The organism is Micromonospora sp. USAFONa4 (assembly GCF_057197825.1).
The window spans coordinates 6901339-6957238 of record NZ_CM170072.1 but is presented as its reverse complement, the minus strand read 5'-3'; the positions used below and the strand labels follow the sequence as shown (position 1 = coordinate 6957238).

The 55900-nt window shown below is 72.8% G+C and carries 59 protein-coding genes and 1 pseudogene (2 of these 60 running past the window's edge); 26 read left to right on the top strand and 34 right to left on the bottom strand.

The window, feature by feature from the left end; genetic code table 11:
• Positions 1-154 carry the 5' end (the start) of an ABC transporter permease gene (locus AC0OO9_RS30075; protein ID WP_484514126.1) on the bottom strand. 644 nt of this gene lie to the left of the window's left edge, so the window shows 154 of its 798 coding nt (coding positions 1-154); the start codon lies at positions 152-154; the stop codon falls past the left edge of the window.
• Positions 151-1134 (bottom strand): ATP-binding cassette domain-containing protein, encoded by a 984-nt coding sequence (locus AC0OO9_RS30070; RefSeq protein WP_484514124.1) that lies wholly within the window; start codon positions 1132-1134, stop codon positions 151-153. Before AC0OO9_RS30070 ends, AC0OO9_RS30075 begins: the two co-directional genes overlap by 4 nt.
• A gap of 73 nt (positions 1135-1207) precedes the next feature.
• Between AC0OO9_RS30070 and AC0OO9_RS30065 the strand changes: the two genes are divergently transcribed.
• On the top strand, positions 1208-1996 hold the full coding sequence (locus tag AC0OO9_RS30065) for a TetR/AcrR family transcriptional regulator (RefSeq protein WP_484514123.1): 789 nt from the start codon (positions 1208-1210) through the stop codon (positions 1994-1996).
• Positions 1997-2006: 10 nt separating this feature from the next.
• The gene (gene def, locus AC0OO9_RS30060; RefSeq protein WP_484514121.1) at positions 2007-2516 is read left to right on the top strand and encodes a peptide deformylase; all 510 of its coding nucleotides are present in this window, start codon (positions 2007-2009) and stop codon (positions 2514-2516) included.
• A gap of 45 nt (positions 2517-2561) precedes the next feature.
• On the opposite strand, the gene AC0OO9_RS30055 is transcribed toward def, so the two are convergent.
• Positions 2562-3338: a GNAT family N-acetyltransferase gene (locus AC0OO9_RS30055; protein WP_484514119.1), complete on the bottom strand. Its 777-nt coding sequence runs from the start codon at positions 3336-3338 to the stop codon at positions 2562-2564.
• 78 nt (positions 3339-3416) lie between these two features.
• Positions 3417-3785: a winged helix-turn-helix transcriptional regulator gene (locus tag AC0OO9_RS30050; protein ID WP_484514118.1), complete on the bottom strand. Its 369-nt coding sequence runs from the start codon at positions 3783-3785 to the stop codon at positions 3417-3419.
• Positions 3786-3885: 100 nt separating this feature from the next.
• On the opposite strand from AC0OO9_RS30050, the gene AC0OO9_RS30045 reads away from it, so the two are divergent.
• Positions 3886-4497 (top strand): malonic semialdehyde reductase, encoded by a 612-nt coding sequence (locus tag AC0OO9_RS30045; RefSeq protein WP_484514116.1) that lies wholly within the window; start codon positions 3886-3888, stop codon positions 4495-4497.
• 31 nt (positions 4498-4528) lie between these two features.
• Here AC0OO9_RS30045 and AC0OO9_RS30040 read toward each other — a convergent pair whose 3' ends face one another.
• The gene (locus AC0OO9_RS30040) at positions 4529-5302 is read right to left on the bottom strand and encodes a sulfite exporter TauE/SafE family protein (protein ID WP_484518089.1); all 774 of its coding nucleotides are present in this window, start codon (positions 5300-5302) and stop codon (positions 4529-4531) included.
• Positions 5303-5500: 198 nt separating this feature from the next.
• Here AC0OO9_RS30040 and AC0OO9_RS30035 point away from each other — a divergent pair, with 198 nt between their 5' ends.
• The gene (locus tag AC0OO9_RS30035) at positions 5501-6280 is read left to right on the top strand and encodes an endonuclease/exonuclease/phosphatase family protein (protein WP_484514115.1); all 780 of its coding nucleotides are present in this window, start codon (positions 5501-5503) and stop codon (positions 6278-6280) included.
• Between the two features lie 103 nt (positions 6281-6383).
• Positions 6384-7964, top strand: a complete 1581-nt coding sequence (locus AC0OO9_RS30030; RefSeq protein WP_484514113.1) for an NAD(P)-binding domain-containing protein — start codon at positions 6384-6386, stop codon at positions 7962-7964.
• Positions 7965-7996: 32 nt separating this feature from the next.
• Here AC0OO9_RS30030 and AC0OO9_RS30025 read toward each other — a convergent pair whose 3' ends face one another.
• Positions 7997-9151: a carboxylate-amine ligase gene (locus AC0OO9_RS30025; RefSeq protein ID WP_484514112.1), complete on the bottom strand. Its 1155-nt coding sequence runs from the start codon at positions 9149-9151 to the stop codon at positions 7997-7999.
• Positions 9152-9392: 241 nt separating this feature from the next.
• Between AC0OO9_RS30025 and AC0OO9_RS30020 the strand changes: the two genes are divergently transcribed.
• Positions 9393-10259: a bifunctional 5,10-methylenetetrahydrofolate dehydrogenase/5,10-methenyltetrahydrofolate cyclohydrolase gene (locus AC0OO9_RS30020; protein WP_421449855.1), complete on the top strand. Its 867-nt coding sequence runs from the start codon at positions 9393-9395 to the stop codon at positions 10257-10259.
• Between the two features lie 185 nt (positions 10260-10444).
• Here the strand turns inward: AC0OO9_RS30020 and AC0OO9_RS30015 are convergent, their stop codons facing one another.
• Positions 10445-11455, bottom strand: a complete 1011-nt coding sequence (locus AC0OO9_RS30015) for a tyrosine-type recombinase/integrase (RefSeq protein ID WP_484514109.1) — start codon at positions 11453-11455, stop codon at positions 10445-10447.
• A 57-nt stretch (positions 11456-11512) separates the two neighbouring features.
• Here AC0OO9_RS30015 and AC0OO9_RS30010 point away from each other — a divergent pair, with 57 nt between their 5' ends.
• On the top strand, positions 11513-12106 hold the full coding sequence (locus AC0OO9_RS30010) for an AAA family ATPase (RefSeq protein WP_484514107.1): 594 nt from the start codon (positions 11513-11515) through the stop codon (positions 12104-12106).
• 51 nt (positions 12107-12157) lie between these two features.
• Here AC0OO9_RS30010 and AC0OO9_RS30005 read toward each other — a convergent pair whose 3' ends face one another.
• From AC0OO9_RS30005 to AC0OO9_RS29975, 7 genes are all read right to left on the bottom strand, one after another.
• On the bottom strand, positions 12158-13051 hold the full coding sequence (locus AC0OO9_RS30005; protein WP_484514106.1) for an alpha/beta fold hydrolase: 894 nt from the start codon (positions 13049-13051) through the stop codon (positions 12158-12160).
• A 159-nt stretch (positions 13052-13210) separates the two neighbouring features.
• On the bottom strand, positions 13211-15598 hold the full coding sequence (locus tag AC0OO9_RS30000) for an ATP-binding cassette domain-containing protein (RefSeq protein WP_484514104.1): 2388 nt from the start codon (positions 15596-15598) through the stop codon (positions 13211-13213).
• 82 nt (positions 15599-15680) lie between these two features.
• Complete coding sequence (locus AC0OO9_RS29995) at positions 15681-16091, bottom strand: VOC family protein (protein ID WP_151456728.1); 411 nt, start codon at positions 16089-16091, stop codon at positions 15681-15683.
• Positions 16092-16096: 5 nt separating this feature from the next.
• On the bottom strand, positions 16097-16546 hold the full coding sequence (locus tag AC0OO9_RS29990) for a helix-turn-helix transcriptional regulator (RefSeq protein ID WP_484514102.1): 450 nt from the start codon (positions 16544-16546) through the stop codon (positions 16097-16099).
• A gap of 93 nt (positions 16547-16639) precedes the next feature.
• A complete protein-coding gene (locus tag AC0OO9_RS29985) occupies positions 16640-19279 on the bottom strand; it encodes a hypothetical protein (RefSeq protein ID WP_484514100.1) in 2640 nt (879 codons plus the stop codon).
• Positions 19276-20616, bottom strand: coding sequence for an SWIM zinc finger family protein (locus AC0OO9_RS29980; protein ID WP_484514099.1), 1341 nt, complete (start codon positions 20614-20616; stop codon positions 19276-19278). Before AC0OO9_RS29980 ends, AC0OO9_RS29985 begins: the two co-directional genes overlap by 4 nt.
• Positions 20617-20656: 40 nt before the next feature.
• Complete coding sequence (locus AC0OO9_RS29975) at positions 20657-21385, bottom strand: SDR family oxidoreductase (protein WP_484514097.1); 729 nt, start codon at positions 21383-21385, stop codon at positions 20657-20659.
• Between the two features lie 118 nt (positions 21386-21503).
• Here AC0OO9_RS29975 and AC0OO9_RS29970 point away from each other — a divergent pair, with 118 nt between their 5' ends.
• Both AC0OO9_RS29970 and AC0OO9_RS29965 read left to right on the top strand, forming a co-directional pair.
• Entirely contained in the window at positions 21504-21965 is a 462-nt protein-coding gene (locus AC0OO9_RS29970; protein ID WP_132237652.1) for a peroxiredoxin, read from the top strand.
• Between the two features lie 72 nt (positions 21966-22037).
• Positions 22038-22727, top strand: coding sequence for a hypothetical protein (locus tag AC0OO9_RS29965; RefSeq protein ID WP_132237650.1), 690 nt, complete (start codon positions 22038-22040; stop codon positions 22725-22727).
• A gap of 130 nt (positions 22728-22857) precedes the next feature.
• Here the strand turns inward: AC0OO9_RS29965 and AC0OO9_RS29960 are convergent, their stop codons facing one another.
• A complete protein-coding gene (locus AC0OO9_RS29960; RefSeq protein WP_484514094.1) occupies positions 22858-23622 on the bottom strand; it encodes an SDR family oxidoreductase in 765 nt (254 codons plus the stop codon).
• A gap of 54 nt (positions 23623-23676) precedes the next feature.
• Between AC0OO9_RS29960 and AC0OO9_RS29955 the strand changes: the two genes are divergently transcribed.
• Positions 23677-24285, top strand: coding sequence for a TetR/AcrR family transcriptional regulator (locus AC0OO9_RS29955; protein WP_132237648.1), 609 nt, complete (start codon positions 23677-23679; stop codon positions 24283-24285).
• 47 nt (positions 24286-24332) lie between these two features.
• On the opposite strand, the gene AC0OO9_RS29950 is transcribed toward AC0OO9_RS29955, so the two are convergent.
• Positions 24333-24881, bottom strand: a complete 549-nt coding sequence (locus AC0OO9_RS29950) for a TetR/AcrR family transcriptional regulator (protein ID WP_484514092.1) — start codon at positions 24879-24881, stop codon at positions 24333-24335.
• A gap of 112 nt (positions 24882-24993) precedes the next feature.
• Between AC0OO9_RS29950 and AC0OO9_RS29945 the strand changes: the two genes are divergently transcribed.
• A complete protein-coding gene (locus AC0OO9_RS29945; protein ID WP_484514090.1) occupies positions 24994-25839 on the top strand; it encodes an alpha/beta fold hydrolase in 846 nt (281 codons plus the stop codon).
• A gap of 163 nt (positions 25840-26002) precedes the next feature.
• Here AC0OO9_RS29945 and cydB read toward each other — a convergent pair whose 3' ends face one another.
• Positions 26003-27001, bottom strand: coding sequence for a cytochrome d ubiquinol oxidase subunit II (gene cydB / locus AC0OO9_RS29940; protein ID WP_484514088.1), 999 nt, complete (start codon positions 26999-27001; stop codon positions 26003-26005).
• A 15-nt stretch (positions 27002-27016) separates the two neighbouring features.
• Positions 27017-28432 (bottom strand): cytochrome ubiquinol oxidase subunit I, encoded by a 1416-nt coding sequence (locus AC0OO9_RS29935; protein ID WP_484514087.1) that lies wholly within the window; start codon positions 28430-28432, stop codon positions 27017-27019.
• Positions 28433-28605: 173 nt separating this feature from the next.
• On the opposite strand from AC0OO9_RS29935, the gene AC0OO9_RS29930 reads away from it, so the two are divergent.
• From AC0OO9_RS29930 to AC0OO9_RS29910, 5 genes are all read left to right on the top strand, one after another.
• Entirely contained in the window at positions 28606-29382 is a 777-nt protein-coding gene (locus AC0OO9_RS29930) for a lysophospholipid acyltransferase family protein (RefSeq protein WP_484514086.1), read from the top strand.
• Between the two features lie 25 nt (positions 29383-29407).
• Entirely contained in the window at positions 29408-29986 is a 579-nt protein-coding gene (locus tag AC0OO9_RS29925; RefSeq protein ID WP_484514085.1) for a hypothetical protein, read from the top strand.
• A 58-nt stretch (positions 29987-30044) separates the two neighbouring features.
• Positions 30045-30806: a glycerophosphodiester phosphodiesterase family protein gene (locus AC0OO9_RS29920; RefSeq protein ID WP_484514084.1), complete on the top strand. Its 762-nt coding sequence runs from the start codon at positions 30045-30047 to the stop codon at positions 30804-30806.
• A gap of 18 nt (positions 30807-30824) precedes the next feature.
• Positions 30825-32213, top strand: coding sequence for an MFS transporter (locus tag AC0OO9_RS29915; RefSeq protein WP_484514082.1), 1389 nt, complete (start codon positions 30825-30827; stop codon positions 32211-32213).
• A gap of 63 nt (positions 32214-32276) precedes the next feature.
• Positions 32277-32990, top strand: a complete 714-nt coding sequence (locus tag AC0OO9_RS29910) for a thymidine kinase (protein WP_357579354.1) — start codon at positions 32277-32279, stop codon at positions 32988-32990.
• 4 nt (positions 32991-32994) lie between these two features.
• On the opposite strand, the gene AC0OO9_RS29905 is transcribed toward AC0OO9_RS29910, so the two are convergent.
• The 3 genes from AC0OO9_RS29905 to AC0OO9_RS29895 form a co-directional block, all read right to left on the bottom strand.
• Positions 32995-33453 carry an Rv0361 family membrane protein gene (locus AC0OO9_RS29905; protein ID WP_151453194.1) on the bottom strand — a complete coding sequence of 153 codons (459 nt, stop codon included), beginning with the start codon at positions 33451-33453 and terminating at the stop codon, positions 32995-32997.
• A 127-nt stretch (positions 33454-33580) separates the two neighbouring features.
• The gene (locus AC0OO9_RS29900; protein ID WP_132237626.1) at positions 33581-34228 is read right to left on the bottom strand and encodes a response regulator; all 648 of its coding nucleotides are present in this window, start codon (positions 34226-34228) and stop codon (positions 33581-33583) included.
• Positions 34225-35181: a HAMP domain-containing sensor histidine kinase gene (locus AC0OO9_RS29895; RefSeq protein WP_484514079.1), complete on the bottom strand. Its 957-nt coding sequence runs from the start codon at positions 35179-35181 to the stop codon at positions 34225-34227. The genes AC0OO9_RS29900 and AC0OO9_RS29895 overlap by 4 nt, the downstream gene beginning before the upstream one ends.
• A gap of 489 nt (positions 35182-35670) precedes the next feature.
• Between AC0OO9_RS29895 and AC0OO9_RS29890 the strand changes: the two genes are divergently transcribed.
• A complete protein-coding gene (locus tag AC0OO9_RS29890) occupies positions 35671-36969 on the top strand; it encodes an ArsB/NhaD family transporter (protein WP_484514078.1) in 1299 nt (432 codons plus the stop codon).
• A gap of 34 nt (positions 36970-37003) precedes the next feature.
• A complete protein-coding gene (locus tag AC0OO9_RS29885; RefSeq protein ID WP_484514076.1) occupies positions 37004-37489 on the top strand; it encodes a cation:proton antiporter regulatory subunit in 486 nt (161 codons plus the stop codon).
• Between the two features lie 80 nt (positions 37490-37569).
• Here AC0OO9_RS29885 and AC0OO9_RS29880 read toward each other — a convergent pair whose 3' ends face one another.
• The 6 genes from AC0OO9_RS29880 to AC0OO9_RS29855 all read right to left on the bottom strand — a co-directional run bounded on the left by AC0OO9_RS29880 (position 37570) and on the right by AC0OO9_RS29855 (position 42199).
• A complete protein-coding gene (locus AC0OO9_RS29880) occupies positions 37570-38568 on the bottom strand; it encodes a tyrosine-type recombinase/integrase (RefSeq protein WP_484514074.1) in 999 nt (332 codons plus the stop codon).
• Between the two features lie 158 nt (positions 38569-38726).
• Complete coding sequence (locus AC0OO9_RS29875) at positions 38727-39158, bottom strand: Hsp20/alpha crystallin family protein (protein ID WP_089000369.1); 432 nt, start codon at positions 39156-39158, stop codon at positions 38727-38729.
• A gap of 95 nt (positions 39159-39253) precedes the next feature.
• Positions 39254-39739, bottom strand: coding sequence for a GNAT family N-acetyltransferase (locus AC0OO9_RS29870; RefSeq protein WP_484514073.1), 486 nt, complete (start codon positions 39737-39739; stop codon positions 39254-39256).
• Between the two features lie 58 nt (positions 39740-39797).
• On the bottom strand, positions 39798-40151 hold the full coding sequence (locus AC0OO9_RS29865; protein WP_484514072.1) for a DUF2087 domain-containing protein: 354 nt from the start codon (positions 40149-40151) through the stop codon (positions 39798-39800).
• A gap of 216 nt (positions 40152-40367) precedes the next feature.
• A complete protein-coding gene (locus tag AC0OO9_RS29860) occupies positions 40368-41000 on the bottom strand; it encodes a response regulator transcription factor (protein WP_484514070.1) in 633 nt (210 codons plus the stop codon).
• The gene (locus AC0OO9_RS29855) at positions 40997-42199 is read right to left on the bottom strand and encodes a sensor histidine kinase (protein ID WP_484514068.1); all 1203 of its coding nucleotides are present in this window, start codon (positions 42197-42199) and stop codon (positions 40997-40999) included. Before AC0OO9_RS29855 ends, AC0OO9_RS29860 begins: the two co-directional genes overlap by 4 nt.
• Before the next feature lie 253 nt (positions 42200-42452).
• Here AC0OO9_RS29855 and AC0OO9_RS29850 point away from each other — a divergent pair, with 253 nt between their 5' ends.
• The 3 genes from AC0OO9_RS29850 to AC0OO9_RS29840 all read left to right on the top strand — a co-directional run bounded on the left by AC0OO9_RS29850 (position 42453) and on the right by AC0OO9_RS29840 (position 45679).
• Positions 42453-43451, top strand: coding sequence for an ABC transporter permease (locus AC0OO9_RS29850; protein ID WP_484518087.1), 999 nt, complete (start codon positions 42453-42455; stop codon positions 43449-43451).
• Entirely contained in the window at positions 43448-44128 is a 681-nt protein-coding gene (locus AC0OO9_RS29845) for an ABC transporter ATP-binding protein (protein ID WP_484514067.1), read from the top strand. Before AC0OO9_RS29850 ends, AC0OO9_RS29845 begins: the two co-directional genes overlap by 4 nt.
• A 90-nt stretch (positions 44129-44218) precedes the next feature.
• Positions 44219-45679 (top strand): hypothetical protein, encoded by a 1461-nt coding sequence (locus tag AC0OO9_RS29840; RefSeq protein ID WP_484514065.1) that lies wholly within the window; start codon positions 44219-44221, stop codon positions 45677-45679.
• A 20-nt stretch (positions 45680-45699) separates the two neighbouring features.
• Here the strand turns inward: AC0OO9_RS29840 and AC0OO9_RS29835 are convergent, their stop codons facing one another.
• Genes AC0OO9_RS29835 through AC0OO9_RS29825 form a run of 3 tightly spaced genes read right to left on the bottom strand, consistent with a single transcriptional unit; the run spans position 45700 to position 48678 of the window.
• Positions 45700-46470, bottom strand: coding sequence for an MBL fold metallo-hydrolase (locus tag AC0OO9_RS29835; RefSeq protein ID WP_484514063.1), 771 nt, complete (start codon positions 46468-46470; stop codon positions 45700-45702).
• Between the two features lie 55 nt (positions 46471-46525).
• Positions 46526-47473 (bottom strand): RNA polymerase sigma-70 factor, encoded by a 948-nt coding sequence (locus AC0OO9_RS29830; protein WP_484514062.1) that lies wholly within the window; start codon positions 47471-47473, stop codon positions 46526-46528.
• Positions 47470-48678, bottom strand: a complete 1209-nt coding sequence (locus AC0OO9_RS29825) for an NAD(P)/FAD-dependent oxidoreductase (RefSeq protein ID WP_484514060.1) — start codon at positions 48676-48678, stop codon at positions 47470-47472. The genes AC0OO9_RS29830 and AC0OO9_RS29825 overlap by 4 nt, the downstream gene beginning before the upstream one ends.
• A 232-nt stretch (positions 48679-48910) precedes the next feature.
• Here AC0OO9_RS29825 and AC0OO9_RS29820 point away from each other — a divergent pair.
• Positions 48911-49582, top strand: a pseudogene (locus AC0OO9_RS29820) (ABC transporter transmembrane domain-containing protein); the annotation flags it as partial.
• Between the two features lie 121 nt (positions 49583-49703).
• Positions 49704-50756, top strand: a complete 1053-nt coding sequence (locus AC0OO9_RS29815) for an ABC transporter ATP-binding protein (protein WP_484514058.1) — start codon at positions 49704-49706, stop codon at positions 50754-50756.
• Here AC0OO9_RS29815 and AC0OO9_RS29810 read toward each other — a convergent pair.
• On the bottom strand, positions 50734-51216 hold the full coding sequence (locus tag AC0OO9_RS29810) for an NUDIX domain-containing protein (protein ID WP_484514056.1): 483 nt from the start codon (positions 51214-51216) through the stop codon (positions 50734-50736). The two genes, AC0OO9_RS29815 and AC0OO9_RS29810, sit on opposite strands and share 23 nt — an antisense overlap.
• A 448-nt stretch (positions 51217-51664) precedes the next feature.
• Between AC0OO9_RS29810 and AC0OO9_RS29805 the strand changes: the two genes are divergently transcribed.
• The 3 genes from AC0OO9_RS29805 to AC0OO9_RS29795 all read left to right on the top strand — a co-directional run bounded on the left by AC0OO9_RS29805 (position 51665) and on the right by AC0OO9_RS29795 (position 54313).
• Positions 51665-52384, top strand: coding sequence for a CPBP family intramembrane glutamic endopeptidase (locus AC0OO9_RS29805; protein WP_484514055.1), 720 nt, complete (start codon positions 51665-51667; stop codon positions 52382-52384).
• 82 nt (positions 52385-52466) lie between these two features.
• A complete protein-coding gene (locus AC0OO9_RS29800; RefSeq protein ID WP_484514053.1) occupies positions 52467-53417 on the top strand; it encodes a hypothetical protein in 951 nt (316 codons plus the stop codon).
• A 56-nt stretch (positions 53418-53473) separates the two neighbouring features.
• Positions 53474-54313 carry a M55 family metallopeptidase gene (locus tag AC0OO9_RS29795; RefSeq protein ID WP_484514052.1) on the top strand — a complete coding sequence of 280 codons (840 nt, stop codon included), beginning with the start codon at positions 53474-53476 and terminating at the stop codon, positions 54311-54313.
• A gap of 11 nt (positions 54314-54324) precedes the next feature.
• Here the strand turns inward: AC0OO9_RS29795 and AC0OO9_RS29790 are convergent, their stop codons facing one another.
• From AC0OO9_RS29790 to AC0OO9_RS29780, 3 genes are all read right to left on the bottom strand, one after another.
• The gene (locus tag AC0OO9_RS29790; protein ID WP_151453168.1) at positions 54325-54690 is read right to left on the bottom strand and encodes a nuclear transport factor 2 family protein; all 366 of its coding nucleotides are present in this window, start codon (positions 54688-54690) and stop codon (positions 54325-54327) included.
• Between the two features lie 106 nt (positions 54691-54796).
• Complete coding sequence (locus AC0OO9_RS29785) at positions 54797-55237, bottom strand: DUF6194 family protein (protein ID WP_357579376.1); 441 nt, start codon at positions 55235-55237, stop codon at positions 54797-54799.
• Positions 55238-55398: 161 nt separating this feature from the next.
• Positions 55399-55900 carry the 3' portion of a nitroreductase/quinone reductase family protein gene (locus AC0OO9_RS29780; RefSeq protein ID WP_484514050.1) on the bottom strand. 329 nt of this gene lie beyond the right edge of the window, so only the last 502 of its 831 coding nucleotides appear in the window; the start codon falls outside the window, past its right edge; its stop codon occupies positions 55399-55401.

The following is a 55900-nucleotide window of genomic DNA, read 5'->3' as shown; positions in this document are numbered from 1 at the left end:
CGCCGCCGAACAGGTAGCCGAACATCAGCACCATCAGCACCGGGAAGAGCAGCCCGACGACGAACTGCCCGGGTTGGCGCCGCCAGTGCGCCAGCGCCCGCCCGGTGAGGGTGACGGTGTCGGCCACGGCCCAGCGCACGCCCGTCGTGCTCACGCGCCCACCCTGTCCTCGTCGGGGCGGATGCTGGGGGAGTGGCCGTCGGTGAGCCGCAGGAACACCTCGTCGAGGGTGGGTCGGCGCACCGCGACGTCTGCGGCGGTGAGGCCGGCGTCGTCGAGGGCCCGCAGCACGGCGCCCAGCGCGGCCACCCGCCCGGTGACGGCGACGCTGAGGCGCAGGCCCGCCGCGTCGACGAGCGGGGTCGCGGCGACGGCGGCGCCGACGACGCGTACCGCCCGGTCCAGGTCGTCGGCGCGGGTCAGCACGACGTCGACGCGGTCGCCGCCGAGCGCGGTCTTCAGCTGCTCCGGGGTGCCGTCGGCGACGACCCGCCCGGCGTCGACGACCCGGACGGTGTGCGCGAGCTGGTCGGCCTCCTCCAGGTACTGGGTGGTCAGCAGCACGGTGGTGCCGCCGGCGACGAGCCGGCGCACCACGTTCCACACCTGAGCCCGGGCGCGCGGGTCGAGGCCGGTGGTGGGCTCGTCGAGGAAGAGCACCGGCGGGTCGAGGATCAGGCTCGCCGCGAGGTCGAGGCGGCGGCGCATCCCGCCGGAGTACGTGCCGACCGGCCGGTCGGCGGCGTCGGTCAGGTCAAAGCGGGCCAGCAGGTCGGTGGCCCGGGCGCGGGCCCGCGCGCCGCCGAGGTGGTGCAGCCGGCCGAACAGGACCAGGTTCTGCCGGCCGCTGAGCACCTCGTCGAGCGCGGCGTGCTGGCCGACCAGGCCGATGCGGGCCCGGACCCGCTCGGGGTGGCGCAGCACGTCGGCGCCGGCCACCCGCGCCGCGCCGGCGTCGGGCCGCAGCAGGGTGCTCAACACCCGTACCGCCGTGGTCTTGCCCGCCCCGTTCGGGCCGAGCAGGCCGCACACGGTGCCGGCGGGCACCGTCAGGTCGAGGCCGGCGAGGGCCTGCGTGCCGCCGTAGCGCTTGCGCAGTCCCTCCGCCTCGACGGCCGGTCCGTCGTGGTGCATCCGCGCCCTCCATCCACTCGATCCGTACACCGTACCGTACGGCATACGGTACGGCGGACGATACAGTGCCGGGATGACGACCGAGTACAGCGGCACCGGCGACCCCGCGCGCAGCCTCGCCCTGCTCTGGCGTACCCGCGAACGCACCAGCCGCAAGGGCCGGCCCGACCTGTCGGTGGACCGCATCGTGCGCGCCGCCATCGAGGTGGCCGACGCCGAGGGCCTCGCCGCCCTGTCCATGCGCCGCGTCGCCGAACGACTCGGCGTCGGCACCATGTCCCTCTACACCTACGTCCCCGGCAAGGGCGAACTGCTCGACGTCATGCTCGACACCGTCTACGGCGAGACCGCCCGCCCCGATACCGTGCCCGGCGGCTGGCGGGAGCGGCTCACCCACGTCGCCCGCGAGACCTGGGCGCTCTACCTGCGCCACCCCTGGCTGCTTCAGGTCGCCACCACCCGCCCCCCGCTGGGCCCCAACGTCATCGCCCGCTACGAGTACGAACTGCGCGCCGTCGACGGCATCGGCCTGACCGACCTGGAGATGGACGCCGTCGTCACCCTCGTCTCCGGCTACGTCCACGGCGCCGTGCGCAGCGCCGTGGAGGCCGCCCAGGCCGCCGCGCGCACCGGCATGACCGAGCAGCAGTGGTGGCAGGCCCACGCCCCCTACCTGGAGAAGGCCCTCGACCCGCGCCGCTACCCCCTCGCCGCCCGCGTCGGCACCGCCGCCGGCCAGGAGTACCAGGCCGCCGCCAACCCCCACGGCGCGTTCGAGTTCGGCCTGGCCCGCATCCTCGACGGCATCGAGGTCCTCGTCGCCACCCGCCCGGACGGCGCCGCCACGACCGGCGGGCGATAACCTGGCCGACATGACGATGCGCCCCATCAGGATCATCGGTGACCCCGTGCTGCGCACCCCCAGCGAGCCCGTCACCAGCTTCGACGCCGAACTGCGCGCCCTGGTCACCGACCTGATGGACACCCTGCTCGGCGCCCCCGGCCGCGCCGGCGTCGCCGCCCCCCAGATCGGCGTCAACGCCCAGGTGTTCGTCTACGACGCCGACGGCCACCGCGGCCACCTGGTCAATCCGACGCTGGAGTTGTCGCAGGAGTTGCAGGACGACGACGAGGGCTGCCTGTCCATCCCTGGCCTCTACTTCCCGACCACCCGCGCCCTGCACGCCACCGCCCACGGCTTCGACCAGCACGGCGAGCCGCTGACCATCTCCGGCAGCGGCTTCCTCGCCCGGGCCCTGCAACACGAGACCGACCACCTCGCCGGGCGCCTCTACGTCGACACCCTGCGCGGCGACACCCGCCGCAAGGCGTTGCGGGAGATCCGCGCCGGCCGCTTCGACTCGCCCAGCCGCCGCGGCTGACCCTGCCCGCCGGCCGGGACGTCGCACCCGGCCGGCCTTGGGCGCTCACCTGTCGTGGGCGCGCAGCGCGTACTCGCCGTAGTCGGCCACCCGGGTGAAGCCGAGGCGCCCGTAGAGCCGCAACGCCGCCGTGTTGTCCGCCTTCACGTTGAGCGTGACGTGCGTGACGTGCTCGCGCAGCCGCCGGCACAGGGCGGCCACCACCGCACCGGCCAGCCCCCGCCCGCGCAGCCGGGGATGGGTGGTCACGTTGCCCAGGGCCGCCACCCGGTACGCGGGGGAGAACACGTGCACCCCGGCGACCGCCACCAGCTCGCCGCCGTCGCGCACGCCCACGTACTGGCCGGTGTCGAGCATCCGCGGGTCGAACCAGTTGCCCGGGTAGGCCACCTCGTACAGCCGGCGCAGCGCCGGCAGGTCGTCGGCGCCCAGCACCGATCCCGCCGGGGCCACCGCGTCCAGCCGCGCCGCGTCGGTCAGCGCCATCCGGTGGTGCGGGCCGGCCGCGTCCATCCGGAACACCCCGGCCAGGGCCGGCTCCAGGCCGGGGGACAGGTGCGCCCACAGGCGCGCCGGCAGCACCGGCGCCAGCTGGCGCAGCAGCGTCGCCAGCCGGTCCACCCGTGGCGGGGCCGCGAACGCCAGCAACGTGGGCGGGTCCGCGCCGTGGTAGAGCAACGCCACCTCCTCGTCGCAGCGGAACCAGGAGGTGTACGGCCAGAAGAAGTCGTCCAGGTCGCCGAGCTGGTACGCGTGCAGCACCGGGTCCCGCCCGAGCAGCGCGGCCAGGACGGTCCGGTCGTGTTCGGCGCGTACCGGCATCCGCCGATGATCACACACCCGACGCGGGACGCTCCGCCCGGTCGCCCGGCGTGCCCAGCAGCCCGACGCCGGGCGTGCTCAGCAGCTCGGCGGCGTGGTCGCCTCCGGCTCGGCGGGAAGGTTCTCGTGCGCCCACCGGCCCAACGCGTCGAGCACCGGCAGCAGTGCCGCGCCCGGCCCGGTGAGCTCGTAGCTCACCCCCACCGGGGGACCCTGCCGGACGCTGCGGCTGACCAGCCCCACCCGCACGAGCTCGCCCAGCCGGTCGGAGAGCACCGACTCGCTGATCCCGGGCAGGGCACGGGCCAGCTCGGCGAACCCGGCCGGCCCGTCGGCGAGGGTGCTCAGGAGCATGCCGTTCCACCGCTTGCCGAGAAACGCGAAGGCCCGGGCGACGCCCCCGTCACACGTGCGGGGCGTGTCGCCCACCTGTGGCCTGACCGTCATGACCCCAGGATACGGGGGACATCCCCCGAACAAGGGACTAGTAAAAAGCTAGCTGCTACCGTAGCCGAAGCAAGTCAGCCGATTCGATGGAGACGCCCCGATGACCGACGTCCACTCGCCCCTGATCGACCTGGACCCCGAGGCCCAGGCGCTGCTGTTCACCGACGCCCGCACCGCCAACACCTTCACCGACGAGCCGGTCACCGACGAACAACTCCAGGCGATCTTCGAACTCGCCAAGTTCCCGCCCACCGCCGCCAACACCCAGCCCCTGCGCATCCTCTACGTGCGCCCCGGCGAGGCCCGCACCCGCCTGGTCGCGCACATGAGCGAAGGCAACAAGGCCAAGACCGCCAGCGCCCCCATGGTCGCCGTACTCGCCGCCGACACCGACTTCCACGAGTTCATCCCGCAGGTCTTCCCCATCCGGCCCCAGATGCGCGACGACCTCGCCGACAAGCCCGAGGCCCGCGAGCGCATGGCCCGCTTCAACGCCACCCTCCAGATCGGCTACTTCCTGCTCGCCGTCCGCGCCGCCGGCCTCGCCGCCGGACCCATGGCCGGCTTCGACGCCGCCGCCGTCGACCGCGAGTTCTTCGCCGACAGCACCTGGAAGACCCTGCTCGTGGTCAACGTCGGCCGCCCCGGCGAGAACGCCTGGTTCCCCCGCCTGCCCCGCCTCGACTACACCGACGTCGTCCGCCACGCCTGACCCGCCGACACGAGCAGTGGGTGGCGACCCGTCAGGCCGCCACCCACTGGTCGAAGCCCAACTTGCCGACCAACGCCAGCACCACCACCAACAGCACCACCCGCACGAAACCCGAGCCACGCCGCAACGCCATCCGCGCCCCCAACGCCGCCCCCGCGATGTTGCACACGGCCATCGCCGCCCCCAGCAACCACCACACGTGCCCCGTCGCCGCGAACACCGCCAACGCCCCCAGGTTCGTGCCCACGTTCACGACCTTCGCCATCGCCGAGCCGTGCACGAAGTCCGCCCCCACCAGCGCCGTGAACGCCACCACCAGGAACGTCCCCGTACCCGGACCCACCAGCCCGTCGTACAGGGCGATACCCACCCCGGCCACCACGACCGCCACACCCACCCGCACCCGCGTACGCCGATGCGGCTGCGCCACCACCCCCAACCGCGGACGCAACACCACGAACGCCGCCACCGACACCAACACCACCAGCACCACCGGCCGGTACGCCGACGCCGGCACCGCCCCCGCCAACGCCGCACCCACCCCCGCGCAACACATCGCCAACCCCGCCGCCGGCCCCGCCACCCCCCAGTCGATCTTCGTACGCCGCGCGTACGTCACCGCCGCCGTCGTCGTACCCGCGATCGCCGTCAACTTGTTCGTGGCCAACGCCGACGCCACCGGCATCCCCGGCGCCGCCACCATCAACACCGGCAACAGGAGCAGACCACCACCGCCCACCACGGCGTCGATCCAACCGGCCATCGCGGCCGCGGCGAGCAGGGTCGTCAACGACAGGGGATCCACATCCACGGGCCGCCATTCTGCCCACCACCACCCACCCCACGACGCCGCCTGTGGCCAGCCTCACCAGAACCCCAGGTCACCGACCCCGCCGCCGACGCAGCCACACACCCACCGAACCCAGGGCCACGAACAGCAGCATCGAGCACAACAACACCTTCAACACCCGGCAACCCTCCCACGGCCACGTAGGGTGCAAACGTGCGCCTGGCCACCTTCAACCTGCTGCACGGCCGATCCCTCGCCGACGGACTCGTCGACCCCGACCGGCTCACCGCCGCCGTCACCGCCCTCGACGCCGACGTCCTCGCCCTACAGGAAGTCGACCGCGACCAGAGCCGCAGCGGCAGACTCGACCTCACCGCCATCGCCGCCCGCGCCCTCGACGCCGGCGAACACCGATTCGCCGCCGCCGTCGTCGGCACCCCCGGCGAACAGTTCCGCCCCCTCACCCACGACGACGACGGACACGGCGAACCCTGCTACGGCGTCGGCCTCGTCACCCGCCACCGCGTCCACACCTGGCAGGTCACCCGACTGCGCCCCGCCCCCGTACGCTCACCCGTCTACGTCCCCGGCCCCCGCGGCGGACTCATCCTCCTGCGCGACGAACCCCGCGTCGTCCTCGCCGCCGTCCTCGACACCCCACACGGACGGCTCACCGTCGCCGCCACCCACCTGTCCTTCGTCCCCGGCTGGAACGCCCACCAACTCCGCCAGACCGTCCGCGCCCTGCGCACCCTGCCCGCCCCACGCATCCTCCTCGGCGACCTCAACCTGCCCGCCGGCCCCGCCCGACTCCTCACCGGCTGGCACCCCCTCGCCCGCCGCCCCACCTACCCCGCCGGGCAACCCCGCGTCCAACTCGACCACATCCTCGCCGACCGCCACGGCCTCGACCAGCTGCCACCCGTCACCGCCGTACACACCCCCCTGTCCACCATCTCCGACCACCGCCCCCTCCTGGTCGACCTCGGCTGACCGCACACCCGGCGGGGGAGACCACACCCCTCACCAGCGGTCGCGTCACCGTCACCCCACCCAGCGTTGACACCAACCCGCCACATCGGCGAAGGTCTCTGGCGTGACGGCACCCACCCCAGGCCCGACGAGCCACCACGACCCCACCACCGAACACCACCGGTACGTCATCATCGGAGCCGGACCAGCCGGCATCCAACTCAGCTACTACCTCCAACAGGCCGGCTGCGACTACGTCACCCTCGAACGCGCCCCCGCACCCGCCGAATTCTTCCGCCACTTCCCCCGCCACCGCCGGCTCATCTCCCTCAACAAGGTCCACACCACCAGCACCGACCCCGAGATCCGCCTGCGCTGGGACTGGAACTCACTGCTGCACGAACCCGCCGACCTGCCCTTCGCCAAGTACAGCAGCGAATACTTCCCCCACGCCGACGACATGGTGCGCTACCTCACCGACTTCCAGCGCTACCACCAACTCGCCGTACGCTTCGACACCCCCGCCGACCGGATCGAACGCCTCGACGACGGCTTCCTCGTCCACACCCCCGAGCGCGTCCTGCACTGCCACTGCCTCATCGTCGCCACCGGCTGGGGCCGCCCCAACATCCCCGACATCCGCGGCATCGAACACGCCACCGGCTACGAGGACATGCACACCGACCCCGCCCACTACGCCGGCCAACGCGTCCTCATCCTCGGCAAGGGCAACTCCGCCTTCGAAACCGCCTCCGCGATCCTCGGCCACGCCGCCATGATCCACCTCGCCAGCCCACGCCCACTACGCCTGGCCTGGAACACCAAACACCCCGGAGACGTCCGCGGCCACCACGGCGCCGTCCTCGACAGCTACCAGTTCAAGACCCTGCACTCCGTACTCGACTGCGTCATCGACGAGATCCGCCCCGTCGACAACCGCTACCAGGTGCACCTCACCTACACCCACGCCGACGGCGAAACCGCCGTCATGGACTACGAAACCGTCCTACGCTGCACCGGCTTCACCATGGACACCAGCCCCTTCGACCCCACCTGCCGACCCGACATGATCCCCAACGGCCGCATGCCCACCACCACCGGCGACTGGCAGTCCACCAACATCGACGGCCTCTACTTCGCCGGCACCCTCGCCCAGGACCGCGACCTCAAGAAGGCCTCCTCCGCCTTCATCGACGGATTCCGCTACAACCTGCGCACTCTCACCGCCCTGCTCCGCGAACGCTACGACGGCGTACCCCTGCCACACACCCTCGTCGACCCCGACCCCGACACCCTCACCACCCTCGTCCTCGACCGGGTCAACTGGAGCTCCGCCCTCTGGACCCAGTTCGAATTCCTCTGCGACGCCCTCGTCGTCGACCCCCACGGCCAACTACGCCACTACACCGACCTGCCCGAAGACCACGTCCGCGCCCGCTTCCACGACCACCCGCACTACTACACCGTCAGCCTCCGCTGGGGCCGCGACGACTACGGCGACGTCTTCGCCATCGAACGCCACCCCCAACCCGACCGCGCCGCCGAAAGCGCCTTCATCCACCCCGTCATCCGCCGCTACCACGGCGACACCCTCGTCGACGAACTCCACCTGCTCGAAGACCTGCTCGCCGAATGGCGCCGCCCCGACCGCCACGTCGCACCCCTGCGCGACTACTTCACCCGCGAACTGCACCGCCACCGCTGACCCGGGCCAAGCAGCCCAGGCCACCCACCCACCTACGCCGGCTGCAACTCGTCCACCACCGTCTGCGCCACCAGAAAATCCACCACATCCGTCAACCGACCCCGCCGAGCTGCCGCCGCCCGCTGCCGCACCGCACCACCACCCACCGCCAACAACCGCTCCGACCAGCCCCGCACGAGATCCTCGTCCCCACACGCCCGCAACACCGGCGCCAACCAGGCGACCACCTCACCCAACACCTCCCGCGCCGGACGCAACCGACCCGAACCAACCTCCGGCAACGAACCCTCCAACCCGTCACGCGCCGCCCGCCAGTACGCCGCCCGCAACCACTCACCGGCAACCTCCGGACCGTGATCACCCCGATCCACCGCCTCCAACCCCCGCACCACCAACGCCCGCACCAACGCCGCCACCAACGCCGACTCCCGCGCCGACACCGGCACGTCCGACACCCGCACCTCCAACGTCGGATGCGTCACCGACGGCCGGATGTCCCAGAACAACGTCCCCGGATCCACCACCGCCCCCGCCGCCGACAACATCTCCACCACCCGCTCGTAGTGAGCCACCGACGTGAACCGCGGCGGCGGCCCCGCCACCGGCCACCGCGACCAGATCATCGACCGCCAACCCGCATAACCCGAATCCCGCCCCTCCCAGTACGGCGAATTCGCCGTCAACGCGATCAACAACGGCAGATACGCCCGCAGATGATTGCTCACCAGCAACGCCCGCTCCCGATCCGGCAACTCCACGTGCACATGCAACGCACAGATCGCCAACTCGTCGTGCAACCCCCGGAACGTCGCCGTACCCCGATCCTGCCGCGGCCCCCGCGTCACCGGCGGCGACGTCGCACCCGGCAACACCGGCGTACCGGTCGCCACGATCCGCAACCCGTCGACCGCCGCGCACTCCGCCACCACCCGACGAGCCTCCACCAACTGCTCCAACAACCCCCGCACCGACGCCGTCGGATCCGTCCTCGTCTCCACGTGCAACGTCGTGATCTCACCCGACACCCGCGAACCCAACCGCGCCACCGCCCGATCCACCACCGCCCCCGCACCCGGCACCACACCCCGACTCACCGGATCCACCAGCAGGAACTCCTCCTCCACCCCCAACCGCGGACCCGACACCACACCATCCCCGCCGACCAGCACCGGCACCACGGCCTCCACTCACGACACCCGGGCGAGCGCCCGACACGGACAGGCCGACAGGGTAGCCCGAACCAGTGACCAACGGGACACCCACAGTCAGTACGCCGACGCCACAGCCACCCACCGGGACACACCACACCCGACCCCCTGTGGCAAGCTGACCCCAGACGCGACTGGCGGCCAGAGGATGGGCACCAAACCATCGGGGAGCTCCACGCGCGGAGGTCGACCGCCTGGGCCCCGCCGGCAGAGGAGCACCATGCCCACCGCCCGACTCCTGCCCGGCACCCCCGTCGCCGACCACATCCTCACCGACGTCGCCGCCGGCGTCACCGCCCTACGCGCCGCAGGCACCACCCCCGGCCTCGCCACCATCCTCGTCGGCGACGACGACGCCAGCGCCGGCTACATCCGCATCAAGCAACGCCAGGCCAGCGAACTCGGCTTCGCCTCACCCCACGTACACCTGCCCGCCACCGCCACCCAGGCCGACCTGCACCACGCCATCGCCGACTTCAACACCGCACCCGACGTGCACGGCCTGCTCATCCAGCACCCCATCCCCGCACACCTCGACTACGACCGCGCCCTGCAGACCATGGACCCCGACCTCGACGTCGACGGCATGCACCCCCTCAACATGGGACGCCTCGCCCTCGGCCTGCCCGGCCCCCTGCCCTGCACACCCGCCGGCATCGAAGCCCTGCTCGCCTTCCACGACATCCCCGTCGCCGGCCGCGACGTCGTCATCCTCGGCCGCGGCGCCACCCTCGGCCGCCCCCTCGCCCTGCTGCTCACCCAGAAACGACCCACCGCCAACGCCGCCGTCACCGTCGTGCACACCGGCGTCCCCGACTGGGCCACCCACACCCGACGCGCCGACATCCTCATCGCCGCCGCCGGCGTCCCCGGCATCATCCAACCCGAACACGTCCGCCCCGGCGCCGTCGTCATCGGCGGCGGCGTCCGCTACGAAGGCCGACGCCTCCTGCCCGACGTCGCCGAAACCTGCGCCGACGTCGCCGGCGCCATCACCCCCCGCGTCGGCGGAGTCGGCCCCACCACCGTCGCCATGCTCTTCCGCAACGCCCTCGACGCCGCCCGCCGCGCCACCGGCCACGCCTGAGCACCCCGGTCCGGGCGTCGACGACCTCGACGCCCGGACCCACGCCGGCCACACCAGGCCCGCCGGAAGACCCCCGGCAGGGCAGGCTGATCACCTTGCCGAGGGCGCCGCCGGAGGCGTCGGCCGTCGGACCCGCCGGCCCGGCTTCCGACCGGCCCACCGGCCGCGAAACGCCGGGCCCCGCCTCACGACCGCCCGTAGCGCTCCGCCGCCACCAACCCCGCCAACGCCCGATTGGTACGGTTGGACCGCACCGCGGCGCGCTGCTGCCCGGCCGTCACCTCGATGTACGTCTGCGACGACGCCAACGACGCGTGACCCAGCAACCGCATGATCTCCGCCGCGCTCGCCCCGTCCTCGGCCAACCGCGTCGCGAAGGTGTGCCGCAACGCGTGCAACCGCGCCCCACGCGGCACCCGGTCGGTGATGCCCGCCCGCCGGTAGCAGGACTCCACCAGGTACTGCAGCCCGCCCCGGCGCAGCGGCTCACCCCGACGGTCCACCAGCAGCGGCGCGTCCGGCCGCACCGTACGCGACCCGAACCGCCGCACCCGGCTGTCCAGGTAGCCCACCAGCACCCCGTCCAGCTCCGGCTCGATCGGCACCACCCTCGGCCGCCCACCCTTGCCGGCCACGTCGACCCGCCGCTCGCCCGCACGGCCCGTCAACGACCCCACCCGCAGCGCCAGCAGCTCCGACAGCCGCAGCCCCGCGCAGAGCGCCAACGCCAGCACCGCCAGGTCGCGCTCCGGCCACGGGTCGCGCTGCCTGCCCTCCTGCCGGGCCACCGAGGCGAGCAGCTGCTCGGGGGTGTCCGCGCCGCGCAGCGGTTTGGGCTGGGGGAGAGGCGCCCGGGGACGACCGACCGCCGGCATCGGGTTGCCGGCGACCACCCCGTCGGCGACCAGGAAGGAGAAGAAACTGTTCCAGGTGGACCACGCCCGGTGCACCGACGCGGCCGCGCGGGGAGCGGCGAACCGGGCGAATGCCGCACGCATGACGCGGGCGGTGAGGGCGCCGACGGGCAGCGCGTCGAGGGGGAGGGGAGGGGTGGCCTCCTCGGCCGCCAGTTCGGCGACGGCGCGCAGGTCCCGCCGGTACGCCTGCAGCGTGTGGGGGGAGGGCTTGCGGGTCGCGCGGGCCGTCAGGAACTCCTCGATGAGCCGCTGTACCGATTCGTCCTGTTTGTCATGCATAAGGGATATTATGCAGCATTTTCGGGTTCGCCGGCAACAGCGGGAGAGGGGAGAAGCGTGCGACGGTACGTACTGACGGGTGCACCGGGGGCGGGCAAGACGACACTCGCCGACGCGCTGCGCCGACGCGGGTGGGACGTCGTCGCCGAGGCGGCCACCGACGTCATCGCGGCCCAGCAGGGGCGGGGCGTCGCCGAACCGTGGCGCGAGGCCGGCTTCGTTGCCGCCGTCGCGCGGCTCCAGCGGGAGCGCCGCGAGGCGCCCGGGGAGTACGGGTCGGTGCAGGTCCACGACCGGTCGCCGCTGTGCACGTTGGCCCTCGCACGGTATCTGGGGCGACCGCCGGGGCGCGTGCTCACCGAGGAGGTGCGGCGGGTGCTGCGCGACGGCGCGTACCAGCGGCAGGTGTTCCTGGTCGAGCCGCTGGGCTTCGTGACGCCGAGTGCCGCCCGCCGGATCGGCTACGCCGAGTCGCTGGCGTTCGCCCGCGTGCACGAGGAGGTCTACCGGGCGCACGGGCACCGCCTGATTCCGGTGCCGCCCGCGCCGGTGCGGGCGCGGGTCGCGCTGGTGGAGGCGCACCTGCGGCGCCTCGCCGACCTGCCGCCGGACCGGGCCGAGGGAGGGCCCGATCCGGCTTACTTGACATAATGTACATTATCGAATCACTGAAGACAGCGGCGTGCCTGCGGTTTCGAGGGCCTACGGCGCCGCGCCTTCGTCGTCGTCCCGGTGATTCGTCAAGCACGCTCTCGTCACCGCAGCGCGGAACGCCGCGGTGAACTGTTCCGGCGCCTCCAGCCAGGGATGGTGGCCCGCGTCCGGGATGAGGACGACCTCGCATCCCAGGCGTGTGCCGAGTCGTCGCAGGGCCTCGGCGGGACGGCTGTCGTCTGCCCCACCGATGATCACGGTGCCGGCGGGAAGGCGCTCACAGAGCTCATCCACGTGCGATTCGAGCGGGTCCGCCCTCTTCGCGGCGTTGAGCTGGCTGTTCATCGCGTAGTTGACGGGTCGCAGCGCGCGGGCCGATGCCAGTGCCCAGTCCCACGCCCGAGCCCGGTCGGCGTGGTCGGTGAACCACGCCAGGGTGAGGTACTCGATCTCTTCGGCGTCGGTGCGCGAGGTGACCGCTTCGAGTTCGTCGAGCCTGTCCTGCTGCTCGTCGGTGCGTCGTGCCCGCTGCGCCGTCCGGTAGGCGTCCCGCCAGGGGTCCAGGAAGGGCCCGGCGATCTGTATCGATCCCGCCACGCGCTCGGGATGCGCCAGCGTGAAGTAGCCGGCCATGTTGGTCCCGAACGAGTGCCCCACCAGAACGGCCCGGTCGTGTCCCCACGCGTCGAGCAACAGCGCCAGGTCCCGGACGTGGCGGGCGATCGTGTGCTCCCCCGCCCAGGCCGATCCGCCTGTGCCTCGCTGGTCGTAGCGGTGGACCAGGCACAGGTCTTCGACCAGGGCAGCGACCGGGCCGAGATAGTCCGGCAGTCCCGGCCCCCCGTGCAGGACGACCAAGGGGATGTCGGCGTGCTCCGGCGAGCCGGTGGTCCAGGTGCGCAGCTGTGCACCGTCGTCCATCTCGATCATCGCGGTGGGCATGGACGCGAGCGTACGCATGCCGACCGGCCGGATCCTGGCCCACCGGGCGCTGCTCCCCCGCCGCCACGAAGGCGAGAGCGTTCGCACCGGCGCGGTTGGTGGGCCCGGCCCGGCGCAGCGCGGGAGCGCCCGCCGGACCGGTGCCCGCCGGTGGCCTCGTCAGGCGCCGACGTAGGCGGCGAGGTGTTCGCCGGTGAGGGTGGACCGCTTGGCGACGAGGTCGGCGGGGGTGCCCTCGAAGACGATCCGGCCGCCGTCGTGGCCGGCGCCGGGGCCGAGGTCGATGATCCAGTCGGCGTGTGCCATGACCGCCTGGTGGTGCTCGATGACGATGACCGACTTGCCGGATTCGACGAGCCGGTCGAGCAGGGCGAGCAGTTGTTCGACGTCGGCGAGGTGCAGGCCGGTGGTCGGCTCGTCGAGGACGTAGACGCCGCCCTTCTCGGCCATGTGGGTGGCGAGCTTGAGGCGCTGCCGTTCGCCGCCGGAGAGGGTGGTGAGGGGTTGGCCGAGGCTGAGGTAGCCCAGTCCGACGTCGGCGAGTCGGTTCAGGATGGCGTGGGCGGCGGGGATGCGCGCCTCGCCGGCGCCGAAGAACTCCTCGGCCTCGGCGACGGGCATGGCGAGCACCTCGGCGATGTTCCGGCCGCCCAGCGTGTATTCCAGGACGGCCGCCTGGAACCGCTTGCCGCCGCATTCCTCGCAGGTGGTCTCGACGGTCGCCATGACGCCCAGGTCGGTGTAGATGACGCCGGCGCCGTTGCAGGTGGGGCAGGCGCCTTCGGAGTTGGCGCTGAACAGTGCCGGCTTGACGCCGTTGGCCTTCGCGAACGCCTTGCGGATGGGGTCGAGCAGGCCGGTGTAGGTCGCCGGGTTGCTGCGTCGGGAGCCGCGGATCGCGCCCTGGTCGATGACGACGACGCCGTCGCGGCCGGCGACGGAGCCGTGGATCAGTGAGCTCTTGCCGGAGCCGGCGACGCCGGTGACGGCGCAGAGGACGCCGAGTGGGATGTCGACGTCGACGTCGCGCAGGTTGTGCGCGGTCGCGCCGCGGACCTCGAGGGTGGCGGTGGGCGTGCGTACGGTCTTCTTGACGGCGGCGCGGTCGTCGAGGTGGCGGCCGGTGACGGTGTCGCTGTCCCGCAGTCCTTCGACGGTGCCTTCGAAGCAGATCGTGCCGCCGTGTGTGCCGGCGCCGGGGCCGAGGTCGACGACGTGGTCGGCGATCATGATGGTCTCGGGTTTGTGTTCGACGACGAGCACGGTGTTGCCCTTGTCGCGTAGTTGCCGCAGCAGGTTGTTCATCCGCTCGATGTCGTGCGGGTGCAGGCCGATGGTGGGCTCGTCGAAGACGTAGGTGACGTCGGTGAGGGACGAGCCGAGGTGGCGGATCATCTTGGTGCGTTGTGCCTCTCCCCCGGACAGGGTGCCGGAGGGGCGGTCGAGTGAGAGGTAGCCGAGGCCGATCTGCGTGAACGAGTCGAGGAGGTGTTGCAGCCCCTTGAGCAGGGGGGCGACCGAGGGTTCGTCGAGGTCGCGGACCCACTCGGCCAGGTCGCTGATCTGCATGGCGCAGACGTCGGCGATGCTCTTGCCGTTGATCTTCGATGCGCGGGCTTCGGGGCTGAGTCGGGTGCCGTCGCAGCTCGGGCAGGTCTGGAAGGTCACGGCCCGCTCGACGAAGGCCCGGATGTGGGGCTGGAGGGCGTCGACGTCCTTGGCGAGGAAGGACTTCTGGATCTGCGGGATGATGCCGACGTACGTCAGGTTGATGCCGTCGATCTTGATCTTGGTGGGTTCCCGGTGGAGCAGGTCGTGCAGTTCCTTCTTCGTGAACTTGCTGATCGGCTTGTCGGGGTCGAAGTAGCCGCAGCCGCGGAAGATGCGCCCGTACCAGCCGTCCATGCTGTAGCCGGGGATGGTGAGGGCGCCCTCGTTGAGTGACTTGCCGGCGTCGTAGAGGGCGGTCAGGTCGATGTCGTTGACGGTGCCCATGCCCTCGCAGCGGGGGCACATGCCGCCGAGGCGGTGGAACGTCGCCTTCTCGGCCTTGGTCTTGGTGCCGCGCTCGACGGTGATCGCACCGCTGGCGCGCACGGTGGGGATGTTGAAGGAGTACGCGTTGGGCGAGCCGATGTGGGGTTGGCCGAGGCGGCTGAACAGGATGCGCAGCATGGCGTTGGCGTCGGTGGCGGTGCCGACGGTGGAGCGGGGGTTGGCGCCCATGCGTTCCTGGTCGACGATGATCGCCGTGGTCAGGCCGTCGAGCAGGTCGACGTCCGGTCGGGTGAGCGACGGCATGAAGCCCTGGAGGAAGGCGCTGTAGGTTTCGTTGATCATCCGCTGTGACTCGGCGGCGATGGTGCCGAACACCAGTGAGCTCTTGCCCGAGCCGGAGACGCCGGTGAAGACCGTGAGGCGGCGTTTCGGGATGTCGACGCTGACGTCCTTGAGGTTGTTCACGCGGGCGCCCTGCACGCGGATCAGGTCGTGGCTGTCGGCGATGTGGGTGGGTGCCTGGGTGTCCGTCCCCGTGGCGGTGCTCATCGTGTCTCCATCTGCTGCGCGGGGGCCGCCGTCGCGGTCCCCGCGTCGAGGGTTTCCTGGGTGTCTGGGTGCGCCGGAGGGTTCAGTGCAGCTCGTTGATGCGGATCAGGTTGCCCGTGGGGTCGCGGAAGGCGCAGTCGCGCACGCCGTAGGGCTGGGCGGTGGGTTCCTGGACGACGTCGGCGCCGGAGGCCTGCAGCCGCTCGAAGAGGCCGTCGAGGTCGTCGGTGGCCAGGGTGATGGCGCCGTAGCTGCCCTTGGCGATGAGTTCGAGGATGGTGCGGCGTTCGTCGTCGGTGATGCCGGGTTCGGCGGCCGGCGGGTGTAGGACGATGGACGTGCCGGGCTGGTTGGCGGGGCCGACGGTGAGCCAGCGCATGCCGTCGTAGCCGACGTCGTTGCGGACCTCGAAGCCGAGGGTGTCGCGGTAGAAGGTGAGGGCGGCGTCGGCGTCGGTGTGCGGGAGGAAGGCGTAGTGAATGGTGATGTCCATGGCGGTCACGCTAGTTGTGGCTGGGTGGGCCGTGCTTCTCGATTCCTGATCGGTCTGGTCACCTGTTTGGCGATGCACGCGGGCATCTCCGCCGTCGCGTGGGCTGTCCGGGCGCGGTAGGTGCTCGGCGGCACGCCGACCAGTTCGGTGAAGCGGGTGCTGAAGGTGCCCAGCGAGGAGCAGCCGACGGCGAAACAGACTTCGGTGACGCTGAGGTCGCCACGGCGCAGCAGCGCCATGGCGCGTTCGATGCGCCGGGTCATGAGGTAGGCGTACGGGGACTCGCCGTACGCCTGGCGGAACTGGCGGCTGAGGTGTCCGGCTGACATGTTCGCGCCGCGGGCCAGCGCCTCGACGTCCAGGGGCTGTGCGTACTCGCGGTCGATGCGGTCGCGGACGCGGCGCAGCCGGGCGAGGTCGCGTAGGTGCTGGTCGGCGGCGTCTCTGCTGGTCACCTGCGCGATCGTGCCACGTGGCGTCGGGGTTGCCCAGCAGGGCCGGCGGCCTGTCGCCGCCAGTGTGCCGGGTCATATCGTGTCGAGGCCGGGTCATATCGTGTCGAGTGCGCGGTGCAGGCGTCGGGCCTCGGTGACGAGGCGGCTGGATCCGCCCCGGTCGGCGACGTCGGCGAGGCCGGGCACGTCGATGCGGGCGCCGGTCGTGCCGGCCGTCTCGGCGGCGAGGCTCAGCAGGTCCGGCAGGCCGCGCGGGGGCTGGGGCGCGGCGAGTGCCGACGGCAGTGCGGCGGCGATCAGCCGCCACACGGTCAGGGGCGCTCCGGCCTGGGCGGCGTCGCGTAGTGGTTCGAGTGCCCTGGACAGCTTCACCAGGTGCCCGGCGACGAGTCGGCCTAGGTGTCCGCCCGTCGCGGTGGCGTCGAGTTGCCCGGCTGCGGCGAGGGCGAGCAGGGCGTCGAGGGCGGCGATCCGGTCGGTGCCGTGGCGGGCCGCGAGGCCGTAGGCCAGGGCGAGGTCGAGGGCCGGTCCGCCGGGGCCGGTGGCTTCGGCGAGCAGCGGCAGCATGGTCGTGCCGTCGCGTTGGTCCATGTCCGCGGTGGCGGCGACGATCGGCAGGGCGTACGCGGCGACCACTGCCCGGTGCCCCGGCAGGGTCGACGGCAGCAGGTTCGCCCAGGCGGAGTGCTCGACACCGATCGGTGCGGGGTCGACGGTCAGCAGTCCGTACGGGTCGTCGTGTCCGTCGGGTGGGCGCAGCTCGACGAGGATGCGCTTGGGCGGTAGCTGGTCGTGCTCCCAGTCGTAGCCGTTGCGGCGGGGGCGTCGGGTGACGGTGACGGCGCGTGTGACGGGTTGTGGTAGTCCGCCGGCGCGCAGCCAGGTGGCGAGCCGCTCCCCCGCCGGGGTGCCCAGTGCCGCGGCCTTGCCGGCGACCGCCTCGTCGGTGTCGGCGGGTAGGCGCAGTAGGGCCTGGGTGAGGTCCCAGTGCCAGGCCGGGCGGTCGCCGAGGGCCGCGAGGCGCTCGATCAGGGCGAGCGGGTCGAGGGCGCCGTTGGCGTGGGTGGGGGTGGCGAGCAGGCCGGGGTGTCCCGGCTCGGCGAGGTGCGCGCCGATCTCGGCGAGGCGGGCGCGGATCAGCCGGTGCGGTGGGGGCACCCGGGGGTCGGTGGTGAGCGGTGGTGGTGCGGGGGTGCGGCGTACGGCGGTGAGCAGTGTCTCCCAGCGGCGGTGTCGTCGGGCCTGCTGGTCGGTGCTGAGCAGGTCGACGACCAGCTTGCACAGGCAGAGGGGGTCGTGGCGGTGTTCGTTGTCCCAGGACCAGTGGCGGCGCTCGATGACGGGGGCGAGGGCGGCGTGCACCCGGGTGTCGTCGGTCGTGGTGAGCCGCACGAGTGCGTCGAGGATGCGGTCCAGCGGTGTGCCCTGCGACTGGGTGCCGAGCAGCGCGGCGACCTCTTCGGCGAGTTCGTCGACGTCGGTGATGGGGGTGGGCGCCGGTGCGGGTGGGGCGGGTGGGGGCAGGTCGTCGCCGCGCGGTCGGGCGTGCGCCGGGCCGGTGCGCTCCGCCGTCGGGTCGTGTCCGTGGCGGGTGGCCAGGGTGTGGGCGCGGTCGCGTAGTTCGACGGCAGGGTGTTCGGCGGCGACGGCGATGACCTCGGCGATCCCGGCCGCCCGGTCGCGGTGGTGGCGGGCCAGGCGGTCGAGCCAGGTGAGCTGGGCTTTGACGAGTGCCTTGTCCGGTCGCAGCAGCACGTCCCGGGAGGTGTCGAGGATGGTGTCGATCTCGAGGTCGGGCAGGTCCCGTAGGGCCTTCTGCGCGATGGTGGCGGCTGGGGCCGGTGCGTCGGCGAGCAGGCGGAGGTAGTCGGTGGCGCGGGTGGCGACCTCGGCGGTGGTGGGTTCGAGTTCGGCGAGCAGGATGGTGAAGGCGCGCAGGGCGGCCGTCCGGTCGCCGCGCAGGAGCCGGCCGATGCTGGCGTCGATCAGGAACGTCCGGTCGATGGTGCCGTCGGCGGCGAGGCGGGCCAGCGAGGTCGGCAGGATGTGCCGTCGTCGTTCGGGCGAGGTCGTGGTGACCTCGTCGAACGTCATGCGGGTGCCGAGGCCGTCGATCTCGAACAGGCGGGGCAGCATGGCGTGGAGGAACGGGTCGTCGCGTAGCCGTGCGGTCAGGGGTGCCGGTGGGCCGGCGTGTCCCCGCTGCGGCAGTTGTAACGAGTCCAGCCACAGTTCGACGAACCGGTCGTTGGCTGGTGGTGTGGTTGCCGTGGCGCGTAGCAGCGCGGTGAGGAAACGCCAGTGTTCGATGCCGGTCTGCTGGTTGACCTTCGTGGCCAGTCGGTGCGCGAGGTCGCCGAGCCAGGTGATGCCGCGGTCCTCGGCGACCTTGGTCATCAGGGCGGCGGCGCGTTCGCCGTGGGGGTTGACCGTGTTGCGGGCGAGGATCGTCGCGGCCTGCGCGGCGGTGGGTAGGCAGCCGACGACGGCGACGGCCAGGGCGGTGCCGGAGCCTGCGGTCCACCAGGTGGTGCGGTGCCGCTGCTTGAACCAGGTCGTCAGGTCGCCGCCGATCTCCCGGCGGCGCTGTTCCGGCAGGTCGGCCAGGGCCGCCGCGATCTGCCCGGCGGAGCTGTTCTGGATGAGGTCGAACAGGTCGCTGGTGCCGCCGGCGGCCAGTTCCCGTTGTCGCCGTGCCGTGCTCTTGAGGAACGCCTGCTGTGCGTGTCTCACACCCGCTCCTCCGCCCGCTCGGCGCTCGACATCCGGGTGGCCAGCGCGTGCCGGCAGGGTCCCCGTTGGCCGCGGTGCTTGGCCCACCAGGGGCAGGTGCAGGTGAGGTCGCCGCCGGGCAGTTGGCGGACCCGGTAGACGTGGTCGCCGCTGTGGACGGTGGCGGTGGTGGCCGTGTCGAGGTGGACGGCGCCGGCGTCGCGCAGCGCCCGGGCACCGACGAGGCGGGGGTTGTCGCGTTCGGCGCGGCCCGCGTCGTAGGGCATGGCCCGGTGGAAGTAGGCGGCTTCGGCGACGTCGTAGCCGACGCGGCCGGCGGTGCCGAGTTGGGCGAGGGCGGCCCGGACGCGGGCCGGGTCGAGGGCGGTGTCGGTGGCCAGCCGGTCGACGTCGATGGTGGGATCCCAGGAGAGTACGGCGGCGACGAGGTTGGCGTCGTCGACCACGTCGTCGCCGGCGAGTGCGGTGAGGGCGGCGCCCTCGCCGGAGAATCCGCGGTACGGCTCGGGTGAGAGGGTGAGGGAGAGGCGCAGGGCGCCGGTGTCCAGTTCCCAGGTGCTCGGTACGGGTGCCGAGCCGGTGGCGACTGTCGGTCCGTACACGCGCAGGGTCTGGGCGAAGCGCAGCATGGCGCGCAGGGCGGTCAGTCGGCTCGCTCCGGCCAGGCAGACGGCGCCGGGGACGGGTCGGGAGGTCAGTCGCAGGGACCGGCCGGCGGGCACCGCCCAGAGGACCGAGCGGTCGCTGGTGGTGGGGAGTCGGCGCAGGAACGTGGCCGCCTCGGTGGCGGGGATCTCGGCGCGGGGTTCGAAGGTGGCCGACAGGATCTGCACCTCGGCGAAGCCGCGCAGCCAGCGCGCCGGCAGGGGGACCTTCTTCTCGACGATCGGGCCGTCCATGGTGGCGACGGTCAGGTCGTCGGGACCGACGGTCAGGTGCAGCGGGTCGAGGCCGCCGACGCGGGCCAGTGCCTCGCGCAGTGGGTTGTTGACGTCGACGTTGGTGGTGCCGTGCTCGATCACGTCGCCGTCGAGGCCGGCGGGCAGGGTGTCGAGGCGGGCGTAGACGCCGCAGCAGCCGGAGAAGGATTCGAACCGCAGCCGGTCGCGGCTGCCGGTGACCACCGGGTCGAGGCTGGCGGGGCTGACGGGCCGGTGGTAGCGGGTGCGGGCGACCTCGGCGACGGCGAGCAGGCCGGCGGCCGCCGGCTGGGGGGTGGTGAGGAACCCGGTGAAGAACCGGGGGTGGGGTGCGGGTCCGCCGCTGGTCTGCAGGCCGAGGCCGTCGCGGGCGAGGGTGGAGGATCCGAGGTACCGGTACGTCTGCGTTGCGCTCACGTCGGCGGACGGTAGTGCAGGCCACCGACAGGAAGCGGGGTCAGAGGCCGCCAGCGACGCGTAGGACGGTGCCGGTGGTGTAGGTGGCGTCGGGGCCGAGCAGCCAGGCGATGGCGCCAGCGACCTCGTCGGGTTCGCCGGGGCGGCCCAGTGGGATGCGGGCGGCGGCCCGCTCGGGTCGGTCGGGTTGGCCGGAGAGGGCGTGGATGTCGGTGCGGATGATGCCGGGGGCGACGGCGTTGACGCGGATGCCGCGGGGGGCGAGTTCCTTGGCGAGGCCGGTGGTGAGGGTGTCGGTGGCGGCCTTGACGGCGGCGTAGTGGACGTATTCGCCGGGGCTGCCGAGGGTGGCGGCGACGGAGGAGACGTTGACGATGGCGGCGCCGGCGCCCATGCGGCGGGCGGCCTGCTGGGCGCAGAGGACGTAGCCGATGAGGTTGACGTCGACGACGTGGCGCAGGTCGGCTGGGTCGAGGTCGACGAACGCGCCGATGGGGCTGGTGACGCCGGCGTTGTTGACCAGGCCGGTGAGCGGGCCGAGGTCGGCGGCGGCGTCGAACAGGGCGGTGACCTGCTCGGGGTCGCGGGTGTCGGCGGGTACGGCGAGGCCGCGTACGCCGGTGGCTTCGATGTCGGCGAGCACGGCGGTGGCGGCGGTGTGGTCGCGGCGGTAGCTGAAGGCGACGTGGTGCCCGGCGTGGGCGAGGCGGCGGGCGGTGGCGGCGCCGATGCCGCGGCTGCCGCCGGTGATGACGGTGACCGGTCGCATGTGCCTCTCCCCCTGTCGTGGCTGCGGGGCCGACGCTACCGGCGGGCGGCGTGGGGCGGGCCGGTGGGTGGGCGCATAGGCTCGGGCGCGTCGGTGGACGGTGACGTGGAGGTGTGCGGTGGCGGGTGTGGGTGTCGGCGACGTGGTGCGGGACTTCGAGTTGCCCGACGAGACGGGTACGCCGCGGCGGCTGTCGGAGTTCCTGGCCACCGGTCCGGTGGTGTTGTTCTTCTATCCGGCGGCGTTGACGCGGGGGTGCACGGCGGAGAGCTGCCACTTCCGCGACCTGGCGGCGGAGTTCGCGGCGGTGGGCGCGACGCGGGTGGGCATCAGCCGCGATCCGGTGGCGAAGCAGGCGGAGTTCTCCCGCCGGCACGGGTTCGACTATCCCCTGCTGTCGGACGTGGACGGCACGGTCGCCGACCTGTTCGGGGTGCGGCGGCGGCTGCCGTTGGGTGCGCTGAGCACGCGGCGGATGACGTTCGTGATCGGCACCGACCGGCGGATCGTGGAGGTGGTCCACAGTGAGCTGAACATGAACGACCACGCGGACGCGGCGTTGCGGGCGCTGGGGGGTTGATCTTCCGCTTGTCGGCGTGGGCTGGTATCAAGGCAGGCATCTGAACAGGTGTACGAGGGGAAGAGGTTGCTGATGGGTGCTGCTGGCCAGGGTTTGTCCACTGACGAGGTGCAGAGCATCCGGGAGGCGCTGGCGGCGGGCCGCAAGCCGAAGGTGGTGTTCACCGCCTCGGCGGGTCAGATCGCCGGGCAGGTGGGTCAGGTGGTGGAGCTGACCGACCCGGCCGTGTCGGACGAGTTCGTGGTGGTCCGGTTCGGTCGCGACGAGTTGCCCTTCTCCCCCGCCGACGTGGCGGTGGCCCCGCGCGGCGCCGGGCGCAAGGCGGCCGAGCCGCAGCCGGAGACGCCGGAGCCCGAGCCGGCGGCGCCGGCGGAGCCGGAGTTCGTGTTGGACCGGGTGCCGCAGCAGCGGCGGGAGGAGCCGAAGGTGGAGACGACGGAGGCGAAGCCCGCCCCGGCGCGCAAGGCGGTGAAGGCCGTGAAGCCGAAGGGGCCGGCGGGGCTGACGGTGACGCTGGCGTACGCCGACGGCGAGTGGACGGTCGCGGCGCAGCAGGGCAGCAAGTCCCTGGCGAAGCCGTACGTGGTGAAGCCGGCGGAGGCGCTGCGGATGGTGGCGCTGGTCGACGTGCCGGGGGTGCACGAGGCGGTGGAGCAGATCATGGCGGCCGAGCGGGCCGAGGCGGAGCAGCAGGCGGAGAAGCTGCGCGCGGAGCTGGCGGAGATCGAGGCGCGCCTGGCGGAGCTGCGCGAGGCGCACTGACGCGGGCGGCCGGCGGGGTGGGTGGCGGTGCCGCTCGCCCCGCCGGCGCTGGCGGGTGTGGTGGTCGACGAGCCTGCCGACGCGCCCGGTGGCGGTGAGGTCGGGCTGGCTGACGGGCGCCTTGGGGTGGTCAGGCGCGCGGGCCCAGGAACAGTCCGCCACTGGCGTCGATGACCTGCCCGGTGACCCAGCGTGCGGCGTCGGAGGCGAGGAACGCGACCACGTCGGCGACGTCGCCGGGCTCGCCGAGCCGGTCGAGTGCCGTCATCGCGGTGATCAGTTCGGCCAGGCCCGGTGTCTCGAAGACCGGCCCGTTGGTCGCGGTCCGGGTGGCGCCGGGCGCGACCGCGTTCACGGTGATGCCCCTGGCGCCGAGCTGGTTGGCCAACGTCAGGGTCATCGTCTCGACCGCGCCCTTGGTCATGGCGAACGACGTCTGGGTGGCGTTGGCCATCCGGGCCGCCACGGACGAGATCGTGATGATCCGGCCGCCGTCGCGCAGCAGGGGCAACGCTCGCTCGATGATGAAGTACGGCGCCCGTACGTTGACCGCGAACAGATGGTCGAAGGCTGCTCGTGTCGTGGCGCCGAGCGGGCCTGCGGGTGGCGCTGCCGCGTTGTTGACGAGGATGTCGAGTGGTCGCCCGGCCAGGCTGGCCTCGACATCCGCGAACAGCGTCTCGACATCCGCGTCCACGCCCAGTTCCGCGCCGACGGCGTACGCCGTTCCACCATCGCGCACGATCTGGTCGACAGTCGCCGTCGCGCCGTCGGAGTCCGTGCCGAAGTGCGCGATGACGACCGCTCCCCGCGCTGCGAGCCGGATCGCGATCGCCTGGCCTATGCCGCGTGACGCGCCGGTCACCAGGGCTGTCCTGCCGATCAGATCACCCATGATGTTAGCTACTCCCGACTTGGTAGTGACTATCAGTGCGATAGTGTCTACCACATGAGGGAGCGGCACTCGACACTGCGGGAGCAACGACGGGCCGAGACGCAGCGCGTGATCCAGGCGCACGCGGTGCGGTTGTTCGTCGAGCGCGGGTACGACGGCACGACCGTGAACGACGTCGCAGCGGCCGCGGGCGTGTCTGCGATGACGGTGTACCGGCACTTCCCGACGAAGGAGGACCTCGTGCTGGTCGATCAGAACGGCCCGCTGGTCGCCGAACGGATCGCCGCGACGCCGGCCGGGCAGCCCCTGGTGCGCCGCATCGGCAGCGCGCTCGTCGACTCGGCGCGGACGCTGACCGCCGGCGACGACCGGCTCCTGCTGGCCCGCCTGCGGCTGATGATCTCGACGCCCGCCCTGCGCGCCCGACACCTGGACAACCACTACGTGCTTCAACAAGCCATCGTGGACGGCCTCGGGGACGAGGCCGCCGATCCGGACACGGCCTTCCACGCCGCGGCGGCGGCCAGCGCCTGCCTGGCCGCCATGCACACCGCGCTGGTGCGGTGGGCGAAGGACGACGGGCGTACCGATCTGCCCGACCTGATCGCGAAGGCGCTCGCGGCAGTCTTCGGCGACATCACGCCCCGGTCGGCGTCGCGCTGATCTCGGCTACCGCCAGATCCGCACACGCGAGCGGGCTGGGCGCGTTGTCACGCGAATGCGCGATCCACCTGCGCGTCGAGCAGCGCCAGCGCCTCATCGGCGGTGTAGTGGCCGATCAGCACCGGCCCGAGCAGTCCCTGGGTGAGCCAGAACAGCACTGTCGCCTCATCCTGTCGGCCGGCCGGCAACCGGGCCGCCACCAGGGCCAGAACGCGGCGGTAGCTTTCGCGTAGCGCCTGTGCGTACGCCGGAGTCACGACAGCACGGTTGAAGAAGGCGATCGAGACGGCCGCCTCCTGCCGGGACGCCTTCGTCGACGGCAGCACCTCGGCAAGCATCGCCCGAACCACCTCCTTGGGCGTGGGGTCCGGTAGTGCCGCGAGCCGATCCTCCAGGCGACGGCTGACCCGCTCGCCCAGGTGCTCGAGGGCGAACATGAGCATCTCGTCCTTCGTGCGGAAATAGTGCTGCACCATCCCCATCGAGACACCGGCCTCGGCGGCGACGTCGCGCAGGCTCACCGCTTCGCTACCGCTTGTCTCGACCACACGGAACACGGCCTCCGCGAACGCCCGCCGCCGCTCATCGACATCCACCCTCTTCGGCAAGCCGCGCCCTCCCCCTGTCAACCGTTGCAATGCGGGTGCATTGCAACGGCGCCTCACGCTGTTAGCATGTCAAGTGTATTGCAAAACGGAGGGCGGGCGAATGATCAGGACAGCACGCAGCGGAGACGTCAGCATCGCGTACGAGGAGTTCGGGCGGCCCGACGGCGAGCCACTGCTGCTGATCATCGGCCTGTCGTTCCAGATGGTGTGGTGGCCGGAAGACTTCTGCGAGCAGCTCGCCGAGCGGGGCTTCCACGTGGTCCGGTTCGACAACCGCGACAGCGGTCTGTCCTCACGATGCGCCGGGACCAGGTACACCGCGCAGGACATGGCCTCCGATGCCCTGGCTGTCATGGACGCCCTGGGCTGGGAGTCGGCCCACGTCGCCGGCGCTTCGCTCGGCTCGGCCATCGCTCAGGTCGTCGCGATCACGGCGCCGCGGCGGGTCAGGAGCCTGACCTGCATCATGAGCGGTGGCCTCGGCGGAGCCTGGAACACCCTGCGCGTCCTGCGCTTCGGCACCTTGGCCAAGCTGATGACCAGGCGCCACTCGCCCGACCGTGAGGGCCAGATCCAGGCGCAGATGGATGTCATCCGGGCGATGTCGTCACCGCACCATCCCTTCGAGGCGGAGTGGACGCGGCGTGCTGCGGCTACCGCCGCTGACCGCGGCGGCCTGGACAACGCCGCGATGCAGCGCCAGTTCGCCGCGGGGCGCACGACCGGCAACCTGAGAACCCCACTGCGCGGACTGGACATGCCCGTGCTCGTGGTGCACGGCGAGGACGACCCACTCATCCGCCCGCGAGCGAGCCGGGACATCGCCTCAGCGATCCGCGGTGCCCGCCTGGTCGTGTACCCGGCGATGGGGCACGAGATTCCCCGCCACCTGTACGGCCCGCTGGCGGACAGGATCCACGCGATCGCCGGGGCGCGTCAGCCGTAGCCCGGTGCCGCGGTGAGCGGAGGCCCTCGCGGGTGGCCGGCGTCCTCGGCTCCGGGCCCCGGTGACGCGACGCGGCCGCGGGGTCGACGCGGGAGGAGGGCCGCGTCGACCCCGCGGCCGGTGCGGGTGGCGGCGGGACCCGCGGCCACCCGCCGTGGGCGGGTCAGTGCCGCGGGATGTGGGCCACCCCGATGCGCTTGCGGAACACCCAGTACGTCCAGCCCTGGTAGGCCAGCACGATCGGGGTGAACACCACCGCCACCCAGGTCATGATCTTCAGGGTGTAGGGGGTGGAGGCGGCGTTGGTGGCGGTCAGCGTCCCGGCCGCGTCGAGCGTGGAGGGCAGCACGTTCGGGAAGAGCGCCGCGAAGAGCGTCGCCACGGCCAGCGCGATGGCCACGGCGGTGCCGGTGAACGCCCAGCCCTCCCGGCGCACCCGGGCGGCGGCGAGACCACCGAGCAGGGCGAGGGCCGCGCCGACGGCGAGCACGACGGCGGCGGTGCTGGAGCGGATGGTCAGCGTCCAGGTCAGGAACGCCACCGCGAGCACGGCGGCGGCCACGCCCACGCGTACCGCGAGGGCGGCGGCGCGCTCGCGGACCTCACCGACGGTCTTGAGGGCGATGAACACGGCGCCGTGGGTGAGGAACAGCGCCGCGGTGGTCGCGCCGCCGAGCAGGGCGTACGGGTGGAGCAGGTCGAGCAGGCCGCCGACGTACTCGTGCTCGGCGTCGAGCGGCACGCCGCGCAGGATGTTGGCGAACGCCACGCCCCACAGGATCGCCGGCACCACCGAGCCGACGAAGATGGCGGTGTCCCAGCGGCGTTTCCAGGACGCCTCGGGGCGCTTGTGGCGGTACTCGAAGGCGACGCCGCGGATGATCAGGGCGAGCAGGATCAGCAGCAGCGGCAGGTAGAAGCCGGAGAACAGGGTGGCGTACCACTCGGGGAACGCGGCGAACATGGCGCCGCCGGCGGTGATGAGCCAGACCTCGTTGCCGTCCCAGACGGGGCCGATGGTGTTGATCAGGACGCGGCGTTCCCGGTCGTCGCGACCGAGTACGGGCAGCAGCATGCCGACGCCGAAGTCGAAGCCCTCGAGGATGAAGTAGCCGGTGAACAGGACCGCGACGAGCAGGAACCAGATGGTGGTGAGTTCCACGGTTGTCTCCGGTGATCAGTAGGCGAACGCGAGCGGGCGCTCGGCGTCGTCGTGGGTGTCGTCGATGTCGGGGTCGGGGGTGAGGTCGGGTACGCCGGCCTTGGCGTAGCGCAGCAGCAGTTTGACCTCGACGACGGCGAGGGTGGCGTAGATGAGGGTGAAGGCGGTGAAGGAGGTGAGCACCTCGGTGAGCGAGACGCTGCGGGAGACGCCGTCGCGGGTGAGCATCTCGCCGAAGACGATCCACGGCTGGCGGCCCATCTCGGTGAAGATCCAGCCGAAGGAGTTCGCCGCGAGCGGCAGCAGGGGCATGACCAGGCCGGCGCGCAGCAGCCACTTGCTGGTGGGGGTGCGGCCCTTGCGTTGGCTCCAGAGCACCAGCAGGGCGATGGCGGCGGCGGCCATCCCGAAGCCGATCATGAAGCGGAAGCTCCAGTAGGTGACCGGGATGATCGGGGTGTAGCTGCCGGCGCCGTACTGGGCGGCGTACTGGGCCTGCAGGTCGTTGATGCCGTGCACGGTGCCGTTGGGGTCGCCGGTGCCGAGCCAGGACAGCAGGTGTGGGATCTTGAGGGCGAACAGTTCGCGGCTGCCGTCGAGGCTGCCGACGGTGAGTACGGAGAACGAGGCGGGGCTCTCGGTGGTGTAGAGGCCCTCGGCGGCGGCCATCTTCATCGGCTGCACCTCGGTCATGATCTTGCCCTGGATGTCGCCGGTGATGGCGACGGCGGCGGCGGAGACCAGGGTGACCCAGGAGCCGAACTTCGCGGCGAAGCGGTAGGCGGGGGTGTCGGCGGAGTCGCGGTTGCGCACCAGGTGCCACATGGCGACGGCGACCAGCAGCGAGCCGGCCACCAGGAACGCGCCGGCGATGGTGTGCGGGAAGGTGATCATGGCGACCTTGTTGGTCAGCACGGCCACGAAGTCGGTGAGTTCGGCGCGGCCGGTGTCGGGGTTGATCCGGTAGCCGACCGGGTTCTGCATGAACGAGTTCGCCGCGAGGATGAAGTACGCGCTGAGGTTGCTGCCGATCGCGGCGGCCCAGATGGCGGCCAGGTGCAGCCGCTTGGGCAGCCGGTCCCAGCCGAAGATCCACAGGCCGATGAAGGTGGATTCCAGGAAGAAGGCGACCAGCGCCTCGATCGCCAGGGGGGCGCCGAAGATGTCGCCGACGAAGCGGGAGTAGTCGCTCCAGTTCATGCCGAACTGGAACTCCTGCACGATGCCGGTCACCACGCCCATGGCGAAGTTGATGAGGAAGAGCTTGCCGTAGAACTTGGTGAGCTTGAGGTACTTCTCGTCGCCGGTGCGGTGCCACATCGTCTGGAGGATCGCCACCAGCACGGACAGGCCGATGGTCAGCGGCACGAAGAGAAAGTGGTAGACGGTGGTGACACCGAACTGCCAGCGGGCGACGTCCAACGCGTCCACCAGTAACCCCCAGGCTGTGCATACTACGAGACGTAGTAAATACTACTGCGCGTCGTAGAAGAATCGGCAGGGGCGGGGGTCCCGAAGCGGCCCGGGACCAATGACCCTGATCACCTCTGCCGGACGGCCCCGGCGCTCCGCGGGGTGGCCCGCGCGTGCGACCATGCGCGCTGATGGACACCATCCGCCCACCGACCTGGCAGCCGCCCCTGTTCTGGCGTGCCGCGCAGCTGTTCGCCCGCGTCGTCGTCGCGCTCCTGGCCCGCCTGGAGGTCAGCGGCGACGTGCCCGAGGCCCTGCGCCGGGGCCCGCTGATCCTGGCCGCCAACCACATCAGCCCGTTCGACCCCGTCGTGCTCGCCGCCGCCTGCCGCGCCCGGGGCGTCGCCCCCCGGATCATGGCCACCGGCGGGCTGTTCCGCACCCCCGTCATCGGCGCCCTGATGCGCCACGCCGGGCACCTGCGCGTCGACCGGGGCACCGCCGCCGTCGGCCGGGCCCTCGACGAGGCCGCCACGGCGGTCGCCGCCGGCTCGGTGATCCTGGTCTATCCGGAGGGCCGCATCGGCCTGGACCCCGGCATGTGGCCCGAACGCGGCAAGACCGGCACCGCCCGACTCGCCCTGGCCTGCGGGGCGCCGGTCGTCCCGGTCGCCCAGTGGGGCTGCCACGAGGTGGTGCCCTACCGCGCCCCGAAGGGGCTGCTGCGCGGGATCGCCCGTTCCCTGCTGCGCCGTCCGGTCGTGCGGGTGCACTTCGGCGACCCGGTGGACCTCGCCGACCTGACGCCGGAAACCCCGGGCGCCGCCCTGCGCGCCACCGACCGGATCATCGGCGCCATCACCGATTCGCTGGTGCCGTTGCGGCCCGACGAGCCCGACAGGCCCCGCCACGTCGACCCGGGTCGCCCGATCGACACCAGCCGCTCCCAGCGCTCCGGAAGGACCTGATCCCCGGCGTGGGCACAATGGCGAGGTGACCCGCCTGCGCCTGCCGCTGCTCGTCGTCGCCCTGCTCGTCCTCGTCTGCGCAGGCGGGTACGCCGTCCTGCGCTCGGCGTACCACGACGAGAAGGACCGCCGGGACCTCATCGACCTGACCCGCTCCTCCCCCTGGCCTCCCGACGACCTGCTGGTCCCCGACGACCTGCCCCGCTCCGGCACCCTCGGCTGGCTGGACCGGCTCGGTCTCGACATCGCCTACGGCCTGCGCACCCGCGACGGCCGTACGGTGCCGGTGGTGTGGCAGCAGCACCACCCGGCCCCCGACGGGTCCCTGGCCGACGGGGTCGACTGCGACGTCCGGACGATCCACGTCTGCACCGACGCCGGCGACGGTCTGACCCTCGTCGTGACCCGGGACACCGACAACAGCGACCCCGCCACCGCGCTGTACCTCTTCGGCGCTGACCAGGTGCTCAGCGTCAGCGTGCAGGGTCCGGATCCGGTGACCGCCGACGACCTGCGTGCTGCGCTCACCCGCACCCACCACCCCTCCGACGGCGAACTGCTCGCCCTGCTGCGCCGGCCCGGCCACCAGACGGACTGGAGCTGACCCGCTCTGGCCCCCGGCCGGTCACCCGCCGGCCACCGCGCCCCGGCATACTCCCCGCGTGACCCACGCCTACCTCGACGGCCCCGCCCCGCTGGCCTTCGCCCACCGGGGCGGCGCCGCCGAGGGCGACGAGAACACCGCCGCCGCGTTCGCCCGGGCGGTCGGGCTCGGCTACCGGTACGTCGAGACCGACGTGCACGGCACCGCCGACGGCGTCGCGGTGGTCTTCCACGACGCCACGCTGGCCCGCGTCACCGGCGAGCCGGGGCGCATCGCCGACCTGCGCTGGGCCGACCTGGCCTCGGTACGCGTCGGCGGCGCCGCCGTGGTCCCCCGCCTCGACGAGGTCCTCGACGCCTGGCCGCAGGTGCGGTTCAACATCGACGTCAAGGCCGACGGCGGCGTCGAGCCGACCGTGGCCACCGTCGCGCGCGTCAAGGCCGGCGACCGGGTGCTGCTGGCCTCGTTCAGCGACGCCCGGCTGGCCCGGCTGCGCGCCCTGACGCAGGGGCGCGTCGCCAGCAGCCTCGGCATGCGCGGGGTGGCCCGGCTGCGGATGGCGTCGCTGACCGGCCGGGCGCTGCGGCTGCCCCCGTCGGTGGTCGCCGCGCAGGTCCCGGTGCGCTACGGGCGGGTGCCCGTGGTGGACCGCCGGTTCCTGCGCCACGCCCACCGACTCGGACTGCACGTGCATGTCTGGACGATCGACGAACCTGCCGAGATGCACGAGTTACTCGACCTCGGAGTGGATGGCATCATGACCGATCACGTCGGCGTGCTGCGCGACGTGTATCACAGCCGCGGCCACTGGGCCGCCTGAACCGTTCGAAGGACCCCGATGGCCGAGACCGTCACCCCCGCGGTGGACGACACCCCCGCCCCGGCGAGCACCCGCCGCGAACGCAGCGGCTGGTACTTCTACGACTGGGCGATGTCAGCCTTCTCCACCACCGTCATCACCGTCTTCCTCGGCCCGTTCCTGACCACCGTCACCGAACTCGCCGCCGGCTGCGAACTCGGCGCCGACACCTGCGGCGGCTACGTGTACCCGCTGGGCATCAAGGTCGCCGCCGGCTCGTACTTCCCGTACCTGGTGTCGCTGTCGGTGTTCCTCACCGTGTTCGCGCTGCCGGTCGTCGGCGCGATCGCCGACCGCTCGGCGCACAAGAAGCGGCTGCTCGCCGCCGCCGCCTTCATCGGCGCCGGCGCGACCGTCGGCATGCTCTTCGTCACCGGCGACCGGTACCTGCTCGGCGGGGCCCTGTTCATGGTCGCCAACATCGCCTTCGGCGCCGGCGTCGTGGTCTACAACTCGTTCCTGCCGCAGCTCGGCGGCCCCGACGACCGCGACGGCATCTCCAGCCGCGGCTGGGCGCTGGGCTACCTGGGCGGCGGCCTGCTGCTGGCGCTCAACCTCGTCGCGGTCAGCATGCTCGGCGAGGAGGGCAACCACCAGCGCACCCTCGACCTGGCCCGCTGGTCGATCGTGTCCGCCGGCGTGTGGTGGGCGGTGTTCACCCTGATCCCGCTGCGCTGGCTGCGCGAGCACCCCACGGCCGCCGCGCGGGCCGGTGGCAACCCGGTCACCGACGGGTTCCGCCAGCTCGGCCGCACCCTGCGCGAGATCAAGGCGTACCCGCTGACGCTGTTCTTCCTGCTGGCGTTCCTGGTCTACAACGACGGCATCCAGACCGTCATCGCCCTGGCCAGCCAGTACGGCACCGAGGAGCTGAAGCTCGGGCAGAGCACCCTGATCGTCACCATCCTGCTGGTGCAGTTCCTGGCCTTCGGCGGCGCGCTGCTGCTCGGTGCCCTCGCCAAGCGCATCGGCGCCTGGAAGACCGTGCTGATCAGCCTGGTGCTGTGGACCGGGGTGATCCTCGGCGCGTTCCGGCTGCCCGCCGAGGCGCCGGTGCCGTTCATGGTCCTCGGCGCCGCCATCGGCCTGGTGCTCGGCGGCAGCCAGGCCCTGAGCCGGTCGCTGTTCAGCCAGCTCATCCCCGCCGGCAAGGAGGGCGAGTACTACGGCTTCTACGAGATCAGCGACAAGGGCACCAGCTGGCTCGGCCCGCTGGCCTTCGGCATCGTGTTCCAGCTCACCAACTCCTACCGGGTGGGCCTGGTCTCCCTGCTGATCTTCTTCGTCGTCGGGTTCCTGCTGCTGCTGGCCGTGCCGATCCGCCGGGCGATCATCGCCGCCGGCAACACCCCGCCGCGGGTGCTCTGAGCAACGCGGGCCCGTCCCGCACCGGCCGGATCAGCGGGCGTCGATCGGCTAGGCTGCCCGACCGTGACCGACCACGCCACCGCCCCGACCTGCCTGGCGCGCCCGCCGCTGGGCCCCGACGACTCCCCCGCCGGGTGCGCCGCGGCGCGGGGCGTGGACGGGCGTCCGTTGCACGCGGCGGCGTTGAAGTTCTTCTGGGGGCCGATGGACTGCGGCAAGTCCACGATGGCGTTGCAGATGAACTACAACCACTCCCGGCAGGGCCGCCGCGGCCTCGTCACCACCCGCATCGACCGCTCGCTCGGCCCACAGGTCACCACGCGCATCGGCCTGGCGCACGAGGCCGTCGAGGTCACCGACGAGCTGGACCTGCGCACCCTGGTGCGCGACACCTGGGCCGAGGGCGTGCGCGTCGACTACCTGATCTGCGACGAGGCGTCGTTCTACAACCTGGAGCACGTCGAGCAGATGGCGGAGCTGGTCGACAGCTACGACGTCGACGTGTACGCGTTCGGGCTGGCCACCGACTTCCGCTCGTGCCTGTTCCCGGCGGCGCAGCGGCTGTTCGAACTGGCCGACGAGGTGGCCCGCATCCAGGTCGAGGTGCTCTGCTGGTGTGGCCGGGAAGGGCTGCTCAACGCCCGGGTCGTCGACGGCCGGGTGGTCCGCGAGGGCCTGCAGGTGGTCATCGGGGACACCGTGGACAGCGCCGAGGTGCGCTACCAGGTCCTCTGCCGCCGGCACTACCGTGCGGGCGAGCTCGGCCCCCGCCGCTGACGGTTCAGTACGGGTCGCCGCACACCCGCCAGCCGCCGTCCTCGCGCACCACCGACAGCTTCCGCTCCTCGGTGAGGCCGCTGTCGCGGGTCAGCCGCACCGCCACCGTGCCGCGCGGGCTGCCGCCCCGGGTCGCCACCGACACGTCGACGATCTCGTAGCCGTTGACCAGCGGCGGGGTGCGCAGCCAGCTCGTGAACCCGATCGGGCTCCACCGGCTGCGCGCGTCGGCGCAGAGCCGGTCGTACGCGCCGTCGGTGTCGCCCGCCGCCACCGACCGCAGGAACCCGTCGGCGGTCTCCCGCACCGGGCCGCTGGCCTGCGTGACCACCTGCACGTTCCAGGCGCCCAGCCCGGCGACCCCGATGCAGCACAGCAGCACGGTCACGCCCGCGAACACCAATCCGGTACGCACCGGGCGGCTCCGACGGGCCGGCCGGCTCCACGGCTGCTCAGCGCCCACCCGTCGACCGTAGAGAACCGGTGGGCCCGCCCGCAGGAAAGTCGGCCCTGTCGTCCCCGTACCGGCCGGTCGGGTCGCGGTCGCCGCCGGCGCCGAGCGCCGCCCGGGCCGGTCCCGCCGCGCGCGGTCACGGCTCGATGAGCCCGGCCCGGATGGCGTAGCGGGTCAGTTCCAGGCGGTCCCGGAGGCCGAGCTTCTGCAGCAGGTTGGCCCGGTGCCGCTCGACGGTCTTGACGCTGATGAACAGCAGGCGGGCGATCTCCTTGGAGGAGTGGCCCTCGGCGACGAGCTTGAGGATCTCCTCCTCGCGTTCGGTGATGGCCCTGGCCGGCACGCTCTCGCCCCGCGCGCTGCGTTCCAGGTAGGTGCGGATGAGGGCGTTGATGGCACCGGGATAGAGGAACGGTTCGTCGCGCACGGCGGCGCGGCAGGCCTCCACCAGGTCGCGGTCGGCGACGGACTTGAGCACGTAGCCGTTGGCGCCGACCTTGAGGGCCTCGAAGAAGTACTGCTCGTTGTCGTACATGGTCAGGATGAGGATGCGCAGGCCCGGCTGCTGCCGGGACAGCTCCCGGGCCGCCTGGAGGCCGGTCAGCCGTGGCATGGCGATGTCGAGGATGGCCAGGTCGGGACGTTCGGTCTGGGCCAGGGCGATGGCCTCCGCGCCGTCGCCGGCCTCCGCCACGACGGTCAGGTCCGGTTCGCTGTCGAGGATGAGGCGCACGCCACGGCGGACGAGGGCGTGGTCGTCGGCGAGCAGGATGCGGGTGGTCACGGCCGGCCCTCCCGGTCGCCGACCGGTACCCGCAGCCGCACCTCGGTGCCGCCGCCGGGGCCGGGCCCCACGCTGAGCTGGGTGCCGATGAGCAGGGCCCGCTCCCGCATGCCGCGTACGCCGGCGCCCTCGGCGGCGTCGCCGATGCCCCGGCCGTCGTCGCGGATCCGCAGCTGCACGTGGCCCGGTCGACGGGTCAGCGACAGCTCGACGGTGGCGGCCCGCGCGTGCCGGACGGTGTTGGTGAGGGCCTCCTGCGCCACTCGGTAGATCACCAGTTCGGCCTCGCCGTCGAGGGTGGGCAGGTCGGCGTCGAGGTGCTGGCGCACGGACAGGTCCGTGTGCCCGGTGACCTCCGTGACGAGCGCCTTGAGGGCGCTGGTCAGGCCGAGCTCCTCCAGTACGCCGGGGCGCAGCCGGCGCGCGATGCGGCGGATCTCGTCGAGGCTGTCGCGGGTGGTCTCCTGCACCTGGGCGAGTTGGGCACGGACCGGTTCGGGCGCGTGCCGGGCGACCTGCTTGAGTTCGAGCAGGACCGCCGTCAGGGTCTGACCGACCTCGTCGTGCAGTTCCTGGGCGACGCGCCGGCGCTCGGCCTCCTGGGCGGACAGGGCGCTGGCCGCGCTGGTGGCCCGCTCCGCCTCCAGCCGGTCGATCATGGCGTTGAAGGCGCGGATCAGGTCCGCGATGCCGGCCTGCCCGGCCGGGACCGGGCGGGGCTCGGGCTGCAACAGGTCGATGGTGGTCATGGCCCGGGTCAGCCGGTGCAGCGGCGCGAGGCCGACGCGCAGCAGCGCGGCGTTGGCGACCAGCATCGCGGCGAGGCCCACGGTCAGCACGAGGGCCTCGGTGAGCAGCACGGGGGTGGACACCGTGACCGGGCCGAGCAGCAGCAGCGTGGCGGCGACGAGCACGGCGGCGTTGAGCAGGAAGATCCGCCAGAACAGCGACACGACGGCACCTCCCCTCCCGCTCCGGTTCCGACGCCCTGCGACTCCCGCGCTCGTCCGCGCTCCGGCACGCGGCGCGGGCCGGAGCGCGCCGCGGCGTGATCACCCTCGTCATGGCCAGCCTGTCGGCCGGGGCGCGTGCTGTAAATGCGTGCCGGCACCCATTATCGCCGCAGGTCGGCCGGGCCGCCGACAGGCCGGGCACCGGCCCGGGCCGGCGGCAAATGGGTGTCAGCCCCGATGTCGACCCGCAGCGGACCGATGACCATGAACGCGAGCCCGGGGCCGGGAGCCGCTCCGGGCTCCGATCCTTCGTGCCCGGCTCCCTCTGTCGCCGCCCGTGCGGGCGTTCCCCGCCGCGCCGCGCCGAACCCGGGAGGACCCTGTGAACCGTCATCCGATGGTGACCGAACCCGCGCCACCGGAAGCGGAGACGGTCACCTGCGCGCAGCGGCGCGCCGGGGTGGAGCACGGTCCGCCGGGCGGGTGCCCGTGAGCGCGTGGCCCGCCCTCGCCGCGATCGTCATCTTCACGGTCGCCTTCGTCTTCATCGCCACCGAGAAGATCAACCGGGTGGCGGTGGTGCTGGGCGCCGCCGGCCTGATGGCCGCGCTCGGGCTGGTGCCCGGCTCGGACGTGTTCTACGCCCACCACGCCGGCATCGACTGGGACGTCATCTTCCTGCTCCTCGGCATGATGATCATCGTCGGGGTGATCAAGCAGACCGGCGTGTTCGAGTTCATGGCGATCTGGGCCGCCCAGCGTTCGCAGGGGCGGCCGTACCGGCTGATGGTGCTGCTCGTCGCGATCACCGGCATCGCCTCGCCGGTCCTGGACAACGTCACCACGGTCATGTTGGTCGCCCCGATCACCATCTCCGTGTGCCGCCGGCTGGGCATGCCGGCCGCGCCGTTCCTGATCGCCGAGGTGCTCGCCGCCAACATCGGCGGCGCGGCCACCCTGATCGGCGACCCACCCAACATCATCATCGGCAGCCGCGCCGGGCTGAGCTTCAACGACTTCCTCTGGCACATGGCCCCGGTCACGGTCCTGATGTTCCTGGCGTTCCTGGTGCTGGCGCGGGTCATGTTCCGCCGGGCGTTCGTGCACCACCCCGAGCGGTTCGAGGCGGTACGCGACATGGACGCCCGCGCCGCCATCACCGACCCGCGGTTGCTGATCCGCTGCCTGGTCGTGCTCGGCCTGGTGATCGTCGCGTTCACGCTCCACACGGTGATCCACATCGACGTGGCCGTCGTCGCGCTGCTCGGCGCCGGGCTGATGGTCCTGGTGTCCGGGACGGACAAGTCGGCCTACCTGGGCGAGGTCGAATGGCCGACGCTTGTGTTCTTCACCGGCCTGTTCGTGATGGTCGCCGGTTTGACCGAGACCGGGGTGATCAGCTGGATCGGCGAACGGGCCAGCGACGCCGTGGGCGACAACTACTTCGCGGCGGCGACGGGCCTGGTCTTCGGCTCGGCGGTGCTCGGCGCGTTCTTCGACAACATCCCCTACGCGGCGACCATGGCGCCGATCGTGGAGGGCCTCGTCGCGGGGGCCCCGGACCCGGGTACCGGCCAGGCGCTGTGGTGGTCCTTCGCCCTGGGCGCCGACCTGAGCGGCAACGGCACGGCCGTGGCGGCCAGCGCCAACATCGTCGTGCTGGGCATCGCCGCCCGCGCCAAGGAACCGATCAGCTTCTGGCAGTTCACCCGCTACGGCATCGTCACCACGATCATGACCACGGTGATCGCCTGGGTGTACGTGTGGCTGCGCTACTTCGTGGCGTAGGCCGCTCCGCAGTGCAACACGACAGGAGGCAATGATGCAGATAGAACGCATGCCGCTGCCCGGCATCGGGGTCGGCTACACCCTGCACACCGGGGAGGGCCAGGTGATCGGGGTCGTCTGCCATCGCGGCGGCCGGCGGGACGTCGTCGTCTACGCTCCCGGCGACCCGGACACCGTGGAACGGTCCGTGACCCTCAGCCCGACCGAGGCGCAGGAGGTGGCCGAACTGCTGCACCCCATCGCCACCATCGACCACGTGACGCACCTGGAACGCCACCGGGAGGCGATCAGCGTCGTCGAGCTGCCGGTGACGGCCGCCTCGCCCTACGACGGCCGGACCCTGGCCGAGGCCGTCGCGCGCATCAACGGGGTGAGCGTGGTCGCCGTCGTCCGCGACGGGCGGACGGTCACCGCACCGGGGCTGGGGCACGTCCTCGCCCACGGCGACGTCCTGATCGTCGCCGGGAGCCAGCAGAGCATCGAGGCGCTGAGCCGGGCGCTGATCCACACGGACCCGTAGGCCGCTCCACACGCACCCGTAGGCCGCGAGCACCGGCCGGTGGATCCTACCTACGCGCGGCATCCACCGGCCGGTGCACGTCAGCCGCGGCGGCGGGCCCGGGCCGCCCAGATGGCGTACGCGGGATCGCGGTCGAGGTTGTGCCGGTCCCGGTCGTAGCGGCGGGTGGTGCGCGGATCGGCGTGGCCCATCGCGTCCTGCACGTCCTCCAGGGGCACGCCCTCGGCGCGGGCGGTGGTGGCGAACGCGTGCCGCAACGAGTGCGGCGACAGCCTCGCCCACGCCGGGATGCCGGCCGTGCGGGCCAGCCGGCGCACCAGCCGGAACATCGCGTGCCGGTCAAGCCTGGCCCCGCTGGCGGTGACCAGCAGCGGGCCGGTCAGCTCGTGCACCGCCACGCCCTGGGCGGCGGCCCGCTGGGCCAGGTACGCGTCGAGGGCGTACGCGGTGCCGGGGGTCAGGGCGCGGCGGCGGGACCTGCCGCCCTTGCCGACGAACCGCACGCTGCGGTGGCCCCGCTCGGTGCCGAGGTCGGCCAGGTCGAGCGAGACCAGCTCTCCCACGCGCAGGCCGAGGTCGGCCAGCAACGCGATCGCGGCCCGGTTGCGGGCGGCGGTCGGCCCGGTGTCGGCCTCGGCGGCGGCGAGCAGCGCGTCGACCTCCTCGGGGGCGAGCCCGACGGTCGCAGAGTGGTCCCGGTCGATGCGGGGGCGGTCGGCGCCGGCGACCGGGTTGGCCTCGACCGCGCGCAGCTTGACCAGGAAGTCGTACCAGCTGGACAGGGCGGAGAGCCGGCGGGCGACGGTGGCGGGGGTCAGCGGCTTGCCGGTGCGCGCGCCGAGGGTGGCCTCCAGCGCCCGGCCGTACTCGTTGACATGCAGGAAGTTCGCCTGCAACGGGTCCAGTTCGCGGGCCGCGCACCACGCGAGCCAGCCGGCGACGTCGCGCCGGTACGCGTCGCGGGTGTGCTCGGACAGCCGCCGGTTGCGCAGCCACGCCTCGGTGAAGTCGACGGGCCCCCCGGGCAGGGCCAGCGGGGTGGGCCGGCTTGGCCGCGCCGGAGCGTTCGGGGAGAGCATGTGAAAAAGGTTCTCAGCTTCGGGTCGAGAACGGGAGGAGGCGCGCCCTACGCGATCGTGCCGGGCCGCCCGGCGGGTGGGGGCGGGACGAACCGGTGGCGAGAAAGAGCGAGGGGCGGGACGGCCGCACCGGCCGTCCCGCCCCCACCCGCCGAAAGTCAGGCGTTGATCTCCTTGCGGCCGTTGCCGTTGGCGGTGGCCGTGACGGTGACCCGGCGGGGCTTGGCCCGCTCCGCGACGGGGATCCGCAGGGTCAGCACGCCGTTGTCGTAGCCGGCCTCGAGCTTGTCGGTGTCGAGGGTGTCGCCGAGGAAGAGCCGCCGGGTGAAGGTGCCCATCGGGCGTTCGGCGGCGACGAGCTCGACGTTCTCGCCGGCGGGCCGGCGACGCTCGGCGCGCACGGTCAGCACGTTGCGCTCGACGGTGCAGTCGATGCTGTCCGGGTCGACGCCCGGCAGGTCGAACGCCGCGTAGAACCAGTCACCGTCGCGGTAGGCGTCCAGGGGCATGACCGCGGGGCGCGCGGCGGTGCCGAAGAACTGCTCGGTGATCCGGTCGATCTCACGGAACGGGTCGGTGCGCATCAACATGGCCTGCCTCCTCGGTTCTCCTGGCCGAAGGTCCTTGAGTTGAGCCGATGGGACTCAACTTCCTGTTCTTTATTTAGCGCGTTCTGGCCGCGACGTCAACTCAGGACCTTCTCGAACCAGTGCTGGGCGTAGGCGCCGTCGTTGTACGCCGGGATCTCCCGGTAGCCGTGCCGGGCGTACAGGGCGCGGGCCTCCACCAGGTCGCCGCGGGTGTCCAGCCGGATCCGGTCGGCCCCAGTAACCCGGGCCCGCTGCGCCACGGCGGCGAGCAGGGCCGCCCCGCCGCCGTGGCCGCGGTGCGCGGGGCGCACGTACACCCGGGTCAGCTCCGCCCAGCCCGGCCGGTACCGCAGCCCGGCGCAGCCGGCCGGACGAGCGTCGCGGTACGCGAGCAGGAGGATCCCGGTGGGTGCGGCCAGGTCGTCGCTCGGGTCCTCGGCCATCGCCGCCGCGACCTCACCCGGCCGGACCGGGCGAGCGTGGTAGCGGCGGACCATCTCCTCGAAGTACTCCTCGAGCAGGGTCGTCGCCTCGGGCCGGTCGGGACGGGCCGGCACCGTCGTCCAGTCTGTCGCGCTCACCCGTCGATCCTCGCCCTCCGGTCAACGGGATATCCGCCGGCCGCGACGAGGGCGGCGGTCAGTCGCCGACGCGCCAGTAGACGCCCTGTTCCCGGGCCAGCAACTGCTCGTCGACCAGGTACCGGCGCAGCGCCACGTGGTCGGAGCCACCGTCCTCGCACCAGCGCCGCAACACCTCGTCGACCGCCGACTCCGGATAGCGCACCCCCGGCTCGAAGGACCTCGCCACGTGCGCCAGCACCACCCGCCGCCGGCCGCGCTGCGCCGGCAGGCCGGTCAGCCTGTCGTCGCGCACGAAGGTTCGCAGCACGCGGTCCGTGGAGTCGCCGGCCGGCCGGGGCGCCGACGGCGTACGGGCCGCCTCCCGCAGCCGCTCGGCGTCGACCCGCAGGTCACCGTCGCCGCCGGCCACCAGGCCCGCGTCGACGAGCCGGCGAGCACCTGCCGCGCCGACAGGCCTGTCCGGTCGGCCACCGCCCGGGCGTCGGCGCCGCCCAGCACGATCGCCGCGAAGACCTGCCGCCGTACGTCGTCGGCGAGTGCCCCCGCCAGAGCCTGCGCTGTCATGCCGGCCACCCTGCCAGCAGGCGTACGCGCACCGCACGTCAATTCCGCCCGCGCATCCCGGTCACCGACGGATCAGCCCGCGGGCCCGGGCAACGGCGACGGCGGCGGTACGCGAGTCGACGTCGAGCTTGCCGTAGACGTGCACCAGGTGCGTCTTGACCGTGGCCTGGCTCAGGTACAGCCGCTGGCTGATCTGCTGGTTGGACAGGCCGTCGGCGACGAGTTGCAGGACCTCTGTCTCGCGGCGACTCAACGCGGTGCCCGGGGCACGCACCCGACCCATGAGACGACGGGCGACGGCCGGGGCGAGGGCGGAACGGCCGGCGGCGGCGGCGCGCACGGCCGCCGCGAGTTCCTCGGGCGGGGCGTCCTTGAGCAGGTAGCCGATCGCACCGGCCTCCACGGCGGCGAGGATGTCGGCATCGGTGTCGTAGGTGGTCAGCACCAGCACGGCGGGGCCGCCGGGGCGGGCGGTGATGGCTGCGGTCGCCTCGGCGCCGTCCATCCCCGCGCCGAAGCGCAGATCCATGAGCACCACGTCGACCCGCTCCCCCTCGGCGAGGGCGACGGCCCGCTGCGCGGTCGCGGCCTCGGCGACCACCTCGAAGTCCGGCTCGGTGTCCAGGACGGCGCGCAGCCCGGCCCGTACGACCGGATGGTCGTCGGCCAGCAACAGGCGGATCGGACCGCTCACACCCCCGCCTCCCCGGTGCCCGGGCGCGCGAAGCCGACGGCCAGCCGGGCACCGCACCCGGGCGCCGACTCCACGATCAGGTTGCCGCCCAGCTCCTCGGCCCGGGCCCGCATGGCGGCCAGCCCGAACCCGCCGTCACCGTCCGGCCGGTCGCCGGGCGCGCTCACGTCGAAGCCACACCCGTCGTCGACCACGTCGAGGACGACGTCGCGCGCGCCGAACCGCAACGTCACGTCGGCGCGCCTCGCCCCGGCATGGCGCACGGTGTTGGCCAACGCGGACTGCGCGATCCGCAGCAGCGCCACCTCGTGGCGGGTCGGCAGACGCACCGCCGTCCCGTCGACCCACAGGCGTACGGTCAGCCCGGACGCGGCGGCGGTCGCGTCACACAGCCGCCGCAGCGCCGCCGGCAGCGAAGCGCCGTCGAGGCCCGGCGGTGTCAGGGCGCGTACGAACCGGCGCGCCTCGACGAGGTTGTCCCGCGCGGTGCGGCGGGCCTGCTCGACGTGGCCCGCCGCCACGTCGAGCCGGTCGGGGAACCCACGCTGGGCGGCACGCAGCAGCAGTTGGATGCTCGACAACCCCTGGGCGAGAGTGTCGTGGATCTCGCGGGCCAGGCGTTCCCGCTCGGCGAGGACCCCGGCGGCGTGCTCGGCGGCGGCCAGTTCGGCGCGGGTGGCGCTCAGCTGCTCGATCAACCGCCGGCGGCGCTCGCTCTCCCGGTACAACGCCTGGTAGCCGAGGACCGTGCCCACCGACACCGCGGCGCCGATGGCGGGACCGATCACCGCGCCCGGCGTGAGCGCCCCCTGGTGGCCGGCGACACCGGCGACCGCCGCCACGGTCGTCGCCGCCACCGCCACGATCCCCCAGCGCACGGGCAGCAGGTGCAGATGCAGCAGGAACAGCGGAAACGCGAACCACACCCCGTCCGGGGTCAGGGCCAGCAGCACCAGCCACCCGCCGGTCAGCACCGCCAGCCAGGCCAGCGCGGCAGGCCGGTGCCAGCGCACCAGCGACAGCGCCGCCCCGACGGCGTAGACGACGGCCAGCGCCACGGCCGCGGCGAGCACGGCGGCACGCCGCGGGCCCGGCCCGGTGACGGCACGAACGGCGGCCACCGCGAGGAGGAGCCCGACCAGCAGGTGCAGGCAGCGGCGCAGCACCCGCAGCGGACGAGCGAGCGATTCCGCGTTCACGATGCCTCCAGGCTAGGACGCCGACGGCCGCCGCCATCAACCAAAAGGTTGATCCCGACGTACGCAGTGCGACGCCCCGAGACCGATCGGCGGCGCGATGGCACCGGCCGCCGTCCGGACGACGGTTGGTGCCGGGCCGCGACCGCGGCTTCCCGACACCTACCGGAAGGCTGATGCGATCGTGTTCGTCGCGTGGAGAGACATACGGTTCGCCAAGGGCCGCTTCGCCCTGATGGGAACGGTCGTGACGCTGATGACGCTGCTGGTGGTCCTGCTGTCCGGGCTGACCGCCGGCCTGGGACGCGGCAGCACCTCGGCGATCAGCGACCTGCCCGCCGACCACCTCGTGTTCTCCGCCCCGGCCGACGGGCAGAAGCTCTCGTTCACCGAATCCACCGTCAGCCGCGAGCAGTGGCTGCGCTGGCAGGACATCCCGGGGGTGAGCGCCGCCGCGCCGCTGGGAATCGCCACCGCCCGCGTCGACGCGGGCGAGCGCAGCGCCGCGCTGTCCGTGTTCGGCGTCCCGCCCGGCTCGGGCCTGGCACCCGCCACCCTCGCCACCGGACGGGCCGTGCTGTCGCGGGGCGCGGCCGACGCGCTGCACGCCCGGCCAGGACAGACCGTGTCCGTCGGCACACACCGCCTCACCGTCGACGCGGTGGCCGGCGACGCCTCCCACAGTCACACCCCGGTGATCTGGACCGACCTGCACGACTGGCAGGCCCTGGCCCCCGGCGCCGGCGGCGACGCCGCGACGGTCGTGGCGCTGCGCACCACCCGCGACGCCGACCTCGCCGCCGCCGACCGACTCCTGCACACCCGTACGGTCACCCGCACGCAGGCGCTGTCCGCGATCGGCTCCTACACCGCCGAGAACGGGTCGCTGCAACTGATGCGCGGGATGCTGTTCGGGATCTCCGCCCTGGTCGTCGGCGCGTTCTTCACCGTGTGGACCATCCAGCGCGCCCCGGACGTCGCCGTGCTGAAGGCGCTCGGCGCCACCACCGGCCACCTGCTGCGCGACGCTCTCGGGCAGGCCCTGGTGCTGCTGCTCGCCGGCACCGCCGCCGGCACCGCGCTCGCGGTCGCGCTCGGCGCCGCAGCGGCCGGCACGGTGCCGTTCGCGCTCACCGCCGAATCGGTGCTGTTCCCGGCCGCCGTGACGATCGCACTCGGTGCGGCCGGCGCGGCCCTGTCCATCCGCCGCATCACCTCCGTCGACCCGCTGATCGCCCTGGGGAGCGCCCGATGAGCCTCGCACTCGCCGACGTCACGCTGACCTACCCCGACGGCGACGCCCGGCTGACCGCCCTCGACCGGGTCAGCCTGCGCGTGCCGGCGGGCAGCACCACCGCCGTCATCGGCCCCTCCGGCTCCGGCAAGTCGAGCCTGCTGGCGGTGGCCGCCACCCTGATCACCCCCGACTCGGGAACGGTGCTCGTCGCCGGCACCGACACCGCGGGGCTCGGCCGCGCGGGCACGGCCGCGCTGCGGCGGGAGAAGATCGGAATCGTCTTCCAGCAGCCCAACCTCATCGCCTCGCTTACCGCCGCCGAACAATTGCAGGTGATCGCCCACCTCGCCGGCGGTTCCCGCCGCGCCGGCCGCGCCCGCGCCGCCGAACTGCTGGCGGCGGTGGGGCTCACCGGCCAGGCCGCCCGTCGCCCGCACCAGCTCTCCGGTGGGCAGCGCCAGCGCGTCAACATCGCCCGCGCCCTCATGAACGATCCCGCGGTGCTGCTGGTCGACGAACCCACCAGCGCGCTGGACCACGAGCGCGGCGCGGCGATCGTCGAGCTGGTCACCGACCTCACCCGCCAGCGCGGCACCGCCACCGTCCTGGTCACCCACGACCGGGAGCACCTGCACCGCGTCGACGCGGTCGCCGAGATGATCGACGGCCGGCTACACCTGCCGACCCCGGCCTGAGCGCCCGCTGCGCAGGTCCGGCGCTGCGCGGCGGCCCCCGGTGCGGCAGAGTGACACCGTTGGCCGGCGAGCGAGGAAGGGCGGTTGCGCGTGGAGGGTCCGACCGGGGTGGTGTTCCCGAAGACCGACGCGGGACGCAGTACGTCCGCGCTCGGGCGGGCGGTCGTCGCCGACGCCCTGCGCGCCGTCGATCCGGTCGGCGCGCGCTCGGCGGAACACGAGACCAACTGGCGCCACGGTTACCTCGGGCACTTCCGGCGGCTCGTCGAGGCCGGACTGCTCTCCCGCGAGGCCGCGGTGACGATCGCCCGCGACGGGCTCGCCTCGCTGCACCGCCGGATGGCCGTGGTGCGCGCCGACGGCACCGAGACCGGCCTCGGCGAGGTGTTCGACGCGCCCACCGAGGTCGCGCCGCTGCGCACGGCGACGGTCGCCGGCACCGGCGAGGTCGACCGCGAGTTCTCCCTGCCGTACCGGGGCCGGCGGCTGCGCGGCGACGAGCTGCGCCGCCGGCTCGACGCGTGGGTGACCGCAGGCGTCGTCGAGCCCACCTGCGCCGAGGCGGTACGCGCCGTCATGGCCAACCCGGACTGGCTCGACCTGCGCGACCAGCGCATCGTGGTGCTCGGCGCGGGCGCGGAGATGGGTCCGCTGCCGTCCGTGCTGCGCTGGGGCGGCGACGTCGTCGCGGTCGACCTGCCGCGCCCGGAGATCTGGCGGCGCCTGCTGGACACGACGCGCCGCAGCGGCGGCCGGCTGCACCTGCCCGTCCCCGCCGGCACCGACCCCGACGACGGCGCGTTGGCCGCCCGGGCCGGCGCCGACCTGCTGCACAACCTCCCGCAGGTGGCCGACTGGCTGCTCGGCGTCGACGGCCGGCTCGTGCTGGGCAACTACGTCTACGCCGACGGCGCGACCAACGTCCGGGTCGCCACCGCGGTCGACGCGCTCACCCTCCGGTTGCAGGACCGCCGCGACGACGTGGCGCTCGCGTTCCTGGCGACCCCCACCGACGTCTTCGCCGTCCCCGGCGACGCGGTGCGCCACGCCGAACGCGGCTACGCGGCGCGTGGCGTCGTCCGCCGGTCGTTGCGGGTCGCCTCCGGCGGCCGGCTCCTGCACCGCAACTACCCGCCGGGCGTGGACCCGGGCATCAACGACAGCCTCGTCCCCCAGCAGGGCCCCAACTACGCGCTGGCGAAGCGCCTGCAACGGTGGCGGGCGACGGTGGCCCGCGACGGCGGGGCGACCGTGTCGTTCACCGTCGCCCCGCCCACCCGCACCCGCTCGGTGCTGCGCAACCGGGCGCTGGCCGCCGCGTACGCCGGTGCGCACCGCTTCGGCATCGAGGTGTTCGACCCGGCCACCAGCAACACGTTGATGGCCGCGCTCCTGGTGCACCACCTGCGTGCGGGCGCTCCGGCGCTGCCGCACCCGTGGCAGGACGAGGCGTACGGCGCCGCGCACGGTGGACTGTGGCGGGTGCCGTACGCCCCGCGCAGCGCCCTCGGCCTCGCCGTCCTGCTCGGACTCGGCGGCGCGCGGACCTGACCTGCCCCGGGGGCGGCCGCTCAGCTCAGCTGAAGTCGGTCGGCCAGGTCGGCCCGGGTGAACGCGGCGACCACGTCGTCGCGCCCCTCGGTGAAGTGGGCCCAGCTGTCCACGTGCACCGGCACGACCCGCCGCGCGCCCAGGATGCGGGCGGCCTCGGCGGCCTGGGCGCTGTCGAGGGTGAGCAGCGCGCCGTCAAACATGGGGGTACGCACGGCCCCGGCGAACAGCACGGCGGTGTCGACCGGCCCGAAGCGCTCCGCGATCTGCCGCACCAGGTCCAGCGAGGCGTTGTCGCCGCTGACGTAGACCGTGGGCAGGTCGGCGGCGGTCAGGACGAACCCGACGACCTCGCCGGTGAGCGGCTCGCAGCCCTCCGGGCCGTGCCGGGCCGGCACGCCCGTCACCGTCACGGTGCCACCGCCGGGGCGCTCCAGCTCGACGGACTCCCACGGCGCCAGGCCCCGGGCGGTGCCGCCGAGACGACCCGCGCCGCTGGGAGTCGTCACGGTCAGGGCGACGTCGGCCAGCAGGGCCCGACCGGCGTGGTCGAGGTTGTCGGGGTGCTGGTCGTGGGAGAGCAGCACCGCGTCGACGGGGCCGAGGTCGGCCGCGCCGGCGGCGGCGGGAGCCGTCTTGGTCAGGACCATGCCGGGACCCAGCGGGTAGTCGCCGGGGGCGTCGAAGGTCGGGTCGGTCAGGAACCTGAGGCCGCCGTACTCGATGAGGGCGGTCGGGCCGCCGAAGACGCGGACGGGGACGGGGACGGTCGTCGTGCTGGTGTCGGTCACCACGGTTCCTCACGGTCGGGGGATGGCTCTGCCGTGAGGAACCGTAATCGACTGTTCATCTCAGGGTGAGCGGGGTCGCCGACCGGATCCGGGTCAGCTTCTCCGGGTTGCGGACGTAGTAGAGGCCGGTGATCCGTGCGTCCTCGACCCGCAGCGCCAGCACGCCGTCGATCTCGCCGTCGAGGCGTACGAGCAGTGCCGGGTTGCCGTTGACCGTGGTCGGCCCGCCGGTGAGTACGCCGTCGAGTCTGCGCAGACCACCGAGGAACATCCGGGCCACCTTCTGCGCGCCCGTGACCGGCCGCAACGCGGCCTGCATGACGCCACCGCCGTCGCTGACCAGGACGACCTCCGGGGCGAGCACGTCGAGCAGGCCCCGCAGGTCCCTGGTCTCGATCGCGCGTCGGAACGACTCCAGCGCCGCCCGGGCCTCGCTCGGGGAGACCACCCGGCGGGGGCGGCGGGCGTCGACGTGCTGGCGGGCGCGGTGCGCGATCTGCCGGACGGCCGCGGGGCTCCGGCCGACGGCGGTGGCGATCTCGTCGTAGCCGACCTCGAACGCCTCCCGCAGCACGAACACGGCGCGCTCGGTCGGCGACAGCGTCTCCAGGACGAGCATCAACGCCATCGACACGCTCTCGGCGAGCTCGACGTCCAGGGCCACGTCCGGCGCGGTGAGCAGCGGCTCGGGCAGCCATGGGCCGACGTAGGCCTCCCTGCGGCGCTTCATCGCGCGCAGCCGGTTGAGCGACTGCCGGGTCGTGATCCGGACCAGGTAGGCGCGCCCGTCGCGTACCTGGTCCATGTCGACCCTGACCCACCGCAGCCAGGTCTCCTGCAGGACGTCCTCGGCGTCGGCCGCCGACCCGAGCATCTCGTACGCGACGGTGAAGAGCAGGTTGCGGTGGGCGACGAAGGTCTCGGTCGCCGCGTCGGTGCCGTGGTCGCTCGTGTCCCCCCTGCGCTCCTTCGCGGTCGGCCCTCGGTGGTCGACGGCTCTCATGACGGCCGGGCCGCCCGTGCGGTGGTGGCCGGCGCCTCGACGCGCCCGGCCCGCAGCAACTGCTGGCGCGTGTCGTCCTTGATCCGCACGGCGAGCGAACCGGGTCTGCGTGCCTCGTACGCCATCTGCCAGATGATGCTCCGGCACACGAGTTCCTTGAGCTTCGCGGCGGGGCGGCCGCCGAGGTGCAGTCGCACCGCGGTGTCGTTCCTGCGGGAGAACTGGAACAGGCCGGCGCGACGCCCCAGGCTGACGCACTGGCCGGCGAAGCCCACGTGGACCGGTGCGGGCTGCTCACCCGCGAGCCGGCTGAGCACCGTCTCGGCGGCCTGCGGGCCGAGCTGCATCGCGGCCTGGCAACTCATCCGGAACGGCAGGTCCGACGGCGCCGCCGAGTCCCCGGCCGCGACGATGCGCGCGTCGTCCACGCTCGTCAGCGTCTCGTCCGTGAGCAGCCGGCCCGACGCGTCGGTGCTCAGCCCGCTGCGGCGGGCCAGGTCCGGCACGCCGAATCCGGCGGTCCAGATGGTCACCGCGCTCGGCAGCCGGCGACCGCCACCGAGCCGCACGGCATCGCCGGCGACGGCCGTCACCGTCGCGTCGGGGCCGTCGAGCACGGTCACCCCGAGCCGGGCGAGCCGCGCGGCCACCGAGCGCCGAACCCGAGGATGCAGGTACGGACCGAGCACCGCACCGCAGACCAGGGTCACGGCCCGTCCCGCCTCCGCCAGCTCGGCGGCGGTCTCGATGCCGGTCGGGCCCCCGCCGACCACCGTCACCGGGGCCGCGGCGGGGGCGGCGGCGAGGACGGGCCGCAACCGCTGGGCCTCCTCCAGGCTCGCCACCGGGTAGGCGAACTCGGCCGCCCCGGGCACGTCCGGCGCGGCGCTGCCGCTACCCACCGCGTAGACCAGGTAGTCGTAGCCGACCGTGCCGCCCGTCGCCAGCGTCACGCGGCGATCCGCAGCGTCGATCCGGGTCACGCTGTCGACGACCAACCGCACGCGCCCGGCCAGGACGTCCCGGTAGTCGACGACCGCGTCGTCGGTCCCACCCACCAACTGGTGCAGGCGGATCCGCTCGACGAAGGTCGACCTCGGGTTGATCAGGGTCACTGTCACGTCGTCGCGCCGGGTCAGGCGATTGGCCGCCATGACGCCCGCGTACCCGCCGCCGATCACGACGACATCGGTGTTCCCGTTCATGGTGTCTCCTCCGTTTCCTGGGCCTTCGGTCTCAAGACACCGCGTGACCGACCGTTGTGACAGGCGTGGGCCAGATCACTGCCCGGTCCCCGGCGCGAAATGGAAGGCGGCGCGCCGGGATGTCGCCTAGCCTCGCGAGGACACCCAGCCGACACGAAGCGGAGATCGATCATGAGGACGTCCGGCGCTTTCCCCGGTTCCCCGTCCGTCTCCGCCGCCGGAAAGGCACTTCGTGTTCGGTCTGTTCGAAAACCCTGTTGATCCCTTCCCGACCGGCGACGACCGCACCCCGGCCGCCGGCGCCCGGCGGTTCCTCCTGGAGGAGCTGCGCCCGCTACGACCGGTCGTGACGGCGGCCGTCGCCACCACCGTCCTGGCCGCCGCGATCGAGGTGTGGCTCATCGGGTACGCCGCACGCCTCGTCGACACGCTCGCCGCCGCGAGCCCGGAGCGGCTCTGGGCCGACCACGGCACCGGTTTGCTCACCGTCGCCGTGTTCGTGCTCCTGGTCAGGCCGCTGGTCCACGTCGTCGGCGAGGCGCTGGACGACATCGCGTTCCGCGCCAACGCCCGCCCGCTCGCCCGCTGGCGGGCACACCGGCACGTGTCCCGGCAGTCCGTCGGCTGGTTCCGCGCCGACCTCGCCGGACGCATCGCCACCTCGGTACGCGACGGTGGCGAAGCCGCCAGCACCGCCGCGTACTCGGTCGTGCACACGCTGGTGTTCGTGATCGCCTACATCGCCGGCTCGGTGTGGCTGATGTCCACGATCGACGTGCGCCTGCTGCTCCCGCTGGGGGCCTGGATTGTGGCGTACGCGCTGCTCATGCGGTGGATCGTGCCGCGCTACCGGCGCGCGTCGGAGCGCCTGCAGGACGCGGAGTCCGCGCTGACCGGCCTGCTCGTCGACTCGTACGGCAACGTCGACACGCTCGCGTTGCTCGGCGGCCAGGAGACCCGCACCGCGCACGACCGCCGGGTGTTCGCGCTGTCCAGGCGCGCACCTGGACCTGCAGCGGGTCGAGGTGACGATCAACGGCACCATGATGGCGCTCAGCAGCGCGCTGCTCGTCGGACTGGTCGGATACGGGATCGTGCTCTGGCGTACCGATGCCGCGCCCCTGGGTCTCGTCGCGGCCGCGCTGGCGCTCAGCTTCCGGATCACCGCGATGGCGGAGTGGCTCCTGGACGCCGTGTCGTCGCTGTTCGGGTCGGTCGGCGCGCTCCGGCGGGCCCTGCGGACCGTCGCGCAGCCGCTCGCGGTCGCGGACAAACCCCAGGCGACCCAGCTGCGGGTGCGGGGTGGGGCCATCACCTTCGCGCAGGTCAGCCACCATTACGGCCGCGGCGGGGGCGGGCTCGACCGGCTCAGCCTCGACGTCGCCGCCGGTGAGCGCGTCGGCATCGTCGGCAGGTCGGGCGCGGGCAAGTCCACTCTGGTCGCACTGCTGCTGCGGTTCCACGACGCGGAGTCCGGCACGATCATGATCGACGGCACCGACATCACGGACGTGACGCAGGAGAGCCTGCGCGGCCAGATCGCCATGGTCGCCCAGGAGGCCACGCTGCTGCACCGCTCGGTCCGGGAGAACATCGCCGGCCCCGACGCCGACGACGCCCGGGTCGAGGCAGCGCTACGCCGGGCGTGCGCCGACCGGTTCGTCGCCACGCTGACGGACGCGGACGGTCGCACCGGCCTGGACGCGCAGGTCGGCGAACGGGGCGTACGCCTGTCCGGTGGCCAGCGGCAGCGGATCGCGCTGGCCCGCGCGTTCTACCGCGACGCGCCGATCCTGGTCCTGGACGAGGCCACGTCCGCGCTCGACTCCGAGGCGGAGGCCGCCATCCACGACACGCTCAGCGAGGTGATGACCGGCCGTACGGTGATCGCGATCGCCCACCGGCTCTCCACCATCGCCCGGATGGACCGGATCGTGGTCCTCGACGCCGGTCGCATCGCCGAGCAGGGCACCCACGCCGAGCTGCGGGAACGCGGCGGGCTCTACGCGGAGCTGTGGTCGCGGCAGTCTGGCGGCTTCCTCGGCACGGCCGCGGTCAGTGCCGCAGCGCTCCCGTGACCTCGATCGGCTCCACGTGCCCGGTGAGCGGCGCGCGACGGTGCAACGCGAGCCCGACGTCGATGACGACGGACCGGTCCAGGGCGCCCACCCACGTCAGGGGAATCCACCGCGCCAGGTCGGTCGAACCGTCCGTCTCGTCACGAAGCTCACCGCCGGTGACGCGTACGCGGTAGAAGACGCCGACGCTGTGCAACTCGGCGCCGTCGGGGCCACCCCACTCGACGTACCTCGCCCGCGAGTCCACCCCGAGTAACTGCTCGACCTGAACCTCGTAGCCCGTCTCCTCGGCCACCTCGCGGACGACCGCGTCGAACGGATCCTCGGCGTGCTCGACCTTCCCACCGGGCAGCGTCCAGTGTCGCTGGGACCCGTCGGGCGACACGTACCGGGCGAGGAGGAGGTGTTCGTCGCGCAGGCACACGCCGTACGCGGCGACCCGCAGCCGTTGCGCGACCACTCAGCTCCCCTTCCAAACCCGACAACCGACCGCTCGCCATCCGATGCCCGCATGTCAGGCGCGGCACCCCAGGGTAGTCGCGTGGAACGGGACGCCAGACGACCGGACAGTGCCCCGGCCCGGGCACGCGCCGTCGAGCAGCGCATAACAGTCATTATGATGTGCGCCCGATTTGCGGCCTTCGTGCGGTCTCTTTTTTGGTTTATCGTTATCGGTAATCCAATAATCGACGAGGAGGGCGTCGCGTGTCAGGGTGAGTTCACCAGGGAGCTCAGACGGGACGGCTGACCGGGTGTCATGAGTCGTTCCCCGCAGCGACGACGCTCTGACAGACTCCGAACGTGACCGCCACGAGCGCCACCTTCTGGAACGACCAGCGACGTGGAAGGCGTTCCTGCTGGTCGGGGTCTACCTCGTCTTCTTCCTCGCCGTCGGACAACTGGTCGGTGTGCTGGCCGGTGACGACATCGACAAGGACAACGTGCTCGCCGACCCGGCCAGCATCTTCCTCGCCCTGGTGCTGCCCATCGCGATCGGCGCGGCCGCCCTCATCGTCTTCGCCTGGCGGGTGGGCTGGCTCCGGGCCATCTTCGGACCTCAACCGGTCCGCGGCCGTGGCTGGATGTGGATCGGGCCGGTGCTGGCGCTCCTCGCGGTCGTCGGCCATGTCGGGGCCACCAACTGGAGCAACTGGAGCGGTCAGGAGATCGCGCTGATCGCTCTGCTCGGTCTCTGCGTCGGCGTCGCGGAAGAGCTGGCCACCCGCGGACTCGCCGTCAAGATGTTGCGCGACGCCGGACACGGCGAACGCTTCGTCGCGATCGTGTCGTCTCTGCTGTTCGCCCTCATGCACTCGGTCAACCTGCTCGCCGGCATGCGGCTCTCGACCGTCGCGAGCACGATCGTCTACACCTTCTGCTTCGGCATCTGCATGTACCTGGTCATGCGCGTGACCGGCACGATCTGGGCCGCCATCATCCTGCACGGCATCACCGACCCGACGACGATCCTGTCCAGCGGCGGCATCGACCAGGCCGTCGACGCCGGCGGAACGGACGGCTGGTCGGCGCTCACGAGTCTCGCCACGATCGGGTTCATGCTGTTCGCCGTCGTCGCCATGTTCCTCATCCGCGGCAACGCGACCGTCAAGCCGACGATCAACGCCTGAACAGGCACCACGCGGTGTGGGACGCCGCCCCTGAAGCACGCCGCCACGCCTGGTCGACGTACCGCCTGGCTACCATGCGGCCATGATCGAGGAACTAATCCGGGCGGCCGGAGCCGGCGACGACGCCGCGCTCGAGGAGCTGAGCGAGATCGCCGCCGCCGAGCCGGCACGCCTCACCGGACACCTGAAGCTGCTGCTCGACGCGGGCGTGCTGTGGCCGCCGACCTTGTACCGCGGCGCGACCGGAGACGTGGTCCACCGGATCATCGACGACGTCGACGCCGGCCAGTCTCCCCTCCGGCTCAACCATCTGCTGCTCATCCTCGCGCACACCCGCGACCCGCACGCCGAGCAGGCCCTGCGACGATGGCAGGAGCAGCCGCCGGCCGGAGCCGACAAACTGCACGTCGGGGCGCTGGCCTACGCCCACCAGGCCGGTTGGACGGTCGCTCCCGACGGCAGCCGCCGGGAGCTGTGCGCGCCCACGGCGTACCGGTTGATTCCGAACGAGGTGCCAAGGCCCGCCGACGGTCCTGCCTGCCCGTGGTGCGCCTCCCCGCTGTGGACCATCGCCGACCTCGACACCGCCACCCCCGAGGTGGGCGAGGCCCTGGCCCACACCGGCTGGGCCGGCCGGCTGAGGATCGTGACCTGCCACCTCTGCGCCTGCTACACGACGCTGTGCTGCGAGGTAACGCCGGACGGCGACGCCGTCTGGTGGGCGGGCAACAGCCGCCCGGAGTGGGCGCCGGCCACCACCGCGCCGGAGGACCCGCCGGCCGTGCTTCCGGCCGTCGGCCCCCGCCGCGCCTCGCCGTTCGAGGCCAGCGCGTGGGACGAGGGCGGTTCGACCCTGGGCGGCCATCCCGACTGGATCCAGGACGCCGAGCACGTGGACTGCCCCGCCTGCCGGCAGCCGATGGACTATCTCGGCCTGGTCGGCGGGGCCGACGTGGACTTCGGTGAGGGCGCCTACTACCTGCACCTGCACGCGCCCTGCGGCCTCGCGGCGGTGAACTACCAGCAGAGCTGACCGCAGCGCGCTCGCGGTGCCCCCTGCGGCCCGATCCGCGTCGGTACGGTGAGGCGATGACGACGGAACCCACGGTGCTGATCTCGGCCGACATGGAGGGCATCTCGGGGATCGTCCACCCGACGGAGACGAACCCGGGTGGCTACGACTACGAGCGCTCCCGCAGGCTGATGACGGCCGAGGTGAACGCGGCCATCCTTGGTGTGCTCGACGCGGAGCCGGACGCGGACGTGCTGGTGGCGGACGCGCACGGGCCTTTCCGCAACCTCCTGCCCGAGGAACTCGACCGGCGGGCGCGGCTCGTGCGCGGCAAGCCCCGCCCGCTGAGCATGGTCGCCGGGCTCGAGATGGGCGCCGACGCGCTGCTGCTCGTCGGGTACCACGCGCGCGCCGGTGCGGGGCCGGCGGTGCTGGCCCACACCATGAGCGACGCGGTGCTCGACGTACGGCTCAACGGGCGGCCGACGGGCGAGATCGGCATGAACGCCGCCGTCGCGGGGCACTTCGGCGTGCCCGTGGTGCTGCTCAGTGGTGACGACGTCGCGTGTGCCGAGCTGCGCGACCTGGTCCCCGACGCGGTGACCGTCGAGGTGAAGAGCGCGCTGGGCCAGGCGGCGGCGGTGACGCTGCACCCCGCTGAGGCCCAGGAGCGCCTCCGGCGTGCAGCCGCCACGGCGGTGGCACGGCGCGCGCAGGTGCCGCCGCTGACCCTCGCCGGGCCCGTCGACGTCGAGGTCGACCTGTACAGCCCGACGACCGTGGACCAGGCGACGCTGGTGCCTGGCTTCGCCCGCGCCCCCGGCGCGCGTACGGTGACGTTCACCGGCCAGGACATGGTCGAGGTGTACCGGGGGGTGCAGCTGCTCGTGCAGCTCGGCCAGATCAAGCCCGGCTGACCTCTCGCCCGTCAGCGGTGGTCGTTCTCCTTCAGCTCGATGACCCACGCGCGGCGCTCGGCGATCTTGCCGTCGCGCATGACGAACACCTCCGCCATCGACATGCGCATCTCCTCGCCGGTGTCGCGCCGCACCGAGCCGACGAGTTCCGCCATCACGGTGTCGCCCTGCTCCACCATGCGTACGACCTCCAGCCGGGGCGGCGGCACGAAGCCCGGCCCCTCGATCGCGGCGTCGTACGCCTCCTTGCCCTTCAGGTGGAAGGCGCCGTAGACCGTCCACTCGATGTCGTCGGTGAGGCAGGACAGGATCTGCGCGTGGTCGTTCTTGCGGAAGCCGTCCAGGTAGGTCTCGACGGTCTGCGTGTTACGCGACATCGCGCGGTGTCCCCTCGTCTCGGCGAGCCTGCCCGACGGCAGACCTGCCGAAACTAACCCCGGGGTGTGACGGCCGGTGCGTGGGACGCGCCGGCCGCCACGAATCTCAGGACGAGCCCCGCCGGGACCGGTGGTTGGCGTGCTTGCGGGCCGCGAAGTCGTACGCCTCGGCCAGCAACTGCCGCACCGTGTCCACGCTCGCCTCGCCTGGGTTCACGACACACACCCAGTGCTGCGGGGCGTAGACCGGATGCGGCAGCACGGTGTCCGGCACCGTGTGGTCGACGTGCGGCCCGTGCCCCTGCGGAAACAGCGCCCCGTACGCCGAGCGGGTCAGCCCGACGTTGAGCCGCCACGCACCCGGCCTGCCCAGGTCGGAGGCGTCGTCGTAGTGGTCGCCGGTCACGATCGTCGCGAACGGCAGCTGTCGCTCGGCGGGCAGGTCCCGCCCGGGGTCGTAGATGTAGAAGGTGTCCCCGTTCGCCTCCAGGGCGTGCACCCCGTCGAAGGTCTCACGGATGTACCGCTTCATGTCACCAACGTCCATGCCTCAAGTTTTTCATTGAAATGCTTGTTGAGGCTTACGCCGGTTTTCGCCCGTCCGTAGGCGGTAAGCCCTCAAATCCGGGCACAACCGGGTCGCGCACGGCAACATACGACGACCGGAGCCCCGCGACCAGGGTCGATCGCGGGGCGAGTCGCCTGCCGTCAGCCGGTGCCGTCCAGGACGGGAATGAGCTGCTCCTCCTCGTACGTCAGATGGGCCTCCAGCTCGGTGCTGAGACGCTCGACCTCCCGGCGGGCCTCGTCGGGGTCGGCGTCGGGGTCGCCGACGACCTGCTGGAGGCGTGCGACGAGGGCCGCGATGCGACCGTGCTCCTCGCGCAGCCGGGCCAGCGCCGGGGCGAGGTCCGGCCGTTGCCCCTCCAGGCCGGCGAACATGCCGTCGTCCTCGTTGCGGTGATGGTGGTGCAGGCCGTGGCAGAAGGTCAGGCAGTTCACCCGCAACTGCGCGCCCAGTCCCGGGCCCGAACGGGCGACCTCGTCGCGGATCAGCGCCAGCTCCCGACGGAACGCGTCGTGGACGAGTTTGAGCGCCGCGCCCCAGGACGCCGCCTCCGGCGGCCCGCCCGCCACCTGGTGCAACGCCACCACGGGAATGACCCGCGCCGTCTTCGCCTGGTACGCGGCCCAACCTGGGTCGGCCTCC

Excerpts from the sequence above, each read along its gene's own strand:
- AC0OO9_RS30070 (WP_484514124.1), bottom strand. The coding sequence starts at position 1,134 with ATGCACCACGACGGACCGGCCGTCGAGGCGGAGGGACTGCGCAAGCGC.
- AC0OO9_RS30065 (WP_484514123.1), top strand. The coding sequence starts at position 1,208 with ATGACGACCGAGTACAGCGGCACCGGCGACCCCGCGCGCAGCCTCGCC.
- def (WP_484514121.1), top strand. The coding sequence starts at position 2,007 with ATGACGATGCGCCCCATCAGGATCATCGGTGACCCCGTGCTGCGCACC.
- AC0OO9_RS30055 (WP_484514119.1), bottom strand. The coding sequence starts at position 3,338 with ATGCCGGTACGCGCCGAACACGACCGGACCGTCCTGGCCGCGCTGCTC.
- AC0OO9_RS30050 (WP_484514118.1), bottom strand. The coding sequence starts at position 3,785 with ATGACGGTCAGGCCACAGGTGGGCGACACGCCCCGCACGTGTGACGGG.
- AC0OO9_RS30045 (WP_484514116.1), top strand. The coding sequence starts at position 3,886 with ATGACCGACGTCCACTCGCCCCTGATCGACCTGGACCCCGAGGCCCAG.
- AC0OO9_RS30020 (WP_421449855.1), top strand. The coding sequence starts at position 9,393 with ATGCCCACCGCCCGACTCCTGCCCGGCACCCCCGTCGCCGACCACATC.
- AC0OO9_RS30015 (WP_484514109.1), bottom strand. The coding sequence starts at position 11,455 with ATGCATGACAAACAGGACGAATCGGTACAGCGGCTCATCGAGGAGTTC.
- AC0OO9_RS30005 (WP_484514106.1), bottom strand. The coding sequence starts at position 13,051 with ATGCCCACCGCGATGATCGAGATGGACGACGGTGCACAGCTGCGCACC.
- AC0OO9_RS30000 (WP_484514104.1), bottom strand. The coding sequence starts at position 15,598 with ATGAGCACCGCCACGGGGACGGACACCCAGGCACCCACCCACATCGCC.
- AC0OO9_RS29995 (WP_151456728.1), bottom strand. The coding sequence starts at position 16,091 with ATGGACATCACCATTCACTACGCCTTCCTCCCGCACACCGACGCCGAC.
- AC0OO9_RS29975 (WP_484514097.1), bottom strand. The coding sequence starts at position 21,385 with ATGCGACCGGTCACCGTCATCACCGGCGGCAGCCGCGGCATCGGCGCC.
- AC0OO9_RS29965 (WP_132237650.1), top strand. The coding sequence starts at position 22,038 with ATGGGTGCTGCTGGCCAGGGTTTGTCCACTGACGAGGTGCAGAGCATC.
- AC0OO9_RS29960 (WP_484514094.1), bottom strand. The coding sequence starts at position 23,622 with ATGGGTGATCTGATCGGCAGGACAGCCCTGGTGACCGGCGCGTCACGC.
- AC0OO9_RS29955 (WP_132237648.1), top strand. The coding sequence starts at position 23,677 with ATGAGGGAGCGGCACTCGACACTGCGGGAGCAACGACGGGCCGAGACG.
- AC0OO9_RS29945 (WP_484514090.1), top strand. The coding sequence starts at position 24,994 with ATGATCAGGACAGCACGCAGCGGAGACGTCAGCATCGCGTACGAGGAG.
- AC0OO9_RS29930 (WP_484514086.1), top strand. The coding sequence starts at position 28,606 with ATGGACACCATCCGCCCACCGACCTGGCAGCCGCCCCTGTTCTGGCGT.
- AC0OO9_RS29915 (WP_484514082.1), top strand. The coding sequence starts at position 30,825 with ATGGCCGAGACCGTCACCCCCGCGGTGGACGACACCCCCGCCCCGGCG.
- AC0OO9_RS29885 (WP_484514076.1), top strand. The coding sequence starts at position 37,004 with ATGCAGATAGAACGCATGCCGCTGCCCGGCATCGGGGTCGGCTACACC.
- AC0OO9_RS29880 (WP_484514074.1), bottom strand. The coding sequence starts at position 38,568 with ATGCTCTCCCCGAACGCTCCGGCGCGGCCAAGCCGGCCCACCCCGCTG.
- AC0OO9_RS29875 (WP_089000369.1), bottom strand. The coding sequence starts at position 39,158 with ATGTTGATGCGCACCGACCCGTTCCGTGAGATCGACCGGATCACCGAG.
- AC0OO9_RS29850 (WP_484518087.1), top strand. The coding sequence starts at position 42,453 with ATGACGCTGCTGGTGGTCCTGCTGTCCGGGCTGACCGCCGGCCTGGGA.
- AC0OO9_RS29845 (WP_484514067.1), top strand. The coding sequence starts at position 43,448 with ATGAGCCTCGCACTCGCCGACGTCACGCTGACCTACCCCGACGGCGAC.
- AC0OO9_RS29830 (WP_484514062.1), bottom strand. The coding sequence starts at position 47,473 with ATGAGAGCCGTCGACCACCGAGGGCCGACCGCGAAGGAGCGCAGGGGG.
- AC0OO9_RS29825 (WP_484514060.1), bottom strand. The coding sequence starts at position 48,678 with ATGAACGGGAACACCGATGTCGTCGTGATCGGCGGCGGGTACGCGGGC.
- AC0OO9_RS29800 (WP_484514053.1), top strand. The coding sequence starts at position 52,467 with ATGATCGAGGAACTAATCCGGGCGGCCGGAGCCGGCGACGACGCCGCG.
- AC0OO9_RS29795 (WP_484514052.1), top strand. The coding sequence starts at position 53,474 with ATGACGACGGAACCCACGGTGCTGATCTCGGCCGACATGGAGGGCATC.
- AC0OO9_RS29790 (WP_151453168.1), bottom strand. The coding sequence starts at position 54,690 with ATGTCGCGTAACACGCAGACCGTCGAGACCTACCTGGACGGCTTCCGC.
- AC0OO9_RS29785 (WP_357579376.1), bottom strand. The coding sequence starts at position 55,237 with ATGGACGTTGGTGACATGAAGCGGTACATCCGTGAGACCTTCGACGGG.